Annotated in this window: 44 protein-coding genes, 1 tRNA gene and 1 other RNA gene (1 of these 46 cut by a window edge); 27 read left to right on the top strand and 19 right to left on the bottom strand. The window is 60.5% G+C overall.

Annotation, left to right across the window (positions count from 1 at the left end; genetic code table 11):
* The 5 genes from JSV08_06180 to JSV08_06160 all read right to left on the bottom strand — a co-directional run.
* Positions 1 to 1,080: the 5' portion of a hypothetical protein gene (locus JSV08_06180; GenBank protein ID UCF80106.1), read on the bottom strand. 99 nt of this gene lie to the left of the window's left edge; the window shows 1,080 of its 1,179 coding nt (coding positions 1-1,080); its start codon is at positions 1,078 to 1,080; its stop codon lies beyond the left edge, outside the window.
* Entirely contained in the window at positions 1,077 to 2,651 is a 1,575-nt protein-coding gene (locus tag JSV08_06175) for a type II/IV secretion system protein (protein ID UCF81846.1), read from the bottom strand. The genes JSV08_06180 and JSV08_06175 overlap by 4 nt, the downstream gene beginning before the upstream one ends.
* 176 nt (positions 2,652 to 2,827) lie before the next feature.
* Positions 2,828 to 4,042: a type II secretion system F family protein gene (locus JSV08_06170; GenBank protein UCF80105.1), complete on the bottom strand. Its 1,215-nt coding sequence runs from the start codon at positions 4,040 to 4,042 to the stop codon at positions 2,828 to 2,830.
* Between the two features lie 117 nt (positions 4,043 to 4,159).
* Positions 4,160 to 4,900, bottom strand: coding sequence for a hypothetical protein (locus tag JSV08_06165; protein ID UCF80104.1), 741 nt, complete (start codon positions 4,898 to 4,900; stop codon positions 4,160 to 4,162).
* Positions 4,884 to 5,381, bottom strand: coding sequence for a hypothetical protein (locus JSV08_06160; protein ID UCF80103.1), 498 nt, complete (start codon positions 5,379 to 5,381; stop codon positions 4,884 to 4,886). Before JSV08_06160 ends, JSV08_06165 begins: the two co-directional genes overlap by 17 nt.
* A gap of 69 nt (positions 5,382 to 5,450) precedes the next feature.
* Here JSV08_06160 and JSV08_06155 point away from each other — a divergent pair, with 69 nt between their 5' ends.
* Entirely contained in the window at positions 5,451 to 7,040 is a 1,590-nt protein-coding gene (locus JSV08_06155) for a sodium:solute symporter family protein (protein UCF80102.1), read from the top strand.
* A 54-nt stretch (positions 7,041 to 7,094) separates the two neighbouring features.
* On the opposite strand, the gene JSV08_06150 is transcribed toward JSV08_06155, so the two are convergent.
* Positions 7,095 to 7,631, bottom strand: coding sequence for an RNA polymerase sigma factor (locus tag JSV08_06150; GenBank protein UCF80101.1), 537 nt, complete (start codon positions 7,629 to 7,631; stop codon positions 7,095 to 7,097).
* A gap of 100 nt (positions 7,632 to 7,731) precedes the next feature.
* Positions 7,732 to 9,195, bottom strand: a complete 1,464-nt coding sequence (locus JSV08_06145; GenBank protein ID UCF80100.1) for a glutamate--tRNA ligase — start codon at positions 9,193 to 9,195, stop codon at positions 7,732 to 7,734.
* A 489-nt stretch (positions 9,196 to 9,684) separates the two neighbouring features.
* Here JSV08_06145 and dnaA point away from each other — a divergent pair, with 489 nt between their 5' ends.
* From dnaA to JSV08_06125, 4 genes are all read left to right on the top strand, one after another.
* Positions 9,685 to 10,968 (top strand): chromosomal replication initiator protein DnaA, encoded by a 1,284-nt coding sequence (dnaA, locus tag JSV08_06140; GenBank protein ID UCF80099.1) that lies wholly within the window; start codon positions 9,685 to 9,687, stop codon positions 10,966 to 10,968.
* A gap of 336 nt (positions 10,969 to 11,304) precedes the next feature.
* Positions 11,305 to 12,468, top strand: coding sequence for a DNA polymerase III subunit beta (dnaN, locus tag JSV08_06135; protein UCF80098.1), 1,164 nt, complete (start codon positions 11,305 to 11,307; stop codon positions 12,466 to 12,468).
* 9 nt (positions 12,469 to 12,477) lie between these two features.
* Positions 12,478 to 13,080: a DUF2007 domain-containing protein gene (locus tag JSV08_06130; protein UCF80097.1), complete on the top strand. Its 603-nt coding sequence runs from the start codon at positions 12,478 to 12,480 to the stop codon at positions 13,078 to 13,080.
* 39 nt (positions 13,081 to 13,119) lie between these two features.
* On the top strand, positions 13,120 to 13,767 hold the full coding sequence (locus JSV08_06125; GenBank protein UCF80096.1) for a DUF2007 domain-containing protein: 648 nt from the start codon (positions 13,120 to 13,122) through the stop codon (positions 13,765 to 13,767).
* 251 nt (positions 13,768 to 14,018) lie between these two features.
* Here JSV08_06125 and JSV08_06120 read toward each other — a convergent pair whose 3' ends face one another.
* Positions 14,019 to 14,228 carry a hypothetical protein gene (locus tag JSV08_06120; protein ID UCF80095.1) on the bottom strand — a complete coding sequence of 70 codons (210 nt, stop codon included), beginning with the start codon at positions 14,226 to 14,228 and terminating at the stop codon, positions 14,019 to 14,021.
* On the opposite strand from JSV08_06120, the gene JSV08_06115 reads away from it, so the two are divergent.
* From JSV08_06115 to dnaK, 13 genes are all read left to right on the top strand, one after another.
* Entirely contained in the window at positions 14,203 to 15,831 is a 1,629-nt protein-coding gene (locus JSV08_06115; GenBank protein ID UCF80094.1) for a hypothetical protein, read from the top strand. The genes JSV08_06120 and JSV08_06115 overlap by 26 nt on opposite strands.
* A gap of 184 nt (positions 15,832 to 16,015) precedes the next feature.
* Positions 16,016 to 17,368, top strand: a complete 1,353-nt coding sequence (locus tag JSV08_06110) for a sulfatase (protein ID UCF80093.1) — start codon at positions 16,016 to 16,018, stop codon at positions 17,366 to 17,368.
* 101 nt (positions 17,369 to 17,469) lie between these two features.
* On the top strand, positions 17,470 to 20,958 hold the full coding sequence (gene dnaE / locus JSV08_06105) for a DNA polymerase III subunit alpha (GenBank protein ID UCF80092.1): 3,489 nt from the start codon (positions 17,470 to 17,472) through the stop codon (positions 20,956 to 20,958).
* Between the two features lie 10 nt (positions 20,959 to 20,968).
* A complete protein-coding gene (locus tag JSV08_06100) occupies positions 20,969 to 21,772 on the top strand; it encodes an acyltransferase (protein UCF80091.1) in 804 nt (267 codons plus the stop codon).
* Positions 21,773 to 21,905: 133 nt separating this feature from the next.
* A complete protein-coding gene (locus tag JSV08_06095; GenBank protein ID UCF80090.1) occupies positions 21,906 to 22,538 on the top strand; it encodes an epoxyqueuosine reductase QueH in 633 nt (210 codons plus the stop codon).
* A gap of 290 nt (positions 22,539 to 22,828) precedes the next feature.
* Positions 22,829 to 23,887 (top strand): PAS domain S-box protein, encoded by a 1,059-nt coding sequence (locus JSV08_06090; GenBank protein UCF80089.1) that lies wholly within the window; start codon positions 22,829 to 22,831, stop codon positions 23,885 to 23,887.
* Between the two features lie 655 nt (positions 23,888 to 24,542).
* Positions 24,543 to 25,418 (top strand): NAD(P)H-dependent oxidoreductase subunit E, encoded by an 876-nt coding sequence (locus JSV08_06085; GenBank protein UCF80088.1) that lies wholly within the window; start codon positions 24,543 to 24,545, stop codon positions 25,416 to 25,418.
* A 76-nt stretch (positions 25,419 to 25,494) separates the two neighbouring features.
* Positions 25,495 to 28,653, top strand: a complete 3,159-nt coding sequence (locus JSV08_06080; GenBank protein UCF80087.1) for an FAD-dependent oxidoreductase — start codon at positions 25,495 to 25,497, stop codon at positions 28,651 to 28,653.
* On the top strand, positions 28,650 to 29,330 hold the full coding sequence (locus JSV08_06075) for a (2Fe-2S)-binding protein (protein UCF80086.1): 681 nt from the start codon (positions 28,650 to 28,652) through the stop codon (positions 29,328 to 29,330). The genes JSV08_06080 and JSV08_06075 overlap by 4 nt, the downstream gene beginning before the upstream one ends.
* A 20-nt stretch (positions 29,331 to 29,350) precedes the next feature.
* Complete coding sequence (locus JSV08_06070; GenBank protein UCF80085.1) at positions 29,351 to 30,970, top strand: FMN-binding glutamate synthase family protein; 1,620 nt, start codon at positions 29,351 to 29,353, stop codon at positions 30,968 to 30,970.
* A gap of 201 nt (positions 30,971 to 31,171) precedes the next feature.
* Complete coding sequence (locus JSV08_06065) at positions 31,172 to 32,425, top strand: Glu/Leu/Phe/Val dehydrogenase (GenBank protein UCF80084.1); 1,254 nt, start codon at positions 31,172 to 31,174, stop codon at positions 32,423 to 32,425.
* Positions 32,422 to 33,234: an orotidine-5'-phosphate decarboxylase gene (pyrF, locus tag JSV08_06060; GenBank protein ID UCF80083.1), complete on the top strand. Its 813-nt coding sequence runs from the start codon at positions 32,422 to 32,424 to the stop codon at positions 33,232 to 33,234. The genes JSV08_06065 and pyrF overlap by 4 nt, the downstream gene beginning before the upstream one ends.
* A gap of 267 nt (positions 33,235 to 33,501) precedes the next feature.
* Positions 33,502 to 35,469, top strand: coding sequence for a molecular chaperone DnaK (gene dnaK, locus JSV08_06055; GenBank protein UCF80082.1), 1,968 nt, complete (start codon positions 33,502 to 33,504; stop codon positions 35,467 to 35,469).
* On the opposite strand, the gene JSV08_06050 is transcribed toward dnaK, so the two are convergent.
* The 3 genes from JSV08_06050 to JSV08_06040 form a co-directional block, all read right to left on the bottom strand.
* Entirely contained in the window at positions 35,466 to 37,004 is a 1,539-nt protein-coding gene (locus tag JSV08_06050; GenBank protein UCF80081.1) for an RDD family protein, read from the bottom strand. The genes dnaK and JSV08_06050 overlap by 4 nt on opposite strands.
* Before the next feature lie 140 nt (positions 37,005 to 37,144).
* Entirely contained in the window at positions 37,145 to 38,197 is a 1,053-nt protein-coding gene (locus JSV08_06045) for a polysaccharide deacetylase family protein (GenBank protein UCF80080.1), read from the bottom strand.
* Positions 38,187 to 39,161, bottom strand: coding sequence for a class I SAM-dependent methyltransferase (locus tag JSV08_06040; GenBank protein UCF80079.1), 975 nt, complete (start codon positions 39,159 to 39,161; stop codon positions 38,187 to 38,189). Before JSV08_06040 ends, JSV08_06045 begins: the two co-directional genes overlap by 11 nt.
* Before the next feature lie 312 nt (positions 39,162 to 39,473).
* Here JSV08_06040 and JSV08_06035 point away from each other — a divergent pair.
* Positions 39,474 to 39,560: transfer RNA gene (locus JSV08_06035), tRNA-Leu, on the top strand.
* Between the two features lie 131 nt (positions 39,561 to 39,691).
* On the opposite strand, the gene JSV08_06030 is transcribed toward JSV08_06035, so the two are convergent.
* The 5 genes from JSV08_06030 to JSV08_06010 form a co-directional block, all read right to left on the bottom strand.
* The gene (locus JSV08_06030) at positions 39,692 to 40,978 is read right to left on the bottom strand and encodes an FAD-binding oxidoreductase (protein ID UCF80078.1); all 1,287 of its coding nucleotides are present in this window, start codon (positions 40,976 to 40,978) and stop codon (positions 39,692 to 39,694) included.
* 250 nt (positions 40,979 to 41,228) lie between these two features.
* Positions 41,229 to 42,767: a tetratricopeptide repeat protein gene (locus JSV08_06025; protein UCF80077.1), complete on the bottom strand. Its 1,539-nt coding sequence runs from the start codon at positions 42,765 to 42,767 to the stop codon at positions 41,229 to 41,231.
* A complete protein-coding gene (locus JSV08_06020; protein UCF80076.1) occupies positions 42,749 to 44,752 on the bottom strand; it encodes a serine/threonine protein kinase in 2,004 nt (667 codons plus the stop codon). The genes JSV08_06025 and JSV08_06020 overlap by 19 nt, the downstream gene beginning before the upstream one ends.
* A gap of 183 nt (positions 44,753 to 44,935) precedes the next feature.
* On the bottom strand, positions 44,936 to 46,339 hold the full coding sequence (locus JSV08_06015; protein ID UCF80075.1) for a hypothetical protein: 1,404 nt from the start codon (positions 46,337 to 46,339) through the stop codon (positions 44,936 to 44,938).
* Positions 46,329 to 47,645: a replication-associated recombination protein A gene (locus JSV08_06010; GenBank protein UCF80074.1), complete on the bottom strand. Its 1,317-nt coding sequence runs from the start codon at positions 47,643 to 47,645 to the stop codon at positions 46,329 to 46,331. The genes JSV08_06015 and JSV08_06010 overlap by 11 nt, the downstream gene beginning before the upstream one ends.
* Positions 47,646 to 47,700: 55 nt before the next feature.
* Between JSV08_06010 and JSV08_06005 the strand changes: the two genes are divergently transcribed.
* Together JSV08_06005 and JSV08_06000 are read left to right on the top strand one after the other, a co-directional pair.
* Entirely contained in the window at positions 47,701 to 48,096 is a 396-nt protein-coding gene (locus JSV08_06005) for a DUF2784 domain-containing protein (protein ID UCF80073.1), read from the top strand.
* 123 nt (positions 48,097 to 48,219) lie between these two features.
* Positions 48,220 to 48,774, top strand: coding sequence for a dCTP deaminase (locus JSV08_06000; protein UCF80072.1), 555 nt, complete (start codon positions 48,220 to 48,222; stop codon positions 48,772 to 48,774).
* A gap of 91 nt (positions 48,775 to 48,865) precedes the next feature.
* Here the strand turns inward: JSV08_06000 and JSV08_05995 are convergent, their stop codons facing one another.
* Positions 48,866 to 49,114 carry a GIY-YIG nuclease family protein gene (locus JSV08_05995; protein ID UCF80071.1) on the bottom strand — a complete coding sequence of 83 codons (249 nt, stop codon included), beginning with the start codon at positions 49,112 to 49,114 and terminating at the stop codon, positions 48,866 to 48,868.
* A 138-nt stretch (positions 49,115 to 49,252) separates the two neighbouring features.
* Positions 49,253 to 49,601: a transfer-messenger RNA gene (ssrA, locus tag JSV08_05990) on the bottom strand.
* Between the two features lie 339 nt (positions 49,602 to 49,940).
* Here ssrA and JSV08_05985 point away from each other — a divergent pair.
* From JSV08_05985 to JSV08_05960, 6 genes are all read left to right on the top strand, one after another.
* Complete coding sequence (locus JSV08_05985; GenBank protein UCF80070.1) at positions 49,941 to 51,110, top strand: methionine adenosyltransferase; 1,170 nt, start codon at positions 49,941 to 49,943, stop codon at positions 51,108 to 51,110.
* Between the two features lie 26 nt (positions 51,111 to 51,136).
* A complete protein-coding gene (locus JSV08_05980; protein UCF80069.1) occupies positions 51,137 to 52,474 on the top strand; it encodes an adenosylhomocysteinase in 1,338 nt (445 codons plus the stop codon).
* A gap of 171 nt (positions 52,475 to 52,645) precedes the next feature.
* Positions 52,646 to 53,995 carry a BamA/TamA family outer membrane protein gene (locus JSV08_05975; protein UCF80068.1) on the top strand — a complete coding sequence of 450 codons (1,350 nt, stop codon included), beginning with the start codon at positions 52,646 to 52,648 and terminating at the stop codon, positions 53,993 to 53,995.
* A gap of 119 nt (positions 53,996 to 54,114) precedes the next feature.
* Entirely contained in the window at positions 54,115 to 54,993 is an 879-nt protein-coding gene (locus JSV08_05970) for a GNAT family N-acetyltransferase (GenBank protein ID UCF81845.1), read from the top strand.
* Between the two features lie 189 nt (positions 54,994 to 55,182).
* Complete coding sequence (locus JSV08_05965; GenBank protein UCF80067.1) at positions 55,183 to 56,472, top strand: dihydroorotase; 1,290 nt, start codon at positions 55,183 to 55,185, stop codon at positions 56,470 to 56,472.
* A gap of 120 nt (positions 56,473 to 56,592) precedes the next feature.
* On the top strand, positions 56,593 to 57,060 hold the full coding sequence (locus JSV08_05960; GenBank protein ID UCF80066.1) for a sigma-70 family RNA polymerase sigma factor: 468 nt from the start codon (positions 56,593 to 56,595) through the stop codon (positions 57,058 to 57,060).
* Between the two features lie 9 nt (positions 57,061 to 57,069).
* Here JSV08_05960 and JSV08_05955 read toward each other — a convergent pair whose 3' ends face one another.
* Positions 57,070 to 57,501, bottom strand: coding sequence for a S24/S26 family peptidase (locus tag JSV08_05955; GenBank protein UCF80065.1), 432 nt, complete (start codon positions 57,499 to 57,501; stop codon positions 57,070 to 57,072).
* Positions 57,502 to 57,671 lie beyond the last annotated feature (170 nt).

Here is a 57,671-nt window from a genome sequence, read left to right as displayed (position 1 = left end):
TCGCACCTTCTCGGGCCACGGATAGGACTCGACCGGCACGCCGACCGCCTCCTCGACGGCATCCTTACCGACAACCTCCCCCATCCCGCCTGCAGAAAGCCGGCAGACGTCGAACGCGAAGCGCTCACCCTGTTGCCTCAGATACGCGAGCGTCGCCTCAAGCTCCCGCCGCAGCCCCTCCGCGTAGCCCTCGCGCGACCCGTCCTCCGTGGTGGAATTGGGAAGGGCAGACCCTTCTTCCGCAGCGGAAATGGGGAGGGTGAACTCGTCCTCCGTAGTCCCGACGCCCGCGTCCGGACGGAGAGCGGAGAGGTGGCGCATGTTCTTCGTGCGCAGGAAGCGCACCTCGTCTCCGCAGGTGACCGCAAGGAGAAGGCTGTGCTCGTCCGCTATGAGATGAAGCGTGCCCCGGCCGGGGCGGGGCGCGGCGTAGAGCAGCGCAAACCCCGCGGGCTGAAGGAACCCCGCGTGGATTCCAAGAGTCTGAAAAATTTCCTCCATGGCGAGGACGATCGCCTCCTTGACGGCCACGGCGAACACGGGATGTTTTCCGTTCACGGCCGGTTGCACTTCGTACACAATGCGTGCAAGCTGCGCTGAATAGGGGAGTTTTCCCGCGATCTTCCAGCGCACCATGTCGAGACGCTCCGCAGGCGAGGCGGGAAGCGATTCGATCTCCAGAAACGCCGCCCGGGCGACGAGCGAGGGAAAGAGAACGGACGCCTCCGCCTCGAGCCCCCCCACCGCTTCCAGCGCCCGCGCAACGCCCTGGGCGACGTCGGCCGGCCGTGCCACCTCCATGTCGAGGAGATTCACGTCCACAACGCCTTCTTCCAGCGGCCGCTCGGCATGGTGAAGCAGAAATTCCGGCGCACGCGGCGGGAGGACGGGCTCAAGGCGCACCGCCTTGACGGAGACGGCGGAAATCTCGACGGCCACGCGCGGGTAGTGAAACCGGAGCTCTTCGCGCACACGCCTGCCCGCGGCCCCGGCCCAACCCGAAAACGTAGGGATGTGCTCCCGCCGAAAGAGCGCCTCGGCACATCGGGAAAAGGTGGAAACCGCGCTTCGCACGTTCACAAAACGTCCTCCACGAACGTCACCTTGTTGATCTCGGCAAGCGTCGTCGCACCCGCAACCAGCTTCTTGACGGCGTCATGGCGCAGGCTGGTCATGCCCTGCTTGCGCGCGGCGCGCCGGATTTCGGAGCCCGGGCGCCGGCCCACGATCATCTCGCGAATCTTGTCCGTCATCTCGATGATTTCCATAATCGCCTGCCGCCCGCGGAACCCCGTGCCGTTGCACTGGAAGCATCCCTTGCCCTCGTAAAACGTGTGCGTGCCGTACTTTTTCGCGTCCAGCCCCGACTCCTCTAGCTCTCCTTTCGAGAGCTGCACCTCGGTCTTGCACTCCGTGCAGATGCGCCGCACGAGCCTTTGGGCCATGATGCAGTTGAGGGCGGAGACGAAGTTGTACGGCTCGATTCCCATGTGGATGAACCGCCCGAGCACGTCGATGACGTTGTTCGCGTGCACGGTGGTGAACACGAGGTGCCCCGTAAGCGCCGACTGGATGGCGATTTGGGCCGTCTCGGCATCGCGTATCTCGCCCACCATGATCTTGTCCGGGTCATGCCGCAGGATGCTTCGCAGCCCCCGGGCGAACGTGAGGCCCTTCTTCTCGTTCACCGGGATTTGGGCGATGCCCACGAGCTGGTACTCCACGGGGTCCTCGATGGTGATAATCTTGTCCTCGTCGCTCTTGATTTCCGAAAGCGCCGCGTAGAGCGTCGTCGTTTTCCCCGAACCCGTGGGACCCGTAACCAGGAACATGCCGTAGGGCATTTTGATGTAGCGGCGAATTTTCCGCAGGCCATCGCCCTCGAATCCCAGAATGTCGAGCCGAAGCTGGGAGAATTCCTCGTTCGCGCTCTCCTTGTCGAGGATGCGGATGACGCAGTCCTCGCCGTGGACGCTCGGCATGATGGAGACACGGAAGTCGATGGAGCGCGTCTTGTACTTCACCTTGAAGCGCCCGTCCTGGGGAATGCGGTTCTCGGCGATGTCGAGGTCGCTCATGACCTTGATGCGCGAGATGATGGTCGAGTGGTAGCGCTTGTCGATGGGGTCCATGGCGAAGTAGAGCACGCCGTCGATGCGGTACTTGATGACGACGCTGTCCTCGCGCGTCTCGATGTGGATGTCGCTCACGCGCTGCTGCAGGGCGTTGAAGAGCGTCGTGTCGATGAGGCGGATGATGGGGCTCGCATCGGAGGTGAGCTTGTCGATGGAAAGCGTCTCCTCTGAATCGCCGTCCTCCTGAACGATTTGCAGTTTGAAACTCTCCGTGACCTCGTCGAGGACGCGCTTCGAGCTTTCGCTGCGCTTGAGGACCTCCTGGATGGCGCGGTTCGAGGCGACGACGCTCCGGATGGCGAACCCGAGGAGCACCTCGAGGTCGTCGAACACGGTGATGTCCGACGGGTCGGCGATGGCGATGGTCAGCACGCCGTCGTCGCGCCGCAGCGGCACGAAGTTGTAGCGGTACATGAGGTCCACCGGAATTGTCCGGAAAAGCTCGAAGTCTAGCTCGTGCTTCTCGAGGTCCAGGTAGGAGAGGCCGTGCCGCTCGGCGAGGGCGCGGGCCTCCATCTCGGTGCGCACGCTCTCGGGATACTGAATGCCCTCGACGTGGATGGCCGGCCCACCGGAGGACGAATCCTCGGCTGGCGGCTGGGACCCGCCCTTGCCCGGTGTTTTCGAAGATATTTCCTTGTCCGATGCCATAGCTTATCTCCTGCGGAACTCCCGCAGCTTTGCCTGTCGTCTCATATCGTGCGAACCGCCTCGAAAATGGCCATGTAAACCGAAACCAGAATTATGCCCACAACGAACGCAATGGTCAGGAGAATGACGGGCGGCAGCATGGCGATGATCCGCGAAAGGGAAGAGTCGATGTCCCGGTCGTAGAAGTCCGAAAGGTTTTGAAGCATGTCCACGACGGCGCCGGTCGACTCGCCCACCTTGACCATCTCGATCACAATGTGCTCGAAGAGGCCGGTGTCCTCCATCGCGGCGTGCATGGTCGAACCTTCCCGGACGCGCTCTACGATGCTCTCTTGGCGGGAGACGAAATACGCGTTGTTCAGGCTCTGCCCGGCAATCTCGAGCGCTTGCACGGCGGGGATGCCGCCCGCAAGGAGCGTCCCCAGCGTGCGCGTGTACTGGGCCGCGTTGAACTTGGAGAGAATCGGCCCGATGCCCGGCATGTTGAGCTGCCACCGGTCGACCTGGAGCCTTCCGCGGGGCGTGTAGCGGTAGCCCTGGTAAACCACGAACAGGCCGAGGGCGCCGAGGAGCAAAATGCCCCCATTGTCGATGCCGAAGCTTGCCACGGCCGTTACTGCCCGGGTGAGCGCGGGGAGCTCTTGTTTTGTGCCTTCGTAAATCGTCATGAACCGGGGAAGCACATAGAAAATAAAAAGGGAGATCAAACCTACCGCGACCACGAGCAGAACCGAAGGATAGAGAAGCATGGTGAGGATGCGCCGGCGCGTCTCGAAGGTAAGCTGCGAGTAGCGGATGAAGCGCACGAGCACCTCCTGGATGTTGCCGCTTCGCTCGCCAGCGCGCAGGGAGGCGTAGTAGATGGGCGGAAAGAGGTCACCGCAGTCCTCAAACGCCTCGGAGAGGGTCTTTCCCTCGCGCACCTCGCGCGTCACCTTCTCAAGCGTCTGCTTCATGACGCCCACCTTCATGCGCTCCAAAAGAATTTCGAGCCCCTGGAGAATGGGAAGCCCCGCGCGCACGAGCGCCGCGAACTCCTGGTTGAAAAGGATAAAATCCTTCTGCGGCACTTTGGCGCGCCGCGGGCGGAAGAGGTTTCCTAGAGCTTCGCGGAACGGCTGGCGGCGCTCGACGCGAAAGATGTGATAGCCCTCGGAGGAAAGGTTTTCCATGAGGGCGGCCTCGCTCTCCGCCGCGTAGACCTTCTGGACAATGTCGCCCCCGGGGGCGCCCAGCCGGCACAAGAACTCAGGCATGTCGCAGAACTCCCGGTCGACGGTCAATCAAATGACCAGATGACCAGATGACCAAATGACCGAATGCCTTACATCCGGTCATTTGGAGATTCGGAAATTTGGTCATCTTCTTGGTCGTCATGACAGCGTCTGAACCGAAATTACCAGCACAAGCGCCCGCTCGTTTCTGTCATCCATGCGCGAGGCGCCGAAGAGAATTTCCTCGCCGTCGAAAAGGTTGAGCGCCGTGCTCACCAGGTTTTGATAGAAAGGCGGTTGCCCTTCCTCCTGGGCCGGAATCACCTTGTCGAAGCGAAACACCTCCAGAGGGATCACCTTGCCGCCCTCCTCGACGTAGCCCAGAGAAAAGCTCACGCGGTACGAGCCGCCCAAATGACCGCTCAGGGCGCGGCCCTCGAGCCCCTCAAGCACCAGCGTGTCCACGAGCTCGTAGCTCGTGAAGCGAAGCACGTTCCTCAAGCGCGAGCCGATTTCCCGGATTTCCTCCGAGACGCTCTCCGGTTGCGGCGCGCCCGACGCCTCGATGAGCTTCACCACGACCTCCAGGCGGCGCAGGGGCACGTCGTACTGGCTGACAAGAAGGCGGATGGCCTTAATGCGCTCGGACGCGTCCCGGACGCGAAGCACTCGCCTCGCGGGCTGAAGCAATATCTCGCCCGTGTCGCTCAGCCGGGCGCGCACCAGCGTGGCGAGCGGGTCGAGCGGCCGGTGCGTCACTCGAAACTCCACCACCTCCTGCTCCTCCGCGAGGGGCGGAGGATCCGCCGCCTGGGCCGCCGCAGGCCATGCGAAAGCCGCGCTTGCCAGAACCACAAGCGTTTTCCTCCCCACGTTTCTCACGCTAAAAATCCGCCGCATAGAAGCACACCATGCGCGTTCCGTCCGGAAGCTCCGCCGTGTAGTAGGGCATCTGCGCGGCCCCGGAGCGCACCAGAGGGTAGCGGGTGCGTAGTTCCTCAAGTACAGAAGGTGCAGAAGGTGCGGCCATGCCTGCCGTACTTTTAAAAGTTCGAGAGCGCTCGTAGAACCACCAGCCCGCCCACGCCGCGCCCACGACGAGCGCAATCGCCGCCGCCTTGCGGAGACCATCCAGCCAAATGCTTCGACGCGGCGCAGGCGCCGCTTCGGCGGGCAAATCCCACGGCATGCGGACGGAATCGAGATAGCCTTCCTTCAAGCGGGCGCGCGAGGCGAGCGCGGCGAGGCGAATTTCTGAAGCCTCCTCCCCGGCGCGCCCGAGGCATTCGGCGCACCCGCGCACGTGCCGCACGAGGGGCGCCGCCTCGCCCCCGGCCTCATATTGCTCAAAAAGCCCGTCCCACTCAGAACAGCTTCCCATATAACCTTTAACGGGGGAAAGGGGGGAATTGTCTATCGCGCCGTAAGGAATTAGAATACGGCTTTTACCATGGAAAGCATCAGTTCGACCTACCCTTACGCGAACTGGGTCCTCGTGGGACTCGGGATTTACATGGCGGCGATGCTCGGCATCGGCTGGTACTCGTCGCGCCTCATCAAGACTTCCTCGGACTTCCTGGTCGCGGGCCGCCGCCTGGGCATCCCGCTTGCGACGGGGACGCTCTTCGCCACGTGGTTCGGCTCGGGCACGGCCATGGGGGGCGCCGGGAACGCCTACCTCTACGGCAACCAGGGCGTGATCTTCGACCCGTGGGGCGCCGCGCTGTGCCTTATTCTCGTAGGGTTCTTCTTCGCCAGGTGGCTTCGCCGTGGCCGCTACCTCACGCTCGTCGACCTATTCGAGAGCCGCTACAGCCGGACCATGGGCGTTTGCTGCCTCTTGACCACCGCCGCCATGCAGTGCAGCTGGCTCGGCGCACAGCTCGTCGGGTTCGGGGCCATCATTCACTTCTTCGGCGGCGTGAGCCTCGCATGGGGAATCGCCATCTCGACGGTGCTCATCGTCACCTACACCTTCCTCGGAGGCATGTGGTCCGTGACGCTTACGGACGCCGCGCAGCTTCTGATTCTTACGGCGGGCATGGTCGTGCTCCTTCTAGCGGGCGTGGAAGCCGTGGGCGGATGGGAAAATATCTTTCCCGCGGGCGACGCGGAGCGGCCGCTCAACAAGAACGGCCTCGAGCCCTGGGCCTTCTTCCCGACGTCCGAAGACAGCTCCTACCCCGCGGGTTTTCTCGCCTACACGGGCTACATGGGCTGGTTCTACTGGCTTGCGGCCTGGTTTTCCGTAGGGCTGGGAGGCATTGCGGGGCAAGACCTCATGCAGCGCGTGTTCTCGGCCCGCGACGGGCGGACCGCGACCGTCTCCTGCGTACTGGGCGGCACTCTCTACCTCACGGTCGGAATGATTCCAGTGCTCCTAGGGATGATCTATTTCCAGCTCAAGCCGGAACTTGCCGACGGGGATGCGATGAACAAGCTCCTGCTCTTCATGGCGGTGGACCATCTCCCGCCCTGGCTGACCGTCATCTTCGTAAGCGCCCTGGTGGCGGCACTCATGAGCTCGGCGGACAGCGCCATGCTCGCGGCCTCGTCGGTGCTCGGCCACAACGCCTACCGCATGCTCAGGCCTTCCGCGTCGGGGCGCGAGACCCTTCTCGTGACGCGAATCGCCGTTCCCATCGTCGCGGGGGCCGCCCTCTTACTGGCGCTCGTGTTCGAGGCGATCTACAACCTCATGGTTTTATCGGTCGTGCTCACGCTCGTGGCCTTGCTGGCGCCTCTCGCCGCGGCGTATTGGTGGAAGAAAGCGAACAACGCCGGGGCCGTGTCCTCGTACGTCGGCGGCTTCGCCACGTGGGCCGCCATGTACTTCGTCCACCGGCCCTACACGATCGCCGTGAACACCGCCCCCGACGGCGCGGTGAACATGGACGCCGCGATGTGGGATTCGCTCTACATCAGCTCCGTCTGGGGATTAATCGCCTCCGTCGTTCTCCTGGTCGCCGTCTCGCTCCTCACGCAGAGGCTTTGTCCCCCCAAGCCGCTGCGGGACGTGGAGGGGAAGGAATTTCTCTAGTAGCTGGCGACCAGCCGGTCAGCAAGCCGAAATTCTTTTTTTACCGGTCTCCGGCTACTGTTTCTTCAGCCGCCCTCGCGCCTGCCGCACGAGGTTGCGCACCGTCGAGGGCGCCGCGTCCATGATGCGCGCCGCCTCCTCGGAGGAAAAACCCTCCATGGCGCACAGGACGAACGCCTCGCGCTCGCGGGGTGCGAGCGCCGAAAGCATTTTTTCGATTTCTTCCTTGGACTCGACAAGCGCCTCGGGCGTGATGCCTTCCGTTTTTTCCCACGTGACGTCGCCAGGCGAAAGCGCCGCCCGGCGCTTCCTCTCGCGGACGCGATCCACGGCGGCGTGATAGGCGATGCGGTAACACCAGGCGTCGAAGGCGCGGACGGCGTCGTCTACGTGCGCGGGCCGATACGAGGCCAAGCCGTCCCACATGTGCAGGAGGGCCTCCTGCACCGCGTCGCGCGCCTCTTCGGCGTCACCTAGGATGCGATAGCAGAGCCAGAACCAGCGTTCGCATCTTCCGCGAACAAGCTCCGAAAACGCATCGCGGTCTCTCCGCCGGGCGCGCTCGATGAGCGAGCGTTCATCCCCCGCCACAAGACTCCCTTATGTTATAGGAAAGCAGGATAGCTTAGAAAGCCGCAAGCGGCAAGTAGTACGTAGCAAGGGCTGAGGTTTGTGGTGTGTTTTCTATTTCTTACTGCTTATCCCCCGCTTCTTGCTTCCCTAAAAACTCTTCCATACGCTTGAGGCGCTCCACGGTCTTCTCGCGCCCGACGGCCTCGACGACGGAGAAAACCGACGGGCCCACGCTCTGCCCCGTGAGCGCGATGCGCGTCGGGTGAATCAGGTCGCCGGCCTTGAGGCCCAACTGCTCCGCGGTCGAGCGAAGCGCCGCCTCCACGGCGTCGTGCTCGAACGGCTGCGCTTGCGAGAACGCCTTCTGGAGCGCCTTCATGTGTTCGGGCCTCGCGTTCTTCAGGCGCTTCCTGACGGCCTCCTCGTCGTAGGGAAAACCGTCCGAAACGTAGGGCCGCAAATTCGCGGCGAACTCGACCAGGGTGCGCGCGCGCGACTTGAGAAGATCGATTCTCGCCTCGAGCCACGCGTGTTTTTCGCCGTCGAATTCCGGCTGCCAGAGGCCGCGCCCGACGAGCTCTTCCCGAAGGGGATGCCAGAGCTCGCCCGCCTCGCAGTTCGAGATGTACTGGCCGTTGAGCCAGAAAAGCTTGTCCTCGTCGAAAATGGCGCCCGCCTGCCCCACGCGCTCGAGCGAGAATTCCTTAATTAATTCGCCGCGGCGTAAAAACTCCCGGTCGTCCCCGGGCGACCAGCCGAGGAGCGCCAAATAATTGACGAGGGCCTCGGGGAGGTATCCCATGTCGCGGAACTCGCCAACCGAAGCGGCGCCGTGGCGCTTCGAGAGTTTTTTCTTGTCCTTTCCGAGGATGAGCGGCAGGTGGGCGAACCGCGGCGGCGGCGCCCCGAGCGCGCGGTAGAGAAGAATCTGCTTGGGCGTGTTCGCGACGTGCTCGTTTCCCCGGATGACGTGGGTGATGTGCATCTCGACGTCGTCCACGACGGCCGAAAGGTTGTAGACGGGCGTTGCGTCCGAGCGGGCGATGATGAAGTCGTCGCACTCGTCCGAGACGACGGAAATGTCGCCGTAAACGGTGTCCCGAAAGGAAATTTTCTCGCCCTCGGGCGTCCGGAAGCGCACCGTCCATGGAACCTTCGCCCCGATCTTCTCCCGCCGTTTTTCTTCGGATAAATTCCGGCAGCGCTTGTCGTAGCGATAGGCGCGGTCTTCGCTCAAGGCTTTTTCCTTGAGCGAGTCGAGCCGTTCCTTCGGGCAGAAGCACGGGTAGGCGCATCCCGAGTGAAGCAACTGCTTGACGGCGTCCCGATGCAGCGCGCCGCGCTTGGACTGAAAATGCGGCCCCTCGTCCCAGTCAAGCCCGAGCCAGCGCATGTCGCGCAGGACGGCCTCCATCATCTCCGGGGCGGAGCGCTCGGCGTCCGTGTCCTCGATCCGCAGGACGAACACACCACCATGCTTTCGCGCAAAAAGCCAGTTGTAGAGCGCCGTACGCGCGCCTCCAACGTGGAACGAGCCCGTGGGGCTTGGGGCGAAACGAACGCAGACGGCGGGCTCGGACATCACGGCATTATAGCACGCGGTCAAGGGTCAACGGTCGACGGTCAATGACTGCTGGTCCTCTGACTATTGATAGTTGACTGTCGACCCTTGGCTGCCGCCAAGCAAGCATCGACCATTTCTTAATATGACTTTTTTTCCCTTGACTTGACTCAAAACAACTGAATTCTTTTTTTAATAAATTGTTTTTTTTTCTCTTGACTCGACTCAAAGCGATGGGATAGGCTTAGTTCTTCCACCGAAGCTTTTGCGTAAATCATTTTGCGTCGAGGCGCAGTGGAAGGGAACGGTGAAACCCTTTGGAGTTCCCGCTGCCTGCGACGTCCGGGTCTTCAAGGGGCTGGGAAACGCTTTCATTTTTTATTAAGAAAGGATTTTTGCATGGATTCCCGGCAAGGGAGTCAAGCATTTTCGCCCGCCCGTACCCGGCCTTCGTCGGGAACAACCGGGCCTGAACACGACTCAAAAGCAGAATCTCTTTGGCAAACTCTCGTGGAGCGCCTGCGGGAGCGCGTCGAGGTGGCCGATTACGAAACATGGCTCCGGCCGGCGCGGGCGCTCTCGTTCAAGGACTCGCGGCTGCGCGTTCTGGTTCCCAACCCCACCTACCGCGACTGGCTCGCCGAAACCTATACGCCGATCCTGCGCGAGGAGGCGGCGCACATCGGCTATCCCGACCTGGACATCGAGTTCACCGATTCGGCCGAAACGAAGCCCACCCCATCGGAGCTTCCCTTCGAGCCCGTGGGCGCCCGCATCACCTCCGCCCTCAATCCCTACTACACGTTCGACACCTTCGTCGTGGGCGAAGGCAACCGCCTCGCGCACGCCGCGGCCAAGGCCGTCACGGACAATCCCACCCAGAGCTATAATCCGCTTTTTCTCTACGGTGGAGTGGGACTCGGGAAAACGCACCTTCTTCATGCCATCGGAAACCAGATTGCGGCGCAGAAATCCCACTTCAGCCTCTGCTACATCACGGCCGAGCGCTTCACCAACGAACTCATTGCGGCCATCCGCCACCAGAAGACCGACGAGTTCCGCGCCAAGTATCGAAGCATTGATATTTTGCTCATCGACGACGTGCAGTTTTTTGCCGGCAAGGAGCAGACCCAGGAAGAATTCTTTCACACCTTTAACCACCTTCACGGCGCGGGGCGGCAGATCGTCCTCACGGGCGACTGCTCGCCAAAGGAACTATCCCGCATCACGGAGCGGCTGCGCTCGCGATTCACCTGGGGCCTTCAGGCCGACATCCGGCCCCCGGACCTCGAGACCCGCGTGGCCATCCTGCGAAAGAAGGCCTACATCAAGAGGATCGAGTTGCCCAACGAGGTCGCCCTGATGCTCGCCAGCCGCGTCAAATCCAACATCCGCGAGCTCGAAGGCCTCCTCAACTACCTCATTGTGCGCGCCTCGATGGACGGCGCCGCCATTTCCGAAGACTTTGCCCGCGACGCGCTGGCCGAACGCGGCGGCTCGGAGGGAGAGCCCCCCGTAACCGTGCGGGACATCCAGAAGAAAGTCGCCGAGCACTTTTCCCTGACCGTCAAGAAACTCAAGGAGCACCGCAACACCCACACCGTCTCCACGCCGCGGCATATCGCGATGTACCTCGCCCGAGAGCTCACGTCGGAGAGCTTTCCCGAAATCGGCCGCCAGTTCGGCTTCGACCATGCGAGCGTCGTGTACGCCTGTAAAAAAATCCGCCGCCGCGCCGCACACGACAAGGAATTTAAAAAGCTTCTTGACCGACTGCGCGCCTTTTTCCCATGATTCCCCCCAGGCTTGGAAGGTGCTAACACCTTGCCAGCACAAGAGAAACGAGACTTTTTCACACCCCTTCTTGTGTTCCCACTTCACCGGAGAGCCGCGGACGAAATTTTTCCAGGCGCCTTGAAAACGAGGCGCTTTTTTTCCCAATGTTTTTGACACCCTTTTGTGCTATGCTTGGAGGCATGCAGCACGTTCCTCACAGATTTCAAAGGTTCTATGATGACGGTGATGAAGATAAAGGAAGCCTTTTCTCATTAATAGGAGTCGCGCTCAACCCTGAAATCGCAATGAGAAGGAATTTTTCCTACAAAAACCCTAAGATGGAGATAAAGGACGATGGAGTTTGCCCTTAACTGTAAAGAATTCCTTGAAGACCTCTCGCTCATTCAAGGCGTCGTGGAGCGCCGTCATGCCATGCCGGTGCTCTCGAACCTTTATGTTTCCGCAAAGAAGGACCGCGTCATGTTCTTCGCTACGGACCTTGAGGTGGGCTACCTGAGCACGCTTGGGGGAGAGGTTCGAAAGGACGGCGAGGCGCTCATTCCCTCGCGCGTCCTCTACGACGCCGTGTCACTCGCCGGCGAGGGGCTGGCGCGCATCAAGAAAACGGAAAAAAGCGGTGTGAAGGTTTCTTTTGAAGGCGGCACCGGCTACAAGTTCGTCGGGGCGGACGTAGCCGACTTTCCCTCCCTTCCTGAGATGGAGGGTGCGCAGGACAAAATCACCATTGACGGAGAAGCCCTGGATGAGATGTTTCGTCTGACGGCCTACGCCGCAAGCCGGGAGATGAGCCGCTACGCCATTAACGGCGTCCTGCTTGTATTTGAGGGCGATTCCCTGAAGACCGTGGCCACCGACGGGTATCGGCTGGCCATCGTGCACAGAGAGAAGTGCGTCAAAAAGGTGAAGGACAAATTCGAGGTCATTCTTCCCCACAAGGGTGTCCGGGAGCTTCAGCAGCTTCTGAGCCACGTCTCGTCGGGCAAGGATAAGGACAAGAGCAAAAAGGGCAAGAAGGCCGTTTCCGTCGAGTTCTCGCGCAAGGAAAACCATCTTTTCTTCACGCTTGGAAGCCGCTGCATCGTCATGCGCGTCCTGAACGATTCCTTTCCAAACTACGAGCGCGTTGTTCCCAAAGACAACGACAAGGTGATTCGCTTCAGCCGCGAGCACCTCATCCGCGCCGTCAAGTCCGCGTCCGTCGTTCTTTCCGACGCGGCGCGACCGGTCTGCTTCGAGTTCTCGCACAACTCCCTTTGTGTCGCCTCCGAGAATCCCGATTCGGGCGAGGCGAAAAGCGAGCTTCCCATTTCCTACACGGGCGAGGGGTTTAAAATCGGCTTCAAGGCAAGCCACCTTCTTGATTTCCTCTCGATCATCGGCACGGACGACGTGCTCGTGTCGCTCAAAAGCGAAACCGACCAGGCGCTTTTGGAGCCTGCCGACAACGGCGGGAAGCCCCTTAAATGCCTCTGCGTCATCATGCCCATGCGGCTGTAGGGGGCGCCGATGCCTGATGGCCTGCGCCGCCATTGGGCCGAGCGCAAGGACGAGGAGCTGCTTAAGGCCTACATTCTTCGCCCGGGGGATTTTACCCCCGAGGGCCGCGCCGTCCTCGAAGAGGAAATCCGAAACCGGGGGATTTCCCAGGAGCGCATCGAAAATTTTCGAAAAACCCATGCGCGGCCCGCTCCCCAGGCCACCGGGGAATCTTCCTTGGTCACGATCGCGCAATTCGAGCGCTCGTACGTGGCGAATCTCGCCAAGGGACTTTTGGAGAGCGAAGGAATTTCGGTTTTCCTTTCCGGCGAGCGCGATGTGCGCAAGGGCGGCGCCGGCTTTGCGGAGGCGCGCCTCCAGGTTTGCCGCCAGGACGAGGAGCGCGCGAGGGAAATTCTTTCGCAAGCGGAGGAGGTGGACGAAGACGTCCCGGAGGAGGATACGCCCGAGGCCGAGCACTTCTACGAAACCGCCGAGCGTGCCGTCGAGCCCGACCCGGGGGTTTACGACCGCCGCATAGATCCCTGGCTTTGGAAGAAAATCCTCGGCCTTTTGTGGCTTGTGTTCGTGCTCGCGGCGCTGGCCATGGCGTTGCTGCGGTTTTTTGGATAAGAAGAGCACGCAAGAACGTTTTTGTGTTGAAAAAAACTGATGAACGACTTGCTCTACATGCGCCGCTATTGGACGGAGCGCCCCGATCGAGAGCTCCTTGAAGCTCTAGCGCTTAAAGCGGATGGATTCACCCCGGAGGGGCGCGCCGTGCTTGAGGAAGAACGAAAACGCAGGAAGATCACGCAGGAGCAAGTGGAAGGATTCCGAAAAGCACATGCGAGGCCTGAACCTGACTTGTCACCGGAAGCTGAGCTTGTCACGGTGGCGCGGTTTCAGCACCCTTACCAGGCGAACATAGCGAGGAGCTTTCTTGAGGACAACGGCGTTTCAGCCTTCGTTGCGGAAGAACACATCACATCCATGAATTGGCTCTACACGCAGGCTGTTGGAAAGCCGAGGCTTCAAGTGCGGCGCTCGGACGCGAAGCAAGCATACGAAATTCTTTCTGCACCAGCCGACCGGCAAGGTTGTCTAAATTGTGACTCTGAGGATGTGCGCGAGGTTAATCGGGAACTCAGGGACAATTCTATCTGGTTTGTTGCCGCTTTCGCAGTGCTTATTTTTCTAAGCTGCTGGTTTGATTTCCTCATAGCTTGCTTGGCCCTGTTTCAAGCCCTAGCCATCCTCCTCCTTCCCTTTTTCAGACGGCATCTTGCGTGCCGCGTCTGCGGTCATCGGTGGTCGTGATCCGTCCTTGCGTGTTTCCCATAGGGTTTTTTGGCTTGGCCGGCCTTTGGTTCGTAGTGAATATTTTCGCGGCCGGGGAATAAGATGCTTTTTCTTTTTCTGTTTTTCCTCTCGACTACGTTATTAGGGCTCGCGGCGATCGGCCTGGCGTGCCGGCCGTTTTCCAGGGGTTTTTCCAACCCGGCGGCGATGTACTACGGAGCCGTCGCCGCGGGGTGCTCGCTCACGATTTTCATTGTTAACTTCATAAGTTACGCGATTCCGTTCATATGGAGCGTGGTGCTGGGGCACGCCTTGGGATTTTTGGCGGTGCTTTTTTGCTGGTGGGGGTCGAAGGGCTTTCGGGAGGAGGCACGCTTGGGGTGCGCGCACTTCAGAAGGTTCTTGCCGACGATACCGGGGCTTCCGAAGTCTCCCGTATGGTGGGCGGTGGTGTTGACGCTGGCGCTGGTGGCATGCACGAAATTCTTCCTTTTCACGTTCGATTTCCTGGCGCACCACGCCTTCATTGGGACGATTGCCCACGGAAACTTTCCCGTCATGTATCCCTACGCGCCGGACGAGCCACTCGCCTATTTCTACGGCTTCGACTTGTTGGCGGCTCTTCCCTATCGAGCGGCGGGATGGGGTATTGGATTCGTCGCGGGGATGGTGGGGGTATGGGTCTTTCTGGGTGCGGCGCTGGCGGTCGTGGGGTTCCAGAAGGCCTATTTTTCGGCGAGGCCTGCGGTGAGCGTAGTGGGGGTCCTGTTTTATTTTTTCGGGAGCAGCATTACGGGGGTGGCGGTTGTCTTGGCCCACGCGCCGCCTGGGGAATTGAAGGCGTATGGCGCCCTCCCCTACATTCAGTTTTCGCATGGACTGGGCAGATCGGTGGGGTATGCCTTGCTGCCGGTGCTTTTGTTGTTGGTAGAGGCGTTCTGGAAGAGGCGATTGGGGAGTTCCTTGTTGCCATGGTTTGTTCTGGTTGCGTGCCTTATGGCGTCGCTCGGGCTCACGGCGCCGGAGCTGTTGGCCGTCCTGGGACTTGCGATGGTCGTCGTGGCTCTAAAGGATATTTGGAGAGGAAAGGAGGGTGGGGTGCGCAAAGCCGTGCTGGTGGGAGTGCTTGCATTGAGCTTGGTTGTCTCCTTCTTGCAAGGAGGATTTTTGACCAGCGGCTTCTTTTCGTCTGGGGACGAGAACGTCCATCTTGAAAGCGAATACATGGTACAACCGCAATACAAGAACGTGGGGGATAAGTTTTACCTTATGTGGCCCCCGGCAATTCCGACTTGGAGCGGGTATGCAGGCATATTTTCTCCGATGTTCTGGCGTGTGGCGCTGCTGGAATTCGGGCCCTTGTTTCTTCTTTTTCCTTATTTTCTGAAGCCGGGTGGGGATTCATTCAAGCAGATTCTTATGTTGGCGGTTTGTGTCTCGCTGGGGGTGCCTTGCTTGGTGGGTTATGGCCTTGACGAATTCAACATGTCGAAATTTTTTCATGCGCCGATGTTGGTTGTTCACTTGTTTGCAAGCTCGTTTCTGGTTCGCCTGATTGGCAGGTGGGTCACGAGGCCCTTTGTGCGCAGAATATCGCTGGCTGTGCTCGTATCGGTGATGATCCTGACGCCCGTGGGCTATTGGACGGGCCATTTATGGCTCCACGGTTCAAGAGCACCATACAAGAAGATTGGCCTGGGGCTTGCTGTAGATAGTGAAATAGAAGCTGTGGTTTCCGACCTGAAGCGTCGAGTCCCGCCTCTTGCGCGAATCCTTGCCGCATCGGACTTTATCTATCCTCTGCACAGCAACGGGTATTTTGCTCTTCATGATCCGCCGTCTCCTTGGTTTTTTTTAGGCTATAGGAAGAAGGAAGCCTTTGACGCTTCGCTGAAGCTTCGCGAGAAAGAAGACTTTCTCGCATGGCGGCCCGATTACCTTCTTGTTCCCGAGGACGTCCTGCGGCATTTTCAGGCCGTGCTGCCGGAAGCTTCAACCCGTGTTTTGCGAAAGTACGCCTATTCGAGAAGGGCGGCACAGGAAGCACATGCCATGTATCTTGTGAAAGTTCGAAATCCTTGATGCAAAGGGATGCTCTATGTCGAAACGTCGACCCGGAAAGCAAGACGAGCGTAGGGAGCCGAAAACCCGGCCGAGCAAGGGTGCCAAACAGCGGCCTGTCGGGAACCTCCTGCTGCTCGGTGTTCTCCTCGTCCTTGCGCTCGGGATTGTTGCGGCGGTAGCGCTTTTGCGTAAAGGAAGCCGCTTGGCAGGGCCCAACGTGGTTCTCATCGTGGCGGATACGATTCGGGCCGACCGAGTTTCGTGCTACGGCTATGACCGCCCCACCACGCCCCACATGGACGAGCTTGCAGGGCAGGGCGTCTTGTTCGAGAATGCGTACAGCCAAGCGACCTTTTCCGGTCCCTCGTACGCTTCCATCTTCACGGGCACCTATCCACACACGCATGGCGTGCGCGACCACCCACAGGTGCTCGAGGACCGCAACGTGACGCTCGCTGAAGTTTTTGAGGAAGCCGGGTATCGAACGGCGGGTTTTCATACGAACTCCATGGTGGATGAGCGATGGAACTACCATCAGGGATTTGACGTGTACAAATATTTTCCGGGACAAAACGATGCGGCCGTGGTGCAAGGAACCAAGGAGTGGCTTTCCGAAAACGGCGCCAATGGGCCGTTCTTCCTGTGGGTCTGTCTGCTGGCTCCTCACTTTCCTTATGTTCCACCCGAGTCGTTTGCGCGGCGCTTCGCTCAGCCGTTCGGGTACCAGTCGGAATTCCTGGCCGATTATCGCAATTTTACCGCACGCAAACAGATGTCCTGGATGGAATTGGTGCTTCGCTACGAGGAGCTCGGCTATACCGAGGAGGACGCCGCCTACAACCGGAGCCTGTACGACGCCGAGATCGCCTATGCGGATTCTCACGTCGGGGAGTTGATCCAAACGCTGGAGAAACTCAAACTTGCGGGGAACCGTACGGTTCTTGTCGTAACCTCAGACCACGGGGAAAGCCTCGGCGAGCATGGGCTTTACTTTTCCCACGGCATGCATCTTTCTGACCCCCAGGTCCATGTGCCGCTCCTCGTTCGCGCACCGGGCAGGGTGCCCGCCGGACAGCGTGTTTCGCAAGTGGTGCGAAGCATCGACATTTTTCCCACGGTGCTGCGGCTTGCTGGAATCGACGTTCCGGACACCGCGGAGGGGGTCGATTTGGCTCCCGCCATTCGGGGTGAAGCCCTCGAGGCTGCGGCGTTTTCGGAAAATCGCCTCTACGTTCCCGAGCTCGATCCGATTCCGGCGCGCTACCATCGGCTGTACGTCCGCGGGGTGCGCGGTAAGTGGAAATCCGTTCGCAAGGAAAATTATTTCCTCACGGCCATTCCGCGCCCGGAGTTCACCGAGTACGAGCTCTACGACGTGCGGGAGGTTTGGAAAGATTCGTTTCGCGCCCCGAATCGAGTACACCAGCTTCCCGAGGTGTTTGAAAGCCTTCGACAGGAGCTTCTTCGGTGGGACGCCGAGGACGCCAAGGCGGAGGTGCCCCTGGAGCGCGACGAGGAAGCCATGGAAATGCTCCGAAGCCTCGGCTACCTATAGGCGAGGTCTTCGGGGAGAAAACCGGAGAGCCGCCCCACGTCGAGAAAATTCCTTGCACCCTTCCCCGGTCTGTGCTTTACTGGGCGGGCTAGGATTTTTCCATGCCCAAATCTTCCAAGAAGAAGCCTTTCGTCCACCTCCATAACCACAGCGACTATTCCCTCCTCGACGGCGCCACATCGGTGAAGCGCATGGCGGAGCTTGCGGCGAAGCACGACTGCCCCGCCGTCGCCCTCACCGACCACGGCAACATGTTCGGCGCCGTCGAGTTCTACGGCGCCGTGCGCGAGAAGGGCGTCAAGCCCGTCCTCGGATGCGAGCTCTACATCGCCAAGGAGAGCCGCTTCAAAAAAGAGGCCAAGCCCGGCCAGCGCCACTACAACCATCTGACGGTGCTCGCCGAGGACGAGGCGGGGTACCGAAACCTTGTCCGCCTCGTCTCGAAAGGCTACCTCGAGGGCTTCTACCACCGCCCCCGCGTGGACAAGGAGCTGCTGAAGGAGCACGCGAAGGGTCTCATCGCCCTGAGCGGCTGCATGTCGGGCGAAGTAGCCGAATGCGCGCTTCGAAACGACGTCCAGGGGGCCGAAAGCGCGGCACTCGGGTTTCAAGAAATTCTCGGAAAGGAAAATTTCTATCTCGAGATTCAGGACCAGGGCATTCCCGAGCAGCGCCGCCTGAACGACGTCGCGAAGCACATCGCCAAAAAGCACGGGATACCCCTCGTCGCCACGAACGACTGCCACTTTCCGGAGGCCTCGGACTACGAGTCGCACCAGGTGCTTCTGGCCATCCAGACGGGGCGGACGCTGCAGGAGGACCAGCCCCTGAAGTACTCGAAAGAGCACTATTTCCGCCCGCCGGCCGAGATGTGGGAAAAATTTTCCGACGTCCCCGAAGCGCTTGAGAACACGCTTCAGATCGCGGACCGCTGCCACTTCGGGTTCGAGGAGGAAAAGCTTCTTCTTCCGCACTTTGACATTCCCGAGGGCGAGACGCCGCAGGATTATTTCCGCCGCGTCGTCCGCGAGGGGATGGAGCGCCGCATGTCGCGCCTGCGGACGCTTCAGGAAAAGGGCGCGTTGCGCCATCCGCTCGAGGCCTACGAGGAGCGCCTCGAGCACGAGATGAACGTGCTCGTGAATATGGGATTTCCGGGATATTTCCTCATCGTCTGGGACTTCATCCGCTACGCCAAGGAGCGCAAGATTCCCGTGGGCCCGGGGCGCGGCTCCGTCGGGGGAAGCCTCGTGGCGTACGCGCTCGGCATCACCGACCTCGACCCGCTCGAGCATGACCTGGTGTTCGAGCGCTTCATCAACCCCGAGCGCAAGAGCCCGCCCGACATCGACATCGACTTCTGCGAGCGCCGCCGCAGCGAGGTCATTGACTACGTGACCAAGAAGTACGGGCGCGAGAACGTGGCCCAAGTCATCACGTTCGGCACGATGAAGGCGCGCGCTGTCGTGCGCGACGTGGGCCGCGTGCTCGGGTTTCCGTACGGCGAAACCGACCGACTTGCCAAGATGATTCCCTACGAGCTTGGGATGACGCTTCGCACGGCCGCCAAGGTGTCGCCGGAGCTTCGCAAGGAGATCGAGGAGCGCTCCGACGTCAAGCGCCTTTGGGAGCACTCGCTCAAGCTCGAGGGCCTCGTGCGCCACGCCTCGATTCACGCCGCCGGCGTGGTCGTCACCCCCCGCCCCGTGTGGGAATATGCGCCGCTTTACAAAAGCGACCGTGACGAGGTGACGACGCAGTACGCCAAGGAGGCCATCGAGCGCGTGGGCCTCCTCAAGATGGATTTCCTCGGCCTCCGAACCCTTACCGCCCTCGACGACACGCTCCGGAGCCTTAAGGAAAAGGAGGGAATAGAACTCGCGCTGGAGGGCCTTCCGCTCGACGACCGGGAAACGTACGAGCTTTTCGCGCGCGGCGACACGTACGGCGTGTTCCAGTTTGAAAGCTCGGGGATGCGCGAAGTTTTACGCCGCCTCAAGCCCGACCGCCTTGACGACCTCATCGCCCTCAACGCCCTCTATCGCCCCGGCCCCCTACAGGGCGGCGTCATTGATGATTTCGTCAAGCGCCGCCACGGCCGCGCCGAGGTATCCTACCTGATCCCCCAACTCGAGCCGATCTTGAAGGACACCTACGGCATCATCGTCTACCAGGAGCAAGTGATGCGCATCGCCGTGGACGTGGCGGGCTACACGCCCGGGGCGGCGGACATCCTCAGGCGCGCCATGGGCAAGAAGCGCAAGGACGTTATGGCCAAGGAGCGCAAGCGCTTCATCGATGGCGCCGTGTCGCGCGGCGTCAAGAGGGGCAAGGCGCAGGAGTTGTTCGATCTTATGGAAAAATTCGCGGGCTACGGCTTCAACAAGTCTCACAGCGCCGCCTACGCCCTCATCGCCTACTGGACGGGGTATTTGAAGGCGCAGCATCCGGTGCATTTCATGGCCTCGGTGCTCACGTCCTACAAGGGCGACGCGAAGCACATCGTCGAGGCCGTCTACGAGTGCCGCGAGCGCGGCATCGAGGTGGTGCCGCCCGACGTGAACCGCTCGGAGCTCAACTTCGCCGTGGACGGCAAGAAAATACTCTTCGGCCTCTCGGCCGTCAAGAACGTAGGCGAGAAGGCGATCGAGGGGATTCTCGATGTGCGCCGCAAGAGCGGGCGCATCGACTCGTTCTTCGGCCTCGCCTCCGAGGTCGACTCGCGCCTCTGCAACCGCAAGGTCTGGGAAAGCCTCGTCAAGGCCGGGGCGTTCGATTCGCTCGGCCGCAAGCGCGCGCAGCTGTTCGCCGTGCTCGACGAGGCCATCGCGCGCTCGCAGGCCGCCGCCCGGAACGGCTTTCGCGGCATGGGCTCCCTGTTCGAGGGCGACTCGCAGAACGAGGACGAGCGCCGCATCCCGGACATCGAGGAGGTTTCCAAGGAGGAACTCCTTGCGGGCGAGCGCGAGGTCCTGGGATTTTACATCGAGGGAAACCCGCTGGATGATTTTCGGGAAGAGATCGAGCGCTTCGCCACGGCGGATTCGAAAACACTCGCCGAGCGCCCCGACCGAAGCGAACAGGCGCTCGCGGGAATTGTTAGAAAAGTTTCTTCCAAGACGACGCGCCGGGGCGACCTCATGGCGCGCCTCGAGCTCGAGGACCGCCGCGGGAGCGTCGAGGTTATCGTTTTTCCCGAAACCTACCGGCGCAGCCGCGATCTCTTGGAAGAAGAAAACGTCATTTTTGTAAAGGGCGCCGCGGACGTGGTCACAGAGGGCCGGGAGGCGAAGCTCCTTGCGGAGGAGATTCGCCCCCTTCGGAGTCTGCGCCGGCCCGCCGACGCGTCGGGGCGCGCCGTGCTCATCGAGACGAGCGCCATCGGCTTCGAGGACGAGATGCTCGCTCAGCTCGAGCAACTTCTTCGAAAGCACCGGGGCGACAAGCCCGTCTATCTACACCTGCACTACCCGCGCCGCTTCGCCGTGAAAATTCAACTTTCACCCGAGCAGTGCGTCGCCCCCACGTCGGTGTTTCTGCAGGAAGTGAAGGAACTCCTCGGGGAGGAGAGCGTCAAGCTGGAGGTGTGAGGGGTGGCGCGTGGCGTTTTTTCGCATAGGCGTCTTCCAATTCGCTCCCGCCTTCGGCGAGGTCGATAAGAATCTCGCCCGCGTCGAGAAGGCGGTCGAGGCGTCCGAGCGCGCCGACCTCGTCGTTCTGCCGGAGCTCTTCGCGACGGGCTACCAGTTTGTCTCTCATGCCGAGGTAGGAAAACTCGCCGAGCCCGTGCCCGGGGGGCCGACGACGCAATTCCTTCTCCGCCTCGCAAAGGAACGCTGCTGCGTCGTCGTCGGGGGGCTTGCCGAGAAAGACGGCGAGGCCGTCTACAACGCCGCCGTCTCGGTGGGCTCAAATGGGGTGCTTGCGCTTTACCGGAAAATTCACCTGTTCGCAGAGGAAACCGTGTGGTTTCGCCCGGGAGATCGTCCCCTGCCCGTGTTCGAGGCCCGCGGGACGCGCGTGGGCATTATGGTCTGCTTCGACTGGCGGTTTCCCGAGGCGGCGCGGACGCTCACGCTACGGGGGACGGACATCCTGGCCCATCCCGCCAACCTTGTCCACCCGCACTGCCCCGACGCCATGGTCACCCGCTCGCTCGAGAACCGCGTATTCTCGGCCACGGCGAACCGCACGGGCGCCGAGGAGCGCGGCGGGAAGGAAAAAATTTCTTTCACGGGCCGGAGCCAGGTGGTCTCACCCGAGGGGGAGCGCCTCATTGCGATGGACGCCGAGGAGGAAAATTTCCGCGTCGTCGAGATTGACCCCGCTCTTGCGCGTGACAAGCACGTGACGCCCCAGAACGACATTCTGCGCGACCGCAGGCCGGAGTTCTACGAGCGGTAGGGGCGCGGTTTACGAATTGTCGGATGCGCCCGCTGGGTTGTGCGGCGCGCGGATAGTGCCGTGTCGCAGAAATTGCTGTGAATTAACGGTTGGATAGAACTCAACTGCCGTATTCTGCTACCATATCCTCGCCATGTCCTCCCCGGCCACCCCTTTCCGCTTCACCGAGCTCGGCGGCCTCGTCATGGAGGAGCCGCCGCCCGGCGCGAAGACGCTCGTCCTGCACATGTGCTGCGCGCCGGACAGCGCCTACATCTTCAAGGCGCTCAGGGCGGGCGCGCCGTGCGACATCGCGGGCTTTTTCTACGATCCGAACATCCACCCGAGGGAGGAGTACGACCTGCGCCTCGACGAGGCCTTGCGCGTGGGCGAGGCCCTCGGCGTGTCCGTTTACGAGGGCGAGTACGACGCATCGGAGTTTTTCCGGCGCACGAGGGGCCTGGAGAGAGAGCCCGAGGGCGGCGCGCGCTGCATCGTGTGCTTCGATATGCGCCTTGAGCGCACGGCGCGCTTCTGCCGGGAGCGTAAATTCGATGCCTTCGCCACGGTGCTCACCGTAAGCCCGCACAAGAATGCGGCGCTCATCAACCACATAGGCCGGGAGATGGCCGCGCGCTGCGGCGTTGTTTATGTCGCGTCGGACTTCAAGAAAAAGGACGGCTTCAAACGAAGCGTCGAGGAGGGTGAGGCGATGGGGCTCTACCGGCAGGAGCGCTGCGGGTGCGCCTACGGAAAACCGTCCGACGCGCATCCGGCGCTGCGGTAGTTCTGCGCGGAAAGGCACCGCGCCGCGGAGGGAGTAATGGAAGCGTCCGACTGAGCCGGCCTCGACCGGCTTTCGTCCCGCCGACAAGATCCGCTCCTTTCCTTCTTGCCTTTCTCCTCCGAAGGGTGCGGAAGGTGCTGAAGGTGCAGCAGGTACGGTAAGCGCGTTTGCCTTTCCGCACTTGAGTAACGGGCGGCTGGAACACGCCGGCCGCTTGACAAGGCCACATGAGGGAATTACGATGAGATGTTCTCAAGAAAACACGCAATTCCTCCTCGGAAACCAACCAAATGCGCGAAGATATCACCGTTGAACGGCTGGGTGACAGGAGCACGATCTTATCGTCGCTGCTCAACAACATCTTTGACGGCGTGTATGTTGTCGACAAGACTAAAACTATTGTTTTCTGGAACACGGGCGCGCGCGAGATCACCGGGTATTCCAATGACGAGGTCTTTGGCAGAAAATGCTCGGATAACATCTTGAACCATATCGACGACGAGGGCACCCTGCTCTGTATTCACGGGTGCCCTTTGGAGAGGACGCTCGCGACGGGCGAGCACGTCAAGGTGAAGATATATACTTTGCACAAATCGGGGAGGAGATTTCCGGTAAAGACGCACATATATCCCATAAGGAACCTCAAGAATGAGATAATCGCCGCGATAGAGGTGTTCAGGGACATCTCCCAGGAAGAGGAGCATCGTATTCTTCAGGAGAAGTTCAGCGGCATTATCAAGAAGTACGTTTCCACCACCACCTTTGAAGAAATAATGTCCAAGGTTCAGGTTGGAGCCGCGGACACCTCCCGCAAGGTTGATCTGACCATAATGTTCCTGGACGTAGTGGGCTTTACCAATTATTCCGAAAAATATTCTCCTGAGCGGGTCGTTAGTATGTTGAACGAGCTCTTCGAGGTATGCAGCGGCGTCATCAAGGACTGCCAGGGCGACATAGACAAGTTCATAGGCGACGCGGTGATGGCCATGTTCCTGGACGCGAACGACGCCGTCCGCGCAGCCTCGAAAATCCTGTTTCAGTACCTGCCCGAGCTTAACGAGAGACGGCTCCGGCAAAGCGAGGACGCGATAGGCGTCCGCGTCGGGATAAACAGCGGCCCCGTTATCCAGGGAGATATAGGAACCGCCGACAGGAAAGACCTGACCGTGATCGGGGACGTGGTCAACACCGCCTCCCGCATAGAGGCCAGGGCGGAGACCGGCTCGTTGTATATTTCCGAATCCACGTTTTCCCGCCTCAAGGATCCCTCTGAGTTCACCTCGGTGGGAGAGATTAAGTTGAAGGGCAAAGTGCAGGCGTTGAAGCTTTTTAAGCACCGCGGGAGGTAGCGGCAGCGTCCCGATGGAAAGGGGGGGGAAGGGGATGGCGTATCAATTGAGGGTAAGGGAAAAACCCAAAAAACGGGGCAAAAACCCTGAATAAGGTGGATTTTCGAACGAATCCACCCCTCTTTCCCGCTTCCGCAGCCTCAGTCCGCCGCCGACCCAAGCTTCACCGAAGGGTTCACGGAGGCACTTCGGCCCCTTGGTGCAATTGTTCCACGTGGAACAACGGGGCGGATGAGCCCGCCGCCACAGCCTGCGCAGCCGTGAATCCCCCCGGGTGGCCACGAGGACCGCGATCCGGTTCGGGAGTCGGGCAATTTCGGGTTGCGGAAGCAGGAGAGTGCGGTTTTTGTTGCAATTCCCCCCTTGATTTTTTTTCTGAAGGTGCTACAATAATTTTTAAGAAGCATCTAGAGCCTCCTTACCGCTGAGGCTAACGAGTTACGCTGACAGTAGGAGCTGTTTATAACAAGAAGCTCACATAGCCCGTTTGAAGCCGCTGTTCGGCAGTTCGACAACGTTGCGTTCCTTATCCTTAAAAGGGGATGGTTAGCAGGCGTGCGGATGGCTGTACGCCGACAGCGAAAGGCTATTAACCTGCACATACCCGAAACCGGAGGGAGTCGTCTGGTAGTGCGGAGAGCACGAGAGGTCCGCGATGGCGACAAGTACACTTGATACCTCTGGACAAGAGCAGATACCGGAGGGGATGGTGGAGGAGATTGTCAAAAAACACAGGGGAAGCCGCGGCAGCCTCATCGCCGTTCTCCAGGACATTCAATCGAAATACAACTATTTGCCCGCCGAGGCTCTGAAGGAACTTGCCGAGGAGACGGGCCGCTCTCTGGTCGACATCTACGGGGTCGCCACCTTTTACAAATCCTTCAGCCTGACCCCCAAAGGACGGCACATCCTATCCGTTTGCCTCGGCACGGCGTGCCATGTGAGGGGGGCCCCGGGAATTTCCGAGGAGTTCGAGCGTCAGCTAAAGGTCAAGGCCGGTCAAACTTCCTCGGACAACGAGTTCACGCTGGAAACCGTGAACTGTCTGGGCGCGTGCGCGCTCGGGCCTGTAGTGGTGGTAGATGGACATTATTTTTCCCACGTGAACAGAAGCCGGGTTTCTGAAATTATTGGGAAGGCGCGTGACGGACTTGACAAAGTCGAAATCGAGGGAGATGAACGAATCTTTCCAATCGATGTGAGTTGCCCGCGCTGTAATCGGAGCCTGATGGACCCGAGCCGCCCTGTTGATGGTTACCCTTCCATCAGAGTAACTGTTTCATTTGACACCAAGCATTTTTCATTAAGTTTCTCATCATTATACGGAAGTCATAATGTAGAAGGAAAGCATGAAATACCGGAAGGTGAAGTGCTGAATTTTTTCTGCCCCCACTGTCATACCGAACTGATTGGAACTGGGCCTTGCCCAGAATGCAATGTTAGTATGGTCCCTATGATTGTACGAAGTGGCGGTGTGGTGCAGATATGTCCCCGTAATGGCTGCAAAGGCCACTTGTTAGATTTGGGGTGATACTTCTGCTTGATCGTCAAGCTGAAAGATAGTCAGTTTTTCCCTTATAGAAAAGAGGAATACCTGGATGCGAAATATGGGTTCATTAGAAGAATTTCACGCATATCGAAGGGTTCTACTCGATAAATACAGCCCGGATAGACCCACTTTAATTCTTTGCGCTGGCACAGGTGGTCAGGCCAGCGGCTCAAACGATATCATGCGGGTCCTTAAGCGCCAAATACTCGAACGCAAGCTTCACGAAAAAATATCACTGCGAATTACCGGGTGTCTGGGATTTTGTGAAATGGACCCGTTCATTCTGGTTGAACCTGGAGGACAACTATATCCAAAATTGAAAACAGACGATGTTCCCAGGATCATTGATGCTGCTTTAAAAGGGGAAATCGTTGAGGGCCTGCTTTACAGGGAACCTGCCGATCAGAAACGCCACGATACTCAAGATCATATTCCTTTCTTCCGGAAGCAAACCCGTACCATCTTAGGAAAGAATCAGCAACTTGATCCAATCCGTATCCGAGATTACATCAAGGCGAATGGGTATGACGCCCTAGAAAAAGTATTAAACAACCCTGATCCCGAATGGATTATTAAAGAGGTTAAGCTTTCCGGTCTCAGGGGACGCGGTGGAGCAGGTTTTCCTACCGGTACGAAGTGGGAACTTGCCAGGCGTTCCGGCAAAGAAGGGATTCAGAAGTTTATCGTCTGTAACGCTGACGAGGGTGATCCCGGCGCATATATGGATCGAAGTCTCCTGGAAGGCAATCCGCATTCCATTATCGAAGGCATGCTTATTGCCGGGATTGCCATCGGTGCCTCTCGGGGTATCATCTATGTGCGTAGTGAATATCCCCTTGCGATTAAGCATGCGCTTATTGCGATTCTGCAGGCAAGGAAAATGGGGATTCTGGGTGATGGGATTTTGGGAACCGATATCAATTTCGATATTGAAATTGTCCAGGGGGCTGGAGCCTTCGTATGCGGGGAAGAGACTGCTCTCATGAAGTCCATTGAAGGGAAAATGGGCGAGCCGCGCCAAAGGCCGCCATTCCCCATACAGAAGGGCATTGACGGCAAACCTACGGTAATCAACAACGTCGAAACACTGGCCAATATTCCAGTCATCATAAGCAAAGGTGGCGAGGAATATGCAAAGGTCGGAGTCCCCGGAAATACCGGAACCAAGATTTTTTCCTTGGTGGGTAAAATCAATAACACTGGCTTGGTGGAAGTGCCAATGGGCACGACTCTCAGGGAAATGGTTTATGACATTGGCGGTGGTGCACCTGGCGGGAAAAAAATTAAAGCAGTCCAAACTGGAGGACCTTCGGGCGGCTGTATTCCTTCATCCATGTTTGATTTGTCCATCGACTATGACAGCTTGAGCAAAGTCGGATCCATCATGGGGTCCGGCGGCATGATCGTGATGGATGAGGACACCTGCATGGTGGATGTCGCCAAGTACTTCATGAAATTCCTGAAAGAAGAATCCTGCGGCAAGTGTTTTACCTGCCGCAAGGGCACGCAGCGGATGTACGAAATTCTCGATGACATATCCACAGGCCGAGGGACGCTGGAGCAACTCGACCTGCTCAAGGAGTTGGCGGAGGTCGTGAAGGATACCACGATGTGTGCCCTGGGCCAAACTGCTTCGAATCCAGTTCTGAGTGCTTTACGCTATTTCTACAACGAATATGAACAGCACATTGTGCACAAAAAATGCCCCGCCAAAGTTTGCTCCGAATTGGTGGGTGTGCGCTGCCAGTCATCTTGTCCCTTGGGCACTGAGGTCTGGCGCTATGTCGCCCATATCCAGAGAGGAGAATATGAGGATGCGTACAGGGTAATCCGTCGATCCAATCCCTTTCCTTCGGTATGCGCGCGCGTATGCCATCATCCTTGCGAAAGCACTTGCCAGGCAGGTGTGGGTGGACAGCAGCCTATTGCTATCCGGAGTCTAAAACGTTTCGTCACCGATAACGTCGATCCTTCAGTATTCAGACCAGAAATAAAGACAAAAAAAGGTATGCCCAGAGTTGCTGTAATCGGCGCAGGGCCCGCTGGTATCACGGCGGCTCATGATCTTTCTCTGCTGGGATATCAAGTGACACTCTTTGAGTCCGCTACTGAGTTGGGTGGCATGTTGCATTTAGGGATACCCTCTTACCGACTTCCCAGGGAAATGCTGCAAAAGGAAATCGATTCACTTCTTAACGAAAATATCACTGTAAAGTGTAATAGCACGCTGGGCCAAAATATAACCGTTGATGGTTTGATGAAAGAGGGTTTCAAGGCTTTATTTGTCGCCCTTGGCGCACACAAGAGTAAGAATCTCGGTATTGAAGGCGAAGATGTCGAGGGCGTGTACTCATCAATGGAATTCCTCAAGGGCTTTAATGTCGATAATAAACAACTGGCCAAAGGGCATGTGGGAGTAATTGGCGGTGGAAATTCTGCAATGGATGCGGCTCGCGTGGCCCTCCGCCAGGAAGGAGTAGAATCATTAACTATTTATTATCGCCGCACCCGAAATGAAATGCCTGCCATTGCAGATGAAATAGAAGGAGCCCTGGAAGAAGGCATCAAAATAGAAAGCTTGGTTTCACCGGTCAAGGTTCATACAGAAGCAGGCAAACTGACCGGAGTTGAATTCCTTAAAAATGAACTTGGCGAGGTCGATGCCAGCGGTCGGCGAAAGCCTGTGCCAGTGCCCGGTTCAGAATTCACAGTTTCACTGGACACATTGCTTGTCGCCATTAGTGAAGCACCAAATACAGAAGAACTCTCTTCGAACCTAAAAACGAGTTCATGGGGTTCCATAGATGCGGACGCAGAAACTCTAATGACCAATACGCCAGGTGTATTCGCGGGTGGTGATGTTGTTACAGGCCCCAATACAGTCGTTGACGCTATCGCTACCGGAAAGAAGGCCGCGGTGATGATTGATCGCTATCTGAATGGAGAAGACCTGCACCAGCCACTCCCGGCAAGTCGGCCAACATGTTACATAGAGCCAATCCCGCTCAGTGAAGAAGAGCTGGCCAAGGCAACCCGCGCAACGGAATCTGTGATTCCTATGGACAGGCGCCAACAAAGCTTTGATGAAGTAGAGAGAGGCTTGAGTGAAAAGGATGCCCTGCTGGAAGCCAAGCGGTGTTTGCGTTGCGATCTGAACTTTTTGCCTACTGAATCCATTCAAACTGAGAAAAAAGCAATTAAGGTAAAACAAGCGTGATTACTTTAACCATCAACGGGCTGCCCGTATCGGTCGAGGACGGGACTACTCTGCTCGAAGCAGCGAAATTCCTGGGCTTTCCTATACCGACCCTTTGCCACGATGACGGGCTTTCCCCCTACGGCGCCTGTAGGCTCTGCGTGGTGGAAATCGGGGAGGGCGCGGGGGCGAAGCTGGTCTCCTCCTGCACCTACCTGGCCGAGGAGGGGCTCAAGGTGCGGGCGGCGTCTTCCCGGGTGCTGCGGGCGCGGCGGATGGTCCTGGAGCTTCTGCTGGCCTCGTGCCCGCAGTCGAAAATCATCCAGGATCTGGCGTCCAAACACGGCGCCCAGAAACAACGCTTCCGGCAGGAGTACGAGGACTGCATTCTTTGCGGGCTGTGCGTGCGGATGTGTGCGGAGCAGATGATGGCCAGAGCCATTGGGTTCAGGGGCCGGGGCGAGAATCGCAGTATTGGAACGCCCTTCGACATCAAGTCGGAGGCCTGCAGGCTGTGTGGAGGCTGCATGTACGTGTGCCCGGCCTGTCAGCTCCGTTGCACGTACACGGAGCCCGAAAAGAGTATTTGCGGCGGCTGCATGAACCTCAGCCCGCCGTGCGAGGAAAAGACATGGTTCGATGACATGATGTGCTACATGGATCCCTGTGTGGCTTGCGAAATCAAGAAAGACACGTAAAGGAAATTGGAGAAACAAGTATGTCGCTTTCGAGAGTAAACACTTCTGCCGCAACGCTAACCAAGAACAGGACCGAAGGATCGATAACTCCCATCTCGGGAATGTGCGTCACATGCGTCGACGGCTGCATCGGCATGTGCGAGATAGGCAAGTCGGCCTACCGCGGGCACGAGGTGATTTACCCTCAGCCTTTCGGTGTGATCACGACCGCCGCGGAAAAGGTCTATCCCGTGGACTACTCCCACTTCAACATCATGGGCGGGGTGGTGGGCGCCGAGGGTATCGAGGCGGACAGCGACAAGGCCGTCTTTCCGGCCGTCGATCTGGAGGTGCGGTTCGGCCATGACGGCGGACTGAAGTTCCGCTATCCTTTGGTTATTCCCGGGATTGGATCCACGGACATCGCCAAAAACAACTGGGAGGGGCTGGCCATCGGCTCGGCGATTGCCGGTACCGGATTGACGATCGGCGAGAACGTGGCCGGCATGGACCCCAAGAGCGTGTTCAAGAACGGTAAGGTCGTGGACACGGTGGATCTGAAGCGCCGCATTAGGCTCTTTACGGACCACCAGCGGGACGGTTACGGGGCGATAATCGTACAGGCCAACGTGGAAGACACCCGCCTTAGTGTGCACGAGTATGCCATCAAGGAGCTGGGGGTCCAGTGCGTGGAGATGAAGTGGGGGCAGGGGGCCAAGAACATCGGGGGCGAGGTCAAGGTCCGCGACCTGAAGAAGGCGCAAATGCTCTACGAACGCGGCTACGTGGTTCTGCCGAACCCGACTGATCCCGATGTGATCCGGGCTTTCGAGCAGGGCAACTTCAAGGAGTTCGAGCGGCACTCGCGAGTCGGCATGGTCACGGAGGAGGCCTTCGCCAAACGGGCGGAGGAGCTTCGCAAGGCCGGCGCCAAGTACATCTTCCTCAAGACGGGCGCCTACCGGCCGGCCGCCCTGGCCCAAGCGGTTATGTTCGCCTCCAAGTACAAGATCGACCTGCTCACCGTTGACGGTGCGGGGGGCGGAACGGGCATGAGTCCGTGGAGAATGATGAACGAGTGGGGAGTGCCGACGGTGGAATTGCACTCGCTTCTTTATCAGTACGCAAAGCGGCTTGCAGACAATGGTCGGTATGTGCCGAGCATCGCCGTGGCCGGCGGGTTCGTCTTGGAGGACCAAATCTTCAAGGGCCTTGCCATGGGGGCGCCCTTTGTCAAGCTCGTCGGCATGGCTCGATCACCGATCGCCGCCACCATGGTGGGCAAGACCATCGGGCGGGCCATCGCGGAGCACCAGCTTCCGGTGTACGTCGAGCGTTTTGGAAGCACCCAGGATGACATTTTTGTGACCGCGAGTCATCTTCGTAACGAACTGGGCAACAAGGAGTACGAAACGCTGCCCACGGGCGCCATCGGCCTTTATACCTACTACGAGCGCTTGGCCCAAGGAATGCGCCAGCTTATGGCGGGCTGCCGCAAGTTCGCGCTCAAGTACTTGTCGCGGGACGACTTGGCCGCCCTTACCCGCGAGGCGTCCGACATCAGCGGCATCCCGTATGTGATGGACTTGGATAAGCAGGAAGTTGAGAAAATCCTGGGCCTCCGGAAGCGCGGAGCCGCTAAAAGCAAGAAAAAGAAATAGGGTTTAAGAATTTCCCCTAACCCTTTGTCGCGAAAGGGCTTTTTCTCGATTTAACTTACTCGTGCGAGCGAGAACAGGGGCCCCGTCGGTTACACACCCCGTTGCTTTTCCCTCCGAAGGTGCTACAATAACTTTTCGTGAATCGCCCGAAGCTTTCTTTCTGACGAGGCGGACAAGCCTAACTGACGGAAGGAGCCTTTTATGACCAAGAAAGCACTCAACCCGTTTGAAATCGCCGTTCAACAGTTCAACAACGCTGTCAAGCATTTGGACCTTCCTAAAGATTTGTGCAGGATTCTGAGAGCCCCGGCACTTCAGCTTGTCGTTTCCGTACCCACGCGGATGGACGACGGCACCTACAAGGTTTTTGAGGGCTACCGCGTTCAGCACAACGTGGCGCGCGGCCCGGCGAAGGGCGGCATACGCTATCACCCGGGCGTGACGCTCGACGAGGTGAAGGCCTTGGCCGCATGGATGACGTGGAAGTGCGCCGTCGTGAATCTTCCCTTCGGCGGCGGGAAGGGCGGCGTCGTCTGCAACACCAAGGAAATGTCCCAGGGCGAGATCGAGCGCATGACGCGCCGCTTTGCAAGCGAAATCAGCGTCATCATCGGCCCCGACCGCGACATTCCCGCCCCCGATATGTACACGAACCCGCAGACGATGGCGTGGATTATGGACACGTATTCCGTGGGACGGGGGGCGACGACGCTCGGGGTGGTGACGGGGAAGCCGCTTTCCGTGGGCGGCTCCGAGGGCCGGAGCGAGGCCACGGCGCGCGGCGGCGTCTATGCCATGCGCGAGGCGGCCAAGGTTTTGAAGATACCCTACAAGAAAGCAACAGCGGTCATCCAGGGCTACGGAAACGCCGGCGCCATCTGCCACAAACTCCTCGAGAAGGACGGCCTCAAGATTATCGCGGTGAGCGACTCGAAGGGCGGCATCCACAATCCCAAGGGCCTTTCCTATAAGGAAGTCATCAAGCACAAGGAGAAAACCGGCTCCGTCGTGGGCTTCCCCCATACCAGAAAGATTTCAAACGAAAAGCTCCTCTCGCTGGAGTGCGATTTTCTCGTTCCCGCCGCGCTCGAGGGCGCCATCACGCGCAACAACGCCGCCGATGTGAACGCCAAGGTTGTCGCGGAGCTTGCGAACGGGCCCACGACCCCAGAGGCTGACGACATTCTTCACAAGAACGGGGTTTTCCTCATCCCCGATATCTTTTGCAACGCGGGCGGCGTCACCGTAAGCTACTTCGAGTGGGTTCAGGACCTGCAGGCCTTCTTCTGGGACGAGGAGCGCGTCAACGCGGAGCTTCGCAACATCATGCGCCGCTCCTTCCACGACGTGTACGAAATCTCGAAGAAGTACAAGGTGCACATGCGCACGGCGGCCTACATCCTCGCTATCGGCCGCGTCGCCGAGGCGACAAAGACCCGGGGGATCTATCCATGACGAAGGGTGGTGAGCCCTCCCCGAGGGACCGTCTCATTGTCGCGCTGGACCCGCCCTACGGCGACGCCGGCTTTGAGTACGGCAGCGGAAAGCACTTCGAAGACGAACTATTCCAAGAGACGGCTTCCATCATCAGCGAGCTGGGAGACGCCGTCTCGTTCTACAAGGTAGGGCTTCGCCTTTTCCCCGTGTTCGGCCGGGTCGTCGAGTGCCTTCGAAAAAAAGGAAAGTACATCTTCCTTGACTTGAAGGCGCTGGACATTCCGGAGACCGTCGCGCAGGTCGCCACCGTAGCCGCACATCTGGACGTTGAGTTCATGACGATGAACCACGGAAGCGACCAGACCGTACGGGCGGCCAAGGAAGCCATCAGCAAATTGAAAAAATCCCGGCCCAAGATTCTTCTCGTCCCTTTCCTGACGAGCCTTAGCGAAGAGGATCTGAAAGAACTCTACCACGTGGACGTCACTGTGCAGGAGTTTGTTCTTCAGGTGTCTGAAAAGGCCAAGAAGGCCGGGTGTGACGGCATCGTGTGCTCGGGCCGGGAGGCCGGAGCCGTCAAGAAAAGACTGGGCGGAAGAGACGGCAAGGACATCGTTGTGGTCACGCCGGGGGTGAGACCCGAAATTACTCTCGTCCGAAACGACGACCAAAAGCGGGTCGTAACTCCCAGGAAGGCGATTCAAGAGGGAGCGGACTTCATCGTCGTCGGCAGGCCCGTTATCAGGGCCGGCGATAAAAAACGCCAAGTGGCCGAGGCCGTTGCAAAGGAGATAGAGGAGGGTTTGTCTGCGCGGCGCGCGGGGTAGGGTAGTTTGGCCGCCGTCCCTTTAAGCTTTTAAAAAACCGCTCCGCCTTTCTCCAAGGCGGGGCTCTGCTCCGTTCACCCCTCCCGCTCACGGGCGGGATGAAGCATTTTCCTTTATCCGCCCAAGGCAGGCAGCCCTCGATCGGAAATCGGTGTCAGGGAAGGGATCTATTGAAGTGGGTTTTTTACCTTGACAGGTACGCGCTAAGGTATTATAATAACAATGCACTAAACGACGTTGGATAAGTAAAATTTGGAGGTTTTACGCATGGCGGAGAAGACTGGAAAAATTATAGGAATCGACCTGGGCACCACGAACTCCGTGGTAAGCGTGATGGAGGGTGACAAGCCCACCGTCATCGCCAACCAGGAGGGCGCCCGCACCACTCCTTCGGTCGTCGCTTTCAGCGAGGACGGCGAGCGCCTCGCGGGGCAGATTGCCAAGCGCCAGGCCGTCACGAACCCGGAGAACACCATCTATTCCATCAAGCGCTTCATGGGGCGGCGTTTTTCCGAGGTCGCCGAGGAGATGAAGATCGTTCCCTACAAGGTCGTCGAGGAGAAAAACGGCGACGTGCGCGTCGAGGCGCGCGGCAAGAAGTATTCGCCGCCCGAGATCTCGGCCATGATTTTGAAAAAACTCAAGGAGGCGGCGGAGGAGTACCTCGGCGAGAAGGTCGTGCGCGCCGTCATCACCACGCCGGCTTACTTCAACGACTCCCAGCGCCAGGCCACGAAGGACGCGGGGCGCATCGCGGGCCTCGAGGTCGAGCGCATCGTGAACGAGCCCACGGCCGCCGCGCTCGCCTACGGCCTCGAGAAGAAGAAAGACGAGACCATCGCGGTCTACGACTTCGGGGGCGGCACGTTCGACATTTCCATCCTCGAGGTGGGCGAGGGCGTCACCGAGGTCAAGAGCACGAACGGCGACACGCACCTCGGGGGCGACAACATCGACCAGCGCGTCATAGACTGGCTCGTCGCGGAGTTCAAAAAGGATCAGGGCCTCGACCTTTCCAAGGACAAGATGGCGCTCCAGCGCCTCAAGGAAGCCGCCGAGAAGGCGAAGATCGAGCTTTCCACCGCCGGCGAGACGGACATCAATCTTCCGTTCGTAACGGCCGACGCCTCGGGGCCCAAGCACCTCAACATCAAGATGACGCGCTCGAAGCTCGAGCAGTTGTGCGAGGACCTTGTCGAGCGCTCCTTCGGCCCCTGCAAGCAGGCGCTCGAGGACGCCGGCCTGAAGCCGTCTGACATCGACGAGGTGGTACTCGTCGGGGGCCAGACGCGCATGCCGCTCATCCAGAACCGCGTCAAGGAATTCTTCGGAAAGGAGGCCCACAAGGGCGTCAACCCCGACGAGGTCGTCGCCGTGGGCGCGGCCCTCCAGGCGGGCGTCCTCGCCGGCGACGTCAAGGACATGCTGCTTCTGGACGTGACGCCCCTTTCGCTCGGCATCGAGACGCGCGGGGAAGTTATGACGAAGATCATTCCCAACAACACGACCATCCCGACGAAGCGGTCGGAGATTTTCACCACCGCGGCCGACAACCAGACGAGCGTCGAGGTGCACGTCCTTCAGGGCGAGCGCGAGATGGCGGGCGACAACCGCACCCTCGGGCGCTTCCATCTCGTGGGCATCCCTCCCGCCCCGCGCGGCATCCCGCAGATCGAGGTCGAGTTCGACATCGACGCGAACGGCATCGTCCACGTGACGGCGAAGGACAAGGCCACGGGAAAATCCCAGGACATCACCATCACGGCCTCGAGCGGGCTGACGGACGACGAGATTCAACGCATGGTGAAGGACGCCGAGTCCCATGCCGACGAAGACAAGAAGCACCGCCGCCTAGTGGACGCGCGTAACCAGTGCGAGAGCCTCGTCTACAACACCGAGAAAACGCTCAAGGAGCACGGAGAGAAGGTTTCCGACTCCGAGCGCAAGGCCATCGAGGACGCGCTCGCCGGCTGCCGCAAGGCGATGGAGGGCGAGGATGCCGACGCCATCGAGAAGTCCATGCAGGAGTTGATGGCGGCCTCGCACAAGCTCGCCGAGCAGATGTACGCCCAGGCGCGGGCGCAGGAAGGGCAGGCGCAGGCACAAGGAGAAAGCCCCTCCGGCGACGACGCCTCTTCCTCTGGCGACGAGAAGGGTGAAAAGAAGGGCGGCGAGGGCCCCGTCATCGACGCCGAGTACGAGGACGTGGACAAGGATAAGGGCAAGGACGCCTAGGGGTTATTCGCCCCCGCCCTCGCCCCCGCCCGCACGACGATCGTGCGCGCGGCCATGTCGCCGAGTCGCTGCCAGTTCTGTGTGAACGCGACGAGGAGAATGCCTATGAGAAAGTTAAAGAAACCGTCCACAAGCTTGAGGATGTTGCGCAGGAAGGCCCGCCCGAATCCGCACGGTTGGAGGTCGGTACCCACGACACGGATTCCCAGGGCCCGTTTTCCGGGCGTCGCGCCCCAGCGACCTTCGGTAAAACTGTAGACGAACAGCACGAGAACGGCCCAAGCGAGCATGCCTGCCATGGCGCCGAAGAAATAGAAAAAACCCTTGCCGGAAAGGAACGTCTCCATGTCGTAGAACATCGGGGCGAAGAGACCCAGGGGGGGCAGTCCAACGACGACGTAATCGAGGATTTGAGAAAGCGCCCGCCGCGTGAGCGAGGCGTAATTCGCCTCCCTTCCTTCATGGGAGTGGGTGGTTACTCGGTGCCTTCGCATGAGGGTCGAGAGGATCATGGCGAGTAGCAGGCTCAGGATCATCGTGCCCAGATAGGGCAGCGTGTAGAGGAGCAGCATGCTGCGGGGAAACGGAGAAAACTTTCCGATTCGTTGCTCGGAGGTGAACCGCTCTCCGTCCCACTCCTGCACGCGGAGAGATCCGGGGAACGATTGCGTAACGACTATAATGTTGCCACCGGCCTTTCTCTGAAACGCCGCCACATCTCTGGCAAACGAGGAGGTTGTTTTATTCTTTAGAAAAGGCGTCCATCGGTTTCCGTCGAACTCCACGCCGCGGAAGCCCTGAGCCCCGGAGCTGATCACGGCGGGCATCCCGTCCTTGACGAAGACGAACCACTCCGTCGGTTCGGACATGACGATGTCCCATTCGGAGAAATCCTCTCCGAGCGTCCGTGCATAAAGCGTGTCCCCGTCCTGTCGGAAGAGAAGAAGCGTTCCGTTCGTCTCCAGGGCTTGGAGATGCTGGCACCGACCGGTCGAGACATCGATCGGTAAAACGTTCTCCCACCGCCCGTCGCGCCATACCTTGAGGTGTTTTCCCTCGGGACGGCTCTCGATAACGGCGGGCTTTCCCTCGAAAAGAAAGGGTCGGCCGATGTCCCCGAGCGGATCCGCATCGTGCTGCTGGAGGATTTGTCCGTCGAACGTTGCGATGCGCTCCGAGGAAATCAGCCACAATCGGTCTGCGTCCGAAAGAAGCCGGGGCGACCATCCTTCAAACGGAAGGACCTCTTCGAGTCCCTCTTCGCCGATCCGCACCAAGCGGCTTGAGGCTTCGCTTCGGTCCTCGAAGGGAGAAGATTTCTCGACGGCGTGGACGCGGCCTCGAAACAGCGCGGCGCCGCCGAGCTCGATCTCCTTCATCGACATCCCCTTGATGATGAACGGCATGACCGCAAACATCGCAGCCATCGGGATGACGAGCTGGGCGATGAAGAACACGGCGCCCAGCGCCCCGGCCACGATGGAGAACGTTTTCTTGTCGCCCTCGGAAAGAAAGCCCGATATCGGTTCCACCATAAGTTCTCCTGGTTGCTGCACCGCGATCTTTCGGGAGCGCGGTGCAATCATAGGGAATTGCTAGCGCCGACCCATTATAATACTCTCCGCGAACGAATCCAAAGACGTTTGCCGCTCCTCGTCTTGGATGAGAGAAAGTTTCAGGAAGAAGCGCCGGCCATAAGGGGCGTGCTTTTGAGAAGCCAATAGATGCCCGACAGCTTGGCTTGGAACGCGGCGAGATCGTCACGGCCGTCCACGTGGATTCTGGGGAGACGCCACGGATGGATGGATACTTCCGGGTTTAGGTGTCCGGCGACGGTGCTGACTCCGCTCGTGAACCCGTGCGCCTTGACCGCGTCTTGCGTGTCTTGGGTGAAACTGCCGCTGTGGCCGTAGGGGTAAGCAAATGCCCGCACGGGCTTTCCAAGACGTTCTTTAAGAATATTTTTTGAGCGGGAAATTTCTTCCCGAACGGTCTCTCGGCTCTCTTTCGCCAGGTTGAGGTGGCGGGCGGTGTGGGCTCCGACCTGAACGAGCTTGCTATCGCTCATTTCTTTTATCTGTTCCCATGTGAGCATTAAATCAAGCCGGTCAGGATGCCACTCGGGACGGGCAAGGCAATCTCGCAGCCGGGCGAGAAAAGCGCGGCGTTTCCTCAGGGGCATGGTTCTCATCCGCGCCGCGATGCGCCGGTGGGAGGTTAATTTTTGCCCGGCTTGGCGGAGATCCCGGGGCTTTTTTTCAAACGGAACGATGCAGTTTCGCCGATCGCATTGAACGATCAGGTCTTCGACTTCGTACCACCAGGGAAAAATTTGGCCGTCCACGAATCCCGGGACGATATAAAACGTCGCGGGAAATTGATGGCGTTTAAGAAGGGGGTAAACCAGCTCGTAGTCGGAGCGGTAGCCGTCGTCAAAGGTAAGAACCACCGTGTTCGGCGGCAGCTTGGCGTTCTCCGCGAGCCGCTCCAAACATTCTTCCAGCGAGACGACGTGGCATCGCTCGGCCAAAAACACCATCTGTTTTTCGAAGGAGGAAAAGGGAACCTCGATGGAGGCGTTGGGGCAGAAGCGATTGTGTGTTTGGCGAATTACCCGGTGGTAGAGCAGGATGGTCGCATGCGAGGCGAACGCTTTAAACCTCCACGGCGTGAGTCCGCTGATTTTACACGCAACGTACAAGGCTTTCTTGAAAAAATTAAGGTTCACTCCCGGTCCTTCTTTCGTCAAAAACCGTTTCCAGGGAAGTTTCGTCCGGCAGACGAAAGTCGTAAATACGGTCATGAACGGGATAGGACGCCCCGCAGGGGGAGCACCGAAGGCCCTGGGGCTCCTCCGAAAGGGGAAATGCCCCGCATCTCGGACATGCCAGACAGTCCGTAATCCGGGTAAGGGAAAGCGGCTCGGCAGAAGGGGCGTCCTTTCGAGTCGTGCAAAGGACGTACATCAGAGGAAGCAATTTCATCCATCCCGTAAGCCGTAGGAGGAACATTTCAAGCGCGACGGGAGGCACAAGAAAAGACGGAACCCATCCGCAGAGCTTGTGCGAGAAACCGGCGTTCCATGTTTTCGTCTCGCGAAACCCGTATTTCTCGTGGAGGGACTGGAAACAATCGGGGTGGGTGTGAAACAACATGGGGTCCACTTCCAGGTGTTCTCGCACGAAGGGGCGGTGGTGGTTCAACCCCAGGAAGAATTTCGCGATTTCCCGCACGTAGCGCTTGTTGGTGTAGTTGTAGAAGAAGCGGCCCGCGGGCGCGAGGACGCGATGCATTTCAGAAAAAAGCATATCGAGGTCGTCGAGATGGTGGATGACACGGATAGCCAGGCAAGCGTCCGACACGCTGTCGCGTAAGGGAAGCTTGCCGGTGTCCGCGGCGACGAACAACACGTTTTTCCTGTGTCCGTGGGCCGCCGCGGCCTCCTTGAGGATCGACATGGAGTAGTCGACCATCACGGTGCACTGGAATTGCTCAAGATAGAGCGGTGCGAAGCGGCCGTAGCCGCATCCCACGTCTACCACGAGTTGTCCGCCCGGGTGCAGGGCTTTTTTAAGAATATGCGATTCCACCTGGTGCAAATATTCTTTTTGTTTTCCGACCCAGAATTGCTTGTAGCCTACGTCCTCGTAGCTTCGGACCCTTCTTTTCTGCCCGGAGTTTGGGTGATTCATGGCGGAGAAATCCCGTCAGGTTGTGAGGAAAATTGCTTCCGGGAGCGCCTTGGGGAAGCGGGAGCTTCGCCGGCGAGGCTGCAGGCACGGAGCACAAGCTTTGGGCCGGTGGCCATCATGGAAGGTTGGCACGACGGAGCAAAGCGAACCTCTTGGTTCCGCTTCCCCGCAAGGCATGGTAAAAACCGCGCTTCGGAAACCGCGACGCTGTCATGATTTTATTATGGAGATTATAGAAAGAAGCCCCGCATGATTCAAAAGGGAAGATCCCGCGTTGCGGCCGTCGGCCGGTCTTTGCTAAACTGGTCTCTCGCCGAAGTGGCGGAATTGGTAGACGCGCCAGGCTCAGGACTTGGTGGGCGTAAGCCCATGGGGGTTCGAGTCCCCCCTTCGGCACCACTTTTTTCACCCAACGTCCCCGAGGGCGCCTTGGCGTAAGCTGCTCCCCTTTCCCTTCGCTTCGGTTTTCGCGCACGGGTGAACGACGGTTCGCCCGGTGCGCTTCTTCGGCTCCGCTTCCCCCCTCGGCTCTATCTCACCCAGTCCAGAAACTTGTACCACGCCCCGACACATGGCAGGAACCACGGCTGGCCCTTGTTCAGTCCCGGCGGAGCGTCCGGGAACGAATACCCCTCGAACGTGTCGTCGTACGTCTCGCCGTTGACCTTCTTCGCCAGCTGCGCGCCTATATACACCGCCATGGCCACGCCGTGCCCCCCGTAGCCGAGCGCGTAATAGAGGCCGCCCATCTGCCCGGTGTGTTGCATTTTGTCGAAGGCAAATTCCACCATGCCGCCCCACGCGTACTCCACCCTCACGTCGCGCAGCTGCGGGAACACGCTCACCATCCCGCGCCGCAGGATTTTCGCGCTTCTGCGCACCGTGCTTTTGGACTCGGGAAAGAACGCCGCGCGCCCGCCGAACAACATCCGGTTGTCGGGCGTGAGCCGGAAGTAATACACATAATTCTTTAAATCAAACATCATCCGGTTGCGCGGACTGACGTCGCGGGCCACGGCGGGAGCGAGCGGTTCGGTGACGATGATGTACGATCCGAGGGAGATAATTTTGCGCTGCAACTGCGGCGCGAACCCGCCCGTGTAGCTGCAGGTGGCGACCACGACCGCGTCGGCGTGCACGTCGCCGCGCGAGGTGCGCACCCGAAAGCCCGCGCCTTCGCGCTCCGCCGCCGTGACGCGTGCCCGCTCGTGGACGGCGGCCCCGGCGGCGAGCGCGGCCCGCCCCAACCCGCCGACCAGCCGGGCCGGATTCACGCCCACGCTCGCTTCGTCCACAAAACCCCCGCAATAGATGTCCGACCCGATCTCATCCCGCATATCGGCGCGCGGGACAACACGGGTCTTATGGCCGAACTCCTTGTCAAGCAAAGCCATTTCGTGCGCATGCGCGTCAAAGTGCGGCGGCTTCTCCGCCACGACCAGATGCCCGCTCCGCGAAAAATCGCAGTCGATTTTCTCCTCCTTGACCACTTGTTCAACGCAGTCTATGGAAGCCATGTTGGCGGCGAACATCCGGTGCGCGGTCTCTCGCCCGTAATTTTTAATAATTCCCCCGTAGATGGCTTTGAGGCCGGTGAGGACCATGCCCGCGTTGCGTGAACTCGCGCCCCAGCCGATGGTCTCGGCCTCGAGCACGGCGACCTTCGCCCCGCGTTTGGCCAACTCACGCGCCGCCGACAGACCGGTAAACCCGCTCCCGAGCACGGCTACGTCCACCTTGGGCGGCAAAGCCTGCTGCGGCTCGGGAGACGGCATGGTTACGGTGTCGAGCCAGAAATTTTTCTCTTTGATAGTCATGAGTGGGTACCCTCTTTGCGTGATTAGCGTTTAGTATAAGCGGAAACAATGAAGCTTGGCAAACCGCATTACCACCGGCTTTTCCTGTCCTGGCGACGGCGGCAAACGCGGCGGGCGAATCGAGCGTAAGGCGCGACAGCGCGGGCGTGGAGCGGCGGACGATGGGCACTTGGCCCGCAGCGGAGCCGTGTCCGTAATTACCCGGTTAGGAAAATTTTCTTTTGCGGACGATTGACGGCCGACCCCGGTCTCACTCGTACCGCAATACTTTGCCGAGCCCTTCATCGAACACCAGCACCGCGCCGTCGCGGGTCACGGCGAGCGCCGTCGGCCGACTCATCTCGCCGTCGGAACCATCGGGAGGAGTGATTTCCCGTTTGAGAAGCTTGAGCGAAGGGTCAAAGACGAGCACGGCGAGCTTCCGCGCGTCGAGGACGTACACGTTTCCCATTGCGTCAAGCGCGAACGCGGCGGGCTGCTCGACGGGCGAGTCGCGGCCGGCTTCGAGGCTGACGAGCGTATCACCCCCTAGCGTGAGGCATTGCAGCGAGCGCTCGCTCGAGGATAGGACCCATATGTGGTCCTGGGCGTCACAGTGGAGCGAGGCGTCGCGGATCTTATCCATGAGGTGCTTCTGCACTATGCCGTCCCGGTCGGCGTGTATGAGGGTGTTCTGCTTCCCGTCGAAGGCGACGATTTCGCCGCTCAATGTAGTCACGACCGCCTTGAGCCGGTCGTAGAGAATCACGACGCGAGGGGTGTCCTCTTCCACAGCGATGGCTTTTTCCCCCACGAGCACGTCGCGCTCGTTGGCGATGCAGAGCGTTCCGTCGGCGGCTTCCCAGACGTCAGTCGGTTTTTCGGCCGCGTAGGACGCGACGCGCTTGCCCTTTCGGTCAAAGCGCGCCGCCTGGCGAAGCGAGGTGTCCACGGCCAGGATCAAGCCATCGCGCGCCATACGCAGAGAGGAGACGCGACGAAAAGATTCCCGTTCTTCCCCGAGCGTAACGCTTCCCCGGAAGGTGTAGGTGTGGGGAAAGGCGAAGCGCGCCAGAAGGCTCGCTCCGTCGAGCGCCTGCTCGGCGTAGGGGCCCTCGGGGAATTCGCGGTGCAGGCGGGCCAAATGGTGGAGCGCTTCCTGCGGGCGGTCATGCGCGGCGAGCGCCCGCGCCGCGTAAAGGCGCGCCGTTGGAAGGTATGCCCTGTCGGAAAAATCCATGAGCAGCCGCTCGAGCGTTCCCGCCGCGCGCTCGAACTCCCCTTGATGGTAAAGCGTATAGCCCAGGCCGAAGCGCGCCGTGTCCGCGGCGTCCGACGCGGGATAGATGTTCTGAACGCGGAGGAAATTCGCGTAGGCCTCGTTCAGGTTCGGAGGCGCGACGTAAGGGTCGAGGTGGAGCATCCCCATGCGCACGAGCGCCTCGGGCGCCTTGTCGGAGGAGGGATACTCGGCGAGGATGACTTCGAGGAGCTTTTTCGCCTCTTCGGGGTCGCGCGCGGGGCGGAACTCGCCAAGGCGTTCCACGTCGTAGGCGTGCCGCGCGAGCTCGAAGAGCGCGTCGTCGGCATATTCGCTCAAGGAGAACTCTTCACGAAGCTTTTGAAAATCCGCGAGCGCCTGCTCCACCTTGCCCAGCCGGTAGAGATCGAGGGCGCTCTCGAAGAGGCGCTTGTCGAGACCGCTTTCTTCCTTTCCGTGCGCCGCTGCCGCCGCAAGGAGCGCCGCCGCAAGTATGAGCGCACGGGGAAGGGCGCATCTCCGGCGTTTTCCTATTCGATAATATCCCATCTCGGTTTGTCCTTTGCGAAGCGGATTTCGGTGACGAGCCGAGGCTGCACCTCAATCTGGACGGTTTCCGGGCGCGTGCGTCCCTCCTCGTACATGACGCACTTGACCTTGTAGGTGCCGGCGGCGATTTCTTTCTCGCTGAAAGGCGCGTCGCCCGCAGGCTTGTCGTTGATGAACACCGCGCCGGAAGTGTAGCACATCACCGAGAGCTTCCCAAGTGCGGGAATGCGGGGCGCGTACTTGTGGAGTTTTTCCGAGTCTACCTGAAACTCGTAGTCCGTTTCCAGGAAATAACCGTCGTTGACGATCTGTGCGGTGTACGCGCCGGGCGGAAGCTCCACCTCGCTTCCTCCTCGGGCGAGAACCTTTCCCTTGTGGCGCACCTGGTAGGGATAAGCGCCCTTGGCGAAGCGGACGCGCCCGGGCTTCGGGAGCGGCTCCAGAACGTACGGCTCAAATCGGTTCTCACGGTCTAGTGCCACGGCGATGAATTCTTTTCTTTCTCGGTAACCATCGAGCGTGAATTTAACGTCGTGTTGCCGGCATGCATCCAGCGTCAGAACGGCCGGCGTCACGGTCGTTTGGGAAAAATCTTCGCCGTAATGGAGTGTCGCTCCTTCCGGTATGGTCGTAAGCTGCACCCTGATAAGGGCCGGCTCGAGCGTGAGGGAGATGGCTTCGTCAACGTCCTGCACGTGGAAGCTCCGCTCCGCCCTTCGGCAGCCGAGCGTTGCCACGAGCTCGTGCTCCTTCTGGTCGGTGACGGGAAATTTGAGCACGGGCCTCTCGAGCGCCCATCCGTCCAGGGTGAGCGCGGCCCCCCTCTCGACTTCGATGTAGATATGCTTGTTCAAAAGCCGCGGATTCTCACCGTCATTCGCCCAGGTGATGAGAAATCCGGGGAGCGGAAACCCCGGTTCCATTGACTTTTCCTTGGCCCACTCCTTCACCGGCTGGTAGCCGAAGAAAAGCGCCCCGGCGAGAAGCACTACGCCCGCGGCGACTTTCAAGAGTGGGTTGAACGAAAACGACGGTTTGAGCGAAAACGATGGCTTGGGTGCCATCGCGACGGGAAGGGAGGAGCGGACGAGGGCGGCGGTTTCTTCTTGGGGCACCTCCGCGAGGGACGGCGGCGCGGGCTTGACGCGCGTCATGCGGGCGGTGAAATTCAGATAATCCTCGAGCGCCGATCGGAAGTCCTTTCCGCTCTGAAAGCGAGTCTCGGGCTTCTTGGCGAGCGCCTTTCGGATGATGCCGTCGAACTGCCTCGGGAGCTTCTTGTTGAGGATGGTGGGCTCGGGCGGCTCCTCATTCATAATCTTGTACATGATGGTGGAGATGGTTTCTCCTTTAAAGGGCTTTTCGCCCGTGAGGAGCTGGTAGAGGACGATGCCCAAGGAAAACAGGTCGCTCCGGCCGTCGAGCGGGTCACCTTTGATTTGCTCGGGCGACATGTAACTCGGGGTCCCAAGCAACATGCCTGCCTGCGTCAGGTTTGCCGAGGGCTTCTTCGCTAGGCCGAAGTCCATCACTTTCACTCCGCCGTCGTGCGTGAGCATGATGTTCGAGGGCTTTATGTCGCGGTGCACCAACCCGCCCCGGTGGGCGTAATCGAGGGCGTTGGCCGCCTGGCCAATAATTTCGACGACCCGCTTGAGGGGCAGCAGGCTCGCGGACTTGACGTAAGGCTCGAGCGTTTCACCGCAGATGAACTCCATGGCGATGAACGGAATGCTTTCGTGCTCACCCACGTCGTGGATGACGATGATGTTCGGATGGCTCAGCTTGGCCGAGATGCGCGCCTCGCGCAGAAAACGCAGCTTCGTTTCCTTGAGTTCGTCGGCCGGAAGTCCCGGGTCGTAGTAAACGGTCTTGACGGCGACCTCGCGATCCAAATCGGGGTCGTAGGCGAGGAACACTTCGCCCATCGCACCTTTGCCGAGCTCTTTCTTGATTTGGTACCGCCCGATTTGCTCAAACTTCATGGGTATCGCCGCGTGTTGTGTACGATGTTGTTTTTGTCCGGTAAAATTTGGTTGGCCCGTCCCGCCTGTCGGGCGGGGCCGGGCAATGCTCAATGTTAGTATAAAGGCGAAAAGCAGTCAACACGCCGGACAGAGCAGATTTTTCGGCTTCGTTTTTCTGAAAGGCGTTTTTTCTGGCGGTCGTCACGGGGGTGGAGGCGCGTCCACTGAATCCCCCGAACGGCTGGTGGCCATCTCCGGAAGGCGGAGCTTCCACTCCCAGGCGTCCAGCCCTTCCCAGTCTTCCTCGACCGGAACCAGGACCATCCCGGCCGCTTCATCGTCGAGGATGTGCCGCACTTCTTGAATTTTCTCCGAAGGGATGAATTCGAGAGTTTCCCAATCGCGCACCTGTAGTTTCCACAGGATTCTCTTTGCGTCGCCGCCGACCCATGCCTTCATTTGCGTTCTCATGTCTTCCAGCGCCTTGAGCGTGTCCTCGAAGGACGTGTCGAGTTCCCGCGCCATCTGCCGGTGGTAGGCCATCACGGCGAAATGCTCGATGGGGGACACGGCCCACGCTTCCACGTCCTGCGAGAGCCACGCGAAGCCGCCCTGCGGCACAAGGACGCTGTCGTAGTACACGTTGAGCGCGACCGAAAGGGAAGGGTTGGCGCGGCGCATCTCCTCTCGCAACGCGAGGGCGAGGTCGAGAATGCGCTCGCTCTTGAGGCGCGTCCAGTCCCAGAATGTTTTCGTGTAATCCGCCTGCGCGCGGCCGTTTTCCCACCGGACGTTTCGGTAAAGCAGGAACGGCCGAAGCGTGCCGCCGGCTTTCTGCGAAAAAGTCCATTCGACGAAAGGACCAAAGCCCACGTTGTGGCGCAGGACGAGGTCGTCCTGAAAGAGCACGCCGTCGATCGGCGCGCGCGCGAGGTCGCGGTAGAGGCGCCTCAAGTACTGTTCGACCGAAGGGTGGAAAACGTCGAGGCCCTCGCCGCGCTCGACCCGGTGCGTCGCGAAGTCGTAGCGGTATTCAAGCAGGTCGCTCTTGTCGTGAAAATACCACGGGATTTTCCGAGAAATCATCCACGCGAACACCTTGAATCCCCGTGCCTTGGCCGCCCGCGCCGTCTCCGCGAGAAGCGGCGCGACCACGGGCGCGTTCATGGTCTCGAAATAGACGCCCGCCGGAGGCGTGTCCTCCGAAGTTTCCACGCCGCCGTGGTAGCGGTCGTTGGGATTGTGAAACGCGCGGACGAAAAGCGTGTTAACGCCGGCGTTTTCGAGTTTTTCGAAAAACGCTTCAAGGTTCTCAGGCTCGGGCAGCTTGAAAATTTGCGCGCCGAGGATACGCTCTGCAGTGGAAAGTTCTTCCGGCGTCGCGGGCGTCGGCTCCGGCTCGGGCGTCGGCTCCGGCTCGGGCGTCGGCTCCGGCTCGGGCTCGGCGGGTGCCGACTCGGGGGCCGGGGAGGGAGCGGGCGGAGCTTCCGCCGCCAGCGGCGTCCGTGCGGCGCAGGACCAAAGCGCGAGAAGGAGGATGACAGACAGCGGACGAAGAACAGCTGACGCGCGGAAGCAAAGAGATGCAAAGCGGCTATTTGCCATCGGGCTTTCCCTTCCTTTGTATCTTTTTAATCTCCGCCAGGCGCTCCCGAAGGCGCGATTCCAGTCCCCGCTCCGTGGGGCGGTAGTATTCCCGCCCGCGCAGGTTCTCCGGCAGGCACTCCATGGGGGCGACGCCCTCTGGCTCGTCGTGGGCGTAGCGATAGTCCTTGCCGTAACCAATGCCCTTCATGAGCCCAGTTACGGGATTGCGCAGATGAAGCGGCACGGACCCGCACTCCTTGGTGCGCACGTCGCTCGCCGCCTCGCCGTAGGCGACGTAGGCGGAGTTGCTTTTGGGCGCAAGCGCAAGGTAAACGGTCGCCTCCGAGAGCGCCAGGTGGCCTTCCGGCATGCCGATGAAGTCCACGGCCTCCTTCGCGTCGAGCGCCACCGTGAGCGCCCGCGGATCGGCGAGGCCGATATCCTCCGCGGCGACGCACACCATGCGGCGGACGATGTAGAGCGGGTCTTCGCCCCCTTCGAGCATGCGCGCGAGCCAGTAGAGCGCGGCGTCGGGGTCGGAGTTTCGGAGGCTTTTGTGGAACGCCGAGATGAGGTTGAAGTGCTCCTCGCCCGCCTTGTCGTAGAGCATCATCTTGCTCTGCGCCGCCTCGCGCAGGCGCTCGACGGAAATTTGCGCCTCGCCTTCCGGGAGCGTTTCCGTGGACGCTTCCAGCAAGTTGAGCGCCGTGCGAGCGTCGCCGTTCGCGTAGGTGAGAAGAAACTCCTCGCCGTCCTCCGAGAGCGGCGCGCCGCGCGACCGGAGAAATTCGTCGCTCGAGAGCGCGCGCCGCACGATGGCGCGGATGTCTTCCCTCGAAAGCGGCTTCAGCACGTACACCTTGCAGCGCGAGAGAAGCGGCGACACCACCTCGAACGAGGGGTTTTCCGTCGTGGCGCCCACCAGGACGATGTCCCCGGACTCGACGTGCGGCAGGAAGGCGTCCTGCTGCACCTTGTTGAAGCGGTGAATCTCGTCGATGAAAAGAAGCGTCCTCCGTCCCGCCTTCGCCCGGAGCTCGCGCGCTTCCGCCATGAGCTCGCGCACTTCCTTGAGGCCGCTGGTCACGGCGCTGAGGGACACGAATTGCACGTCCGCGAGCGAGGCCATGAGGCGCGCAAGAGTCGTCTTTCCCACGCCCGGCGGCCCCCACAAGATCATGGAGTGAATTTTTCCCGACTCGAGCATCCGCCGGAAGGGCTTTCCCTCACCGAGAAGCTCTTCCTGGCCCATGAACTCGCCGAGGGCCTTCGGGCGCATGCGCTCGGCCAGGGGTGAAGGAGCTTGGGAAGCGTAAAGGCTCATAGCGGCATTATACCTTAGCCCTCCCGCCGAAATAGGGAAACGTTGATGGGAAGCGGTGGAAGCCCTAAACTGGAAGATGGAATTCGCGGGAAATTGGGGGTGGAGCCTGGCGGCCGACACCGCTCTCGCGCTTCATGCGCTGTGGGTCTTGACCTACGTTTTCGGGCCGTTCGCGGGCTTGAAGTATCGCCGGTGGCGTTTTTTCCAGCTTTCGTTCATGGCGGCGACGCTCATCATCTGGCCCGCATGGGGGGGGTGCCCGCTCACCACGCTTGAAAACATGATGCGCCGCCACGCGGGCGAGGCCGCCTATCCGGGCGGGTTCATTGTTTTCTATCTCGAAAGAATCGTCTATTGGGACATCCCGCGGGGCAGCATCGCTATGGCCGCTGCCGCGTGGATTCTCTTGTGGGCCGCAGTGTACGTATGGCGCCAGCGCGCCGAAGCGTAGTTTGACTTGCCACCCGGTTTCGCTTTCAGCTTCACCGTGGCCGCGATGACGCTTCCTTGCTCGCCTTTCGGGACGGAATACGTTAGAATGGCCCTCTCCAATATTTGAAAAGGAGCACGACAGATGGGTCTCAAGTCAGATTCGTGGATCAAGCGCATGGCGCTCGAGCACAAGATGATAGATCCGTTCGAGGAGAAACAGGTGCGCGAGGGCGTCATCTCCTTCGGCCTCTCCTCCTACGGCTACGACATCCGCATCGCCTCGGAGTTCAAAATCTTTACGAACATCAACACCACGGTGGTCGACCCCAAGCGATTCGACCTCCGCTCGCTCGCCGAGCACGATAACGACGTATGTGTCATCCCCCCGAACTCCTTCGTGCTCGCCCGCACGGTCGAGTATTTCCGCATCCCCAAGAACGTGCTCACGTTGTGCGTCGGAAAGAGCACTTACGCCCGCTGCGGCATCATCGTGAACGTCACGCCCTTCGAGCCCGGCTGGGAGGGTTATGCCACGCTAGAGATCTCGAACACCGCGCCGCTTCCCGCCAAGATTTACGCTGGCGAGGGCATCGCGCAGGTGATCTTCTTCGAGGGGGACGAGGCGTGCCTGACGACCTACGCCGACAAGAAGGGAAAATACCAGGCGCAGAAGAAGATTACGCTGCCGAAGCTGTAGGGGGTGTCTCGCGTATAGCGTATAGAAAGAACCCCCTGAGAAAGTCCGCCTTCGCCTGACGGCTTCGGCGTGGCAGCCTTTTTATTCTATCTCAAAGCCGCTTCTTGGCAAAGGCACGGCCGGAGCGTGATTTGAGGTATTTCTCAAATTCAGCAGCCTTCTTGCGGGAGCGGAAGGCAATAGCGGTTTCGATACGCCATGGGCAAAACTTGGCTGTGTGTGGAACTTTCCCATTGTTATGAGCCTTGAGGCGACCTTCAAGATCCTGCGTGAGTCCCACGTAGTGGTGGACTGGCTCTGCTTCGCTCAGGAGAATGTAGACATAATGAAATTTGTTCATGTCTTACATGGACGGCCTGTTCACGGCTGGCTTGCCAAGGCGAAGTTCGAAACGGATGTTCACATCATCAAATGGCTGCCCGGCTTCGCCTGACGGCTTCGCCGTGGCAGTCTTCGTTCTCACTTCGTTTCGAACGAAGACTGGAGGCGGGGGGAATCGAACCCCCGTCCGAAAAGGCTACACGGCGGGCACTCCATGCTCAGCTCGGCTTTTTATCTCGCCGCCGAGTCTCCGCCGGGCGGGATACCGAGCGGCCAGCCCTTAGTTTCTCGCCGCCCGAGATAAGGGCGCCCCCGGGCGGCCAGCTCGGAAAAATGACACGGTACGGCGACGCCGAGCACGTCCTCCGTTCCGCGCGCTACTTAATGTTAAGCAGCGAGTGCCAACTCGTGGTCAGCAGTTATGTTGGTGCCCGTTTTTACGAGGCCAGGCGCCTCGGCATGCACCCGTCCGCTTCGCGTCTCTCCGTCGAAGCCATTTCGCCCCCAACGGTTGCCGTGCGGTTTTGCACGCGAAAAAGTCGTCTGCATTTAGTATAGGAGAGATTCGCATGGAAATCAATACAATTAAGCCGAAAAGAGCGTGTTTCATCGGAATCGAAAGCGCGAGTCCTCTTTCGGTAATGCCAGGATTTTCATGGTTTGCGCCATTTTCTGGTGGAGCGCGCGTAACTCAACGCCAAATAAGACTTTTTTAGAAAAAAGCAAAACCGGAGACTCGCCGGGCGGCCATGTCGTTGCATTTCACCGCCGTTTCTGCTAACCTCTCATTGCTTTAGCAAACAACCACAACGCAAACACAATTTAAGCACAGAAAGGTTTTATTTGTGAAAGACGATAAATTTACCTATTTTACTTCGGAATCCGTGACGGAGGGGCACCCTGACAAGGTGGCCGACCAGATCTCGGACGCCGTTCTGGATGAAATTTTACGCCAGGACGCTAAAGGACGCGTCGCCTGTGAGACGCTCGTGACGACGGGGCTTGCGTGCATCGCCGGCGAGGTTACGACGACGGCCTACGCCGACCTGCCGAAGGTTGTTCGCCGCACGATCCAGGACATCGGCTACACGAGCGCCGATTACGGTTTCGATTACGAAACATGCGCCGTCATTTCCACGATTGACGAGCAGTCGCCCGACATCGCCCAGGGCGTCGACCCGGGCGGCGCGGGCGACCAGGGCATGATGTTCGGCTACGCCACCCGCGAGACGCCCGAGCTGATGCCGCTTCCCATAATGCTCGCGCACCGCCTGACGCGCCGCCTCGCCGAGGCGCGGCGGGAAGGCGTGCTGCCCTACCTGCGTCCCGACGGAAAGGCGCAGGCTACCGTGCGCTACGTGCGGGAGGGAAAGAACGGCACCCTCAAGCCGGTCGCCGTGGATACGGTGGTTCTCGCCGCCCAGCACCACCCCGACGTGAAGCTCGATAAATTGCGAAGCGACCTCGTTGAAGCGGTCGTCAAGCCCGCCATTCCCGAGGGCCTTCTCAGTGACCGCACGATATATCACATCAACGCCACGGGACGCTTCGTCACCGGCGGCCCAATGGGCGACTGCGGCCTGACGGGCCGCAAAATCATCGTCGACACTTACGGCGGCTTCGGCCATCACGGCGGCGGCTGCTTCTCGGGCAAGGACCCGACGAAGGTGGACCGCTCGGCCTCCTACATGGCGCGCTACATCGCCAAGAACCTCGTGGCGGCGGGCGTGGCCGACGTCATCGAGGTGCAGCTTGCGTACGTCATCGGCGTGGCCGACCCGGTGTCCATCTTCGTCAACGACTTCGGCACGGGAAAAATCTCCCATGAGAAAATCAAGAAAATCATCCGCGGCAATTTCCCGCTCCAGCCGCTCAAGATTATCGAGCATCTCGATTTGCGCCGCCCCATCTACCGCAAGACGGCCGCCTACGGCCACTTCGGGCGCGAGGAAGAAGCGTTCACGTGGGAGCGCACGGACAAGGCGGACGCCATCAAGAAAGCCGCGGCGCTCTGAAAAACCTGGAATCCGAGGCTTGAAACATGAAACTTGCTTCCAACCATGACGTAAAGGATTTGTCCCTTTCCTCGAAGGGCATGGATCGCATCGAGTGGGCGGGGCACAACATGCCCGTGGTGCGGAAAATCCGCGGGCGCTTCGCGAAGGAAAAACCCCTTAAGAACCTGCGCATCGCCGCATGCCTTCATGTGACCACGGAGACGGCAAACCTGATGCTCACCCTCCGCGACGGCGGGGCCAGGGTCGCGCTCTGCGCCTCGAATCCGCTCTCGACGCAGGACGACGTGGCCGCGGCGCTTGTGAAGGAATACGGCGTCGCGACGTTTTCCATCAAGGGCGAGGACAACGACACGTATTACAAGCACCTCGCGAGCACGCTCGACGCGAAGCCCCAATTCACGATGGACGACGGCGCCGACCTGGTCTCGATGCTTCACTCGAAGCGCCGCAACCTCCTGCCCAAGGTGCAGGGCGGCACGGAGGAGACGACTACCGGCGTGATTCGCCTACGCAGCCTGGCGCAGGAGGGTCAAAAACAGCAGGCGCTCAAGGCCACGGGGACGGAAGGCCAGAAGGTTCGAAGCATCGCCGCGGCGAAGGGGCTCGCCTATCCCATCGTGGCGGTGAACGACGCCAAGACGAAGCACTTCTTCGACAACCGCTACGGCACTGGGCAGAGCACAATCGACGGGATCATCCGCGCCACGAACATTCTTCTCGCCGGTCTGAAGGTCGTCGTCGCGGGCTACGGCTGGTGCGGCCGGGGCTTCGCGATGCGCGCGAAGGGCCACGGCGCGAACGTTATCGTCACCGAGGTTGACCCGGTGTGCGCCATTGAGGCCACGATGGATGGCTTCCTCGTCATGCCCATGGCCGAGGCCGCCGAGCAGGGAGACGTTTTCGTCACCCTCACCGGCAACAAGCACGTGATTCGCAAGGAACATTTCAGGCGCATGAAGGACGGCGCCATCGTGGCCAACTCCGGGCATTTCAACATCGAGTTGGACCTGGAGGCCCTTGCCGGCATAGCGAAGGAGCGGCGCCCGATACGCGAGTTCATGGAGGAGTTCAAACTCCCCAACGGCCGCCGCATCTATGTCCTCGCCGAGGGGCGGCTCATCAACCTCTCGGCCGCCGAGGGGCATCCGGCACAGGTCATGGACATGAGCTTTGCGAACCAGGCGCTCTCCATGGAGTATCTCGCTCAGCATGCCGCGGAGCTGGAGCCGGACGTCTATCCGGTGCCCGAGGAAATCGACCGCGAAGTGGCGAAGCTGAAGCTCGACTCAATGGGCCTCAACATCGACACGCTCACGAAGGAACAGGTAAAATACCTTAGCTCTTGGGAGGAGGGAACGTAGGCGGGGAGACGTAGAGTCCTCCAGGGAAGGGTTCGTTTCTTTATCATCCACGCCGCGTAGCACCCCTTTCGGGGACGGAGGAGACCTTCCGCCTCCAAGCGAAGCGAGGCCTTTTGCGGCCGCCGCGTGCGCGAAGCACAGGGAAGCGAGGGGCATGGTAGGATGGATGCCATGACGAAGTGGCTGGGGTGCGCGGCGGCGGCGACGCTGCTCATGGGCGGCTTGGCGTGGGCGCAGGGGGCGCCTCAGGGTAAAGAAGTCGGACGGCGGCATAGCCAGGCCGAGATGGACGCGCTGGCGCGGGAGCAGACGGTGCGGATCGGCTCGATTCGCGTAGAGGGCACGCGCCGCACGCGCGACCGTATTCTTCTGCAGGAGCTTTCGTTTCACACCGGCGACGCCTACGACGCGGCCGCCGTCGAGGAGAGCCGCCATCTCATTCAGAATCTGGACATTTTCCAGTTCGTGCGCTTCGAGTTCGAGCCAACCGCGCGCGTCTCCGTCTACGACCTTGTCATCGTGGCGCGCGACCGCTGGAGCCTCCTGCCCGACGTGCTCCTGACGCGCAAGTCCTCGGGGCGCACGGAGATCGGCCTGCAGCTAAAGGAATACAATTTGCTCGGACTCAACCAGAAGCTTGAGGTCGAGGCCGCGCACGTCGGCGCCCAGGACTTCGACGTCACCTTGGGATGGGAGGGCCGGGTCATTTTCGAGGAGCCCCGCATCTTCGGCACCTACTACGCCTTCGGCGCCTCGGTAGGAAAACGGCGTGATTTCGAGCAAATTTTCTCGGATGAGGTGCTCTTGGCGGAATACGGCATCGAGCGCGATGTTGCCGAGGTCTCCGTGGGCCGGCGCTTTCTTCAGCGTCATCATCTCCGGGGAAAACTTCGCTACCAGGATATCCGCTATGAGCTTTTTTCGGGCGGGCCGCCGCGCGAGGCGCGAAGCATTTTCGGCGTCGGAAAGAGCTATTTCTGGGATAGATCAAACGTTCATCCCTGGTTCGTGCGCTCGGGCTTCACGCTCCGTCTCGAAGGCTCCGTGCACAGCACGCGCCTTGGCTCGGATGTTTCGGGCACGGTCGGGAGCGCGCGGTTTCTTCGCTATGCGCGCCTCGGCGAGTACGGAAACGCCGTTTTTCGCGCCGAGGCGCGGCGCCTTTTCGCGGGCGATTTCGACACCTTTGCCTCATCCGTCGGCGGCTCGGGCAGCCTGCGCGGCTACGAGGAGGGCCAATACCGCGGGCGCGACGCCTGGTTAGCGACTGCCGAGGCACGCCTTCCGCTCGGGCGGCCAGTGTGGCGCGAGCGCCTCCTGTGGGGCCTCGCCGCTTTCGTGGACGTGGGCGACGCCTCGTTCCGAAGCCTCGCGCGGCCGGACGATTGGAAAATCGGCGCCGGCGGGGGCCTGCGCCTCTACGCCCAGCGCATAGTTGACGGCATCCTGCGCCTCGACGCGGCCTACGGCTTTGACATTCACGACTGGAAAATCCTGGCGGACGTGGGACGGGCGTTCTAAGGAAGATTTCCATGAATTTGCAATTCGCTTTTCTTGAAGGCGATGAGCTTTGTCCGGCCATCGAGCGCTCGCGGGAGGAGTGGAATCGCGAGAAGGGGCGCGACGACTACCAGCGCTTCATGCGCGCGCTGAAAGAAACGCCGTGGGGCCGCGCGCATTGGCGCGCGCCGGCGCTTCGGGCGGAAGGGGGCGTGGCGGCCACGATGTTTTTGTACGACTTCACGTTCGCTCTCGAGAACGCGCGCGTCCGCGTGTGCGCCATCGCTTCCTTCGGCGTGCGCCGGGACCTCCGGGGCCGGGGCATCGGCCGCCGCCTGATGGAGGAGGCGCACGGCCTTCTCGCAAGGGAGGGCTACGACGCGGCGCTTCTTTATTCTCTCATCGACCCCGGCTACTACGAGCGCCTGGGCTACACGGTGCTTCCCACGCAACACCTCGAAGCCGGGATGGACGGCTGGCGCGAGGCCGGCCCCCGGAGCCGGACGCCGTCTGGCATCCGCCCCTACGAGCCGCGTGATTTCCCCTCCGTCCGCAATCTTTACAACACCCACGTCAGCGCGCAGCGCATGGCATGCCTGCGCGAGGATGATTACTGGGAATTCGACATCATGAGGGAGCGTCTGCTTCATGAGATGTTTTCAAGAAAAAACCATCCGTGGGCGTTTCTCGTGGGCGAGCGGGAGGGGCGCGTCGTTTCGTACCTGCGCACCCGCTTCACGGGCGACGACACGCTCCGCGTTCTCGAATACGGCTTCGAGGCGGGCGCGAAAGAGGACGTCACCGCCATGCTGCGCTTTCTGATGGAGCGGCTCGAGCGGGAGGGCGTCTCGCGCTTGAGGGGAAAGGTTCCGTCGCGCTTCGTCAACCTGTGCCCCGCCCGTCAATTTCGGTGGGAGGAGAAACGCCTCGTGATGGTGCGTCCCATCAGGGAAAATTTTTTGCTCCCCCCGTTTGCGCATCCGGACGAATACTTTCACTGGACGATCGACCTCCTCTGAGAGCTCAAGGCGGGAAGAAAAATCGCTCCGATCCGGAGGAACATGTTCTCAGAGCGTCCTTTCTGTGGTAACATAGCTACGGCCTTTGGAAATGAGTCTCCTACGGACGTTCGCGCCAAGAACCACGGCTGGGACAGGGGAGCGGGGGACGTTTAAATCTTGCCCGCCAGGTGTGGGGAGCCGGCCTCGATGAAAGCCCTGCTTGTGCGCGGCGGCCGCGTCGTGGATCCCGCCAACGAGCGGGACGAGGTGTGCGACGTTCTCGTTGAGAAGGGCAAGGTGGCGCGCGTCGCAAAGAGCATAAAGGCGCCCGCGGGGTGCAAGGTCTTCGACGCGAAGGGGCGCATCGTCGCGCCGGGGTTTTTCGACATGCACACGCACCTGCGCGAGCCGGGCTTCGAGTACAAGGAGACTATCGAGACGGGAAGCCGGGCGGCCGCCGAAGGTGGCTTCGCCTCCGTCGCCTGCATGGCCAACACCGAGCCCCCCAACGACAACCAGAACGTGACGCGTTTCATCCGCGAGCGGGCCGCCGAGGCGGGGCTCGTGAACGTCTTCCCCATCGGCGCCGTCTCGAAGGGGCTGCGCGGCGAGGAGCTCGCCGAGTTCGGCGACATGGCCGGGGAGGGCATCGTGGCCGTCTCCGACGACGGCATTCCCGTCGCCGACGCCGAGCTGATGCGCCGCGCCCTGGAATACGCGAAACTGTTTGACTTCCCCGTCATCAACCACGCCGAGGAGCCTTCCCTGAGCGGTGACGGTGACATCCATGAAGGGGAAATCTCGACCCTGCTCGGGCTGCGCGGAATACCCGGCGCGGCGGAGGACGCGATGGTGGCGCGCGACGTGTACCTGGCGGAGCTCACTGGCTCGCGCCTCCATGTGCCCCACCTCTCCACCCGCGAGGCCGTCCGCATCGTTCGCGAGGCCAAGGCGCGCGGCGTCCGCGTGAGCTGCGAGGTCGCGCCGCACCACCTTGTCCTGAGCGACGAGGCCTGCAAGGCGTTCGACACGAACACCAAGATGAAGCCGCCGCTTCGCCCGAAGGCCGACGTGGAGGCGCTCAAGGAAGCGCTCGCGGACGGCACCGTTGACGCCGTGGCCACCGACCATGCCCCGCACCACTGGGACGAGAAATCACTCGAATTCCCTCTCGCGCCCTTCGGGATCGTGGGACTGGAAACCGCCGTCTCGCTCATGGCGGACCGCTTCGTCCGCGCGGGGCTGCTTACGTGGACGCGCCTCGTGGAGCTGCTTTCCGAAAACCCGGCACGCATCCTCAACCAGCGGAGCAAGGGGCATCTTTCTCCCGGCGCGGACGCGGACGTGACCGTGATCGACCCCGAGGTCCGGGTCACGGTGGACGCGTCCGCCTTCCGCTCGCGCAGCCGCAACTCTCCCTTCGACGGCTGGAAGCTGAAGGGCGCACCGTGCGCGACGATCGTCTCGGGGCGCGTGGTGTACGAGCGGCCGTCGTAGGGAAAGCCGCTTTCGCGGGCGACCGTGTCTCGAGAATCGGATTCCCCCCAACCGTCGGAGAGGGAGCGGCGCGGCCGGGCTGAGGCGTTCCGGCGGGGGGACGAGGAGGCCTTTGCGTGGATGGTGAAAAAATTCGGGCCGCGGCTTTACCGCCTCGCGCGCCGCTTCGCCGCGACGCACGAGGAGGCGGACGAGATTCTCCAGGAAACCTTCCTGCGCGCCCACACCCACCGCCGCGAGCTGCGCGACCCGGACCGCCTTCTCGCGTGGCTGCGGCGCATCGCCGCTAACACGGCGCTCAACTTCATCCGCAAGGAGAAGCGGCTGCGGCTCGTTTCCCTCGATGACGCGCCTCCCTCCGCCGCCGCTTCCACTGCGCCCGACTCCGTCCACGCCGACTCGGGGAAGGTGCGCGCGCTCGTGAGCCGCCTGCCGCCCCGCCAGCGCGAGGCGCTTCTCCTGTGGCTCGACGAGATGACCTACGGCGACATCGCCGAGGCCATGGACTGCTCGGTGGGCGCCGCCAAGGCGCACGTCCATGCGGCCGTCGGGAGCCTGCGGAAGATGCTCCGGGTCGAGCCTCCGTAAGAAGCGGCTCTAGCGGTCGAGTCGGCGCCGCGCCTTGAACAGGAGGTATAGCGCGCAGCCCAGGAGCGCGCGGATTTTGGCGGCGAGGGGATTTTCGCGAATCGCCTCGCCCCCGCGCAGCGCCCGCTCCACGCGGCCTACGAAGGCGTCCGCCTCGAAGCACTCCGCGTGGGGCAGCGCGTCGCCCTTCGTGTAGTAGCGGGTCTTTCCCCCGCGGCTCCGCTTCCAGATCAGCCGGTGCGTGCACGGCAATTTCCAGCCGTCGAGGTAGAACACGACGACGTCGCCCAGGCGGAGCGTTTCCTCCGCGACGCGGCGGACGAGAATCTCGTCCCCCGGAAGCAGCGCGGGCGCCATGCTGCGCCCCTCGACGGTGAGCATGCATTCGGACGCGCCGCCGTCGAGGAGGAATTTCCGTATCGCTTCGAGAGAGTCGCTCATTTCTGGCTACGGCCGGGCGCTTCGCCATGACGAGTGTCGAACGGCGTCACGTAGTCGCCGGGGGCCAGGGGCACGGCCTCGGCGACGGGCTTCTCGACGGTCCCGCGCAGGCGCGCGAACGGCACTTTCGGGTCGTGGTCGAACGCGACGAGCCAGTCCTCGGCGAGCGC

Source organism: Acidobacteriota bacterium (assembly GCA_020349885.1).
GTDB lineage: Bacteria > Acidobacteriota.
The sequence above is the reverse complement of the archived record's forward strand: the minus strand, read 5'-3'. Positions and strand labels throughout refer to the sequence as shown.

Coding starts and splice junctions, on each gene's coding strand:
- JSV08_06030 (UCF80078.1), bottom strand. CDS start 40,978: ATGACTATCAAAGAGAAAAATTTCTGGCTCGACACCGTAACCATGCCG.
- JSV08_06165 (UCF80104.1), bottom strand. CDS start 4,900: ATGCGGCGGATTTTTAGCGTGAGAAACGTGGGGAGGAAAACGCTTGTG.
- JSV08_06080 (UCF80087.1), top strand. CDS start 25,495: ATGGGTTCATTAGAAGAATTTCACGCATATCGAAGGGTTCTACTCGAT.
- JSV08_05955 (UCF80065.1), bottom strand. CDS start 57,501: ATGAGCGACTCTCTCGAAGCGATACGGAAATTCCTCCTCGACGGCGGC.
- JSV08_06010 (UCF80074.1), bottom strand. CDS start 47,645: ATGAGCCTTTACGCTTCCCAAGCTCCTTCACCCCTGGCCGAGCGCATG.
- JSV08_06125 (UCF80096.1), top strand. CDS start 13,120: ATGAACGACTTGCTCTACATGCGCCGCTATTGGACGGAGCGCCCCGAT.
- JSV08_06065 (UCF80084.1), top strand. CDS start 31,172: ATGACCAAGAAAGCACTCAACCCGTTTGAAATCGCCGTTCAACAGTTC.
- JSV08_06015 (UCF80075.1), bottom strand. CDS start 46,339: ATGGCAAATAGCCGCTTTGCATCTCTTTGCTTCCGCGCGTCAGCTGTT.
- JSV08_06020 (UCF80076.1), bottom strand. CDS start 44,752: ATGAAGTTTGAGCAAATCGGGCGGTACCAAATCAAGAAAGAGCTCGGC.
- JSV08_05960 (UCF80066.1), top strand. CDS start 56,593: ATGGTGAAAAAATTCGGGCCGCGGCTTTACCGCCTCGCGCGCCGCTTC.
- JSV08_05980 (UCF80069.1), top strand. CDS start 51,137: ATGAAACTTGCTTCCAACCATGACGTAAAGGATTTGTCCCTTTCCTCG.
- JSV08_06040 (UCF80079.1), bottom strand. CDS start 39,161: ATGAATCACCCAAACTCCGGGCAGAAAAGAAGGGTCCGAAGCTACGAG.
- JSV08_06050 (UCF80081.1), bottom strand. CDS start 37,004: ATGGTGGAACCGATATCGGGCTTTCTTTCCGAGGGCGACAAGAAAACG.
- dnaE (UCF80092.1), top strand. CDS start 17,470: ATGCCCAAATCTTCCAAGAAGAAGCCTTTCGTCCACCTCCATAACCAC.
- JSV08_06155 (UCF80102.1), top strand. CDS start 5,451: ATGGAAAGCATCAGTTCGACCTACCCTTACGCGAACTGGGTCCTCGTG.
- JSV08_06175 (UCF81846.1), bottom strand. CDS start 2,651: ATGGAGGCCCGCGCCCTCGCCGAGCGGCACGGCCTCTCCTACCTGGAC.
- JSV08_06070 (UCF80085.1), top strand. CDS start 29,351: ATGTCGCTTTCGAGAGTAAACACTTCTGCCGCAACGCTAACCAAGAAC.
- pyrF (UCF80083.1), top strand. CDS start 32,422: ATGACGAAGGGTGGTGAGCCCTCCCCGAGGGACCGTCTCATTGTCGCG.
- JSV08_06085 (UCF80088.1), top strand. CDS start 24,543: ATGGCGACAAGTACACTTGATACCTCTGGACAAGAGCAGATACCGGAG.
- JSV08_06025 (UCF80077.1), bottom strand. CDS start 42,767: ATGGGATATTATCGAATAGGAAAACGCCGGAGATGCGCCCTTCCCCGT.
- JSV08_06000 (UCF80072.1), top strand. CDS start 48,220: ATGGGTCTCAAGTCAGATTCGTGGATCAAGCGCATGGCGCTCGAGCAC.
- JSV08_06160 (UCF80103.1), bottom strand. CDS start 5,381: ATGGGAAGCTGTTCTGAGTGGGACGGGCTTTTTGAGCAATATGAGGCC.
- JSV08_06170 (UCF80105.1), bottom strand. CDS start 4,042: ATGCCTGAGTTCTTGTGCCGGCTGGGCGCCCCCGGGGGCGACATTGTC.
- JSV08_06090 (UCF80089.1), top strand. CDS start 22,829: ATGCGCGAAGATATCACCGTTGAACGGCTGGGTGACAGGAGCACGATC.
- JSV08_06145 (UCF80100.1), bottom strand. CDS start 9,195: ATGTCCGAGCCCGCCGTCTGCGTTCGTTTCGCCCCAAGCCCCACGGGC.
- JSV08_06130 (UCF80097.1), top strand. CDS start 12,478: ATGCCTGATGGCCTGCGCCGCCATTGGGCCGAGCGCAAGGACGAGGAG.
- JSV08_05995 (UCF80071.1), bottom strand. CDS start 49,114: ATGAACAAATTTCATTATGTCTACATTCTCCTGAGCGAAGCAGAGCCA.
- JSV08_05975 (UCF80068.1), top strand. CDS start 52,646: ATGACGAAGTGGCTGGGGTGCGCGGCGGCGGCGACGCTGCTCATGGGC.
- JSV08_06095 (UCF80090.1), top strand. CDS start 21,906: ATGTCCTCCCCGGCCACCCCTTTCCGCTTCACCGAGCTCGGCGGCCTC.
- JSV08_05970 (UCF81845.1), top strand. CDS start 54,115: ATGCGCGCGCTGAAAGAAACGCCGTGGGGCCGCGCGCATTGGCGCGCG.
- JSV08_05965 (UCF80067.1), top strand. CDS start 55,183: ATGAAAGCCCTGCTTGTGCGCGGCGGCCGCGTCGTGGATCCCGCCAAC.
- dnaK (UCF80082.1), top strand. CDS start 33,502: ATGGCGGAGAAGACTGGAAAAATTATAGGAATCGACCTGGGCACCACG.
- dnaN (UCF80098.1), top strand. CDS start 11,305: ATGGAGTTTGCCCTTAACTGTAAAGAATTCCTTGAAGACCTCTCGCTC.